The organism is Kitasatospora sp. NPDC089509 (assembly GCF_044749365.1).
In the GTDB taxonomy this organism is placed as follows: domain Bacteria; phylum Actinomycetota; class Actinomycetes; order Streptomycetales; family Streptomycetaceae; genus Kitasatospora.
Window position 1 is genome coordinate 322,145 of sequence record NZ_JBIVHS010000003.1, and the last position, 56,067, is coordinate 378,211.

The 56,067-nt window shown below is 70.3% G+C and carries 51 protein-coding genes (1 of these 51 running past the window's edge); 17 read left to right on the forward strand and 34 right to left on the reverse strand.

Translation table 11 applies throughout. The features are described from left to right. Positions 1 to 58: 58 nt before the first annotated feature. On the reverse strand, positions 59 to 802 hold the full coding sequence (locus tag ACIP4P_RS07775; RefSeq protein ID WP_400915798.1) for a hypothetical protein: 744 nt from the start codon (positions 800 to 802) through the stop codon (positions 59 to 61). Between the two features lie 218 nt (positions 803 to 1,020). Here ACIP4P_RS07775 and ACIP4P_RS07780 point away from each other — a divergent pair, with 218 nt between their 5' ends. Beyond that, positions 1,021 to 4,203, forward strand: coding sequence for an AfsR/SARP family transcriptional regulator (locus ACIP4P_RS07780; protein WP_400915800.1), 3,183 nt, complete (start codon positions 1,021 to 1,023; stop codon positions 4,201 to 4,203). A gap of 293 nt (positions 4,204 to 4,496) precedes the next feature. On the opposite strand, the gene ACIP4P_RS07785 is transcribed toward ACIP4P_RS07780, so the two are convergent. Next, positions 4,497 to 4,895, reverse strand: coding sequence for a winged helix-turn-helix transcriptional regulator (locus ACIP4P_RS07785; protein WP_400915802.1), 399 nt, complete (start codon positions 4,893 to 4,895; stop codon positions 4,497 to 4,499). Positions 4,896 to 5,081: 186 nt separating this feature from the next. Here ACIP4P_RS07785 and ACIP4P_RS07790 point away from each other — a divergent pair, with 186 nt between their 5' ends. After that, positions 5,082 to 5,807, forward strand: a complete 726-nt coding sequence (locus ACIP4P_RS07790; protein ID WP_400915804.1) for an alpha/beta fold hydrolase — start codon at positions 5,082 to 5,084, stop codon at positions 5,805 to 5,807. Positions 5,808 to 5,864: 57 nt separating this feature from the next. Next, positions 5,865 to 6,437 carry a PH domain-containing protein gene (locus ACIP4P_RS07795; protein ID WP_400915805.1) on the forward strand — a complete coding sequence of 191 codons (573 nt, stop codon included), beginning with the start codon at positions 5,865 to 5,867 and terminating at the stop codon, positions 6,435 to 6,437. 22 nt (positions 6,438 to 6,459) lie between these two features. Here ACIP4P_RS07795 and ACIP4P_RS07800 read toward each other — a convergent pair whose 3' ends face one another. Then, positions 6,460 to 7,671 (reverse strand): serine hydrolase domain-containing protein, encoded by a 1,212-nt coding sequence (locus tag ACIP4P_RS07800; RefSeq protein WP_400915807.1) that lies wholly within the window; start codon positions 7,669 to 7,671, stop codon positions 6,460 to 6,462. Between the two features lie 232 nt (positions 7,672 to 7,903). Here ACIP4P_RS07800 and ACIP4P_RS07805 point away from each other — a divergent pair, with 232 nt between their 5' ends. Continuing rightward, on the forward strand, positions 7,904 to 8,950 hold the full coding sequence (locus tag ACIP4P_RS07805; RefSeq protein ID WP_400915809.1) for an LD-carboxypeptidase: 1,047 nt from the start codon (positions 7,904 to 7,906) through the stop codon (positions 8,948 to 8,950). 18 nt (positions 8,951 to 8,968) lie between these two features. Here ACIP4P_RS07805 and ACIP4P_RS07810 read toward each other — a convergent pair whose 3' ends face one another. Further along, positions 8,969 to 9,775, reverse strand: a complete 807-nt coding sequence (locus tag ACIP4P_RS07810; RefSeq protein WP_400915810.1) for an SUKH-3 domain-containing protein — start codon at positions 9,773 to 9,775, stop codon at positions 8,969 to 8,971. Between the two features lie 273 nt (positions 9,776 to 10,048). Between ACIP4P_RS07810 and ACIP4P_RS07815 the strand changes: the two genes are divergently transcribed. Further along, positions 10,049 to 10,783, forward strand: coding sequence for a hypothetical protein (locus ACIP4P_RS07815; protein WP_400915811.1), 735 nt, complete (start codon positions 10,049 to 10,051; stop codon positions 10,781 to 10,783). Between the two features lie 169 nt (positions 10,784 to 10,952). On the opposite strand, the gene ACIP4P_RS07820 is transcribed toward ACIP4P_RS07815, so the two are convergent. Beyond that, positions 10,953 to 14,648, reverse strand: a complete 3,696-nt coding sequence (locus ACIP4P_RS07820) for a ricin-type beta-trefoil lectin domain protein (RefSeq protein WP_400915813.1) — start codon at positions 14,646 to 14,648, stop codon at positions 10,953 to 10,955. 270 nt (positions 14,649 to 14,918) lie between these two features. Between ACIP4P_RS07820 and ACIP4P_RS07825 the strand changes: the two genes are divergently transcribed. The 5 genes from ACIP4P_RS07825 (at position 14,919) to ACIP4P_RS07845 (ending at position 24,649) form a co-directional block, all read left to right on the forward strand. Then, positions 14,919 to 22,229, forward strand: a complete 7,311-nt coding sequence (locus tag ACIP4P_RS07825) for an RHS repeat-associated core domain-containing protein (RefSeq protein ID WP_400915815.1) — start codon at positions 14,919 to 14,921, stop codon at positions 22,227 to 22,229. A gap of 88 nt (positions 22,230 to 22,317) precedes the next feature. Then, complete coding sequence (locus ACIP4P_RS07830) at positions 22,318 to 22,656, forward strand: hypothetical protein (protein WP_400915816.1); 339 nt, start codon at positions 22,318 to 22,320, stop codon at positions 22,654 to 22,656. A gap of 129 nt (positions 22,657 to 22,785) precedes the next feature. Beyond that, the gene (locus ACIP4P_RS07835; protein WP_400915818.1) at positions 22,786 to 22,965 is read left to right on the forward strand and encodes a hypothetical protein; all 180 of its coding nucleotides are present in this window, start codon (positions 22,786 to 22,788) and stop codon (positions 22,963 to 22,965) included. 505 nt (positions 22,966 to 23,470) lie between these two features. Then, positions 23,471 to 23,917, forward strand: coding sequence for an RNA-guided endonuclease InsQ/TnpB family protein (locus ACIP4P_RS07840; protein ID WP_400915820.1), 447 nt, complete (start codon positions 23,471 to 23,473; stop codon positions 23,915 to 23,917). A 234-nt stretch (positions 23,918 to 24,151) separates the two neighbouring features. Beyond that, complete coding sequence (locus ACIP4P_RS07845) at positions 24,152 to 24,649, forward strand: hypothetical protein (RefSeq protein WP_400915821.1); 498 nt, start codon at positions 24,152 to 24,154, stop codon at positions 24,647 to 24,649. An 81-nt stretch (positions 24,650 to 24,730) separates the two neighbouring features. Here the strand turns inward: ACIP4P_RS07845 and ACIP4P_RS07850 are convergent, their stop codons facing one another. Further along, positions 24,731 to 25,111, reverse strand: coding sequence for a hypothetical protein (locus ACIP4P_RS07850; protein ID WP_400915823.1), 381 nt, complete (start codon positions 25,109 to 25,111; stop codon positions 24,731 to 24,733). A gap of 333 nt (positions 25,112 to 25,444) precedes the next feature. Here ACIP4P_RS07850 and ACIP4P_RS07855 point away from each other — a divergent pair, with 333 nt between their 5' ends. After that, entirely contained in the window at positions 25,445 to 26,065 is a 621-nt protein-coding gene (locus ACIP4P_RS07855) for a hypothetical protein (RefSeq protein ID WP_400915824.1), read from the forward strand. A 76-nt stretch (positions 26,066 to 26,141) separates the two neighbouring features. Here the strand turns inward: ACIP4P_RS07855 and ACIP4P_RS07860 are convergent, their stop codons facing one another. The 20 genes from ACIP4P_RS07860 to ACIP4P_RS07955 all read right to left on the reverse strand — a co-directional run bounded on the left by ACIP4P_RS07860 (position 26,142) and on the right by ACIP4P_RS07955 (position 42,596). Beyond that, on the reverse strand, positions 26,142 to 26,855 hold the full coding sequence (locus tag ACIP4P_RS07860) for a SpoIIE family protein phosphatase (RefSeq protein WP_400915826.1): 714 nt from the start codon (positions 26,853 to 26,855) through the stop codon (positions 26,142 to 26,144). A gap of 10 nt (positions 26,856 to 26,865) precedes the next feature. Beyond that, positions 26,866 to 27,480, reverse strand: a complete 615-nt coding sequence (locus ACIP4P_RS07865) for a phosphoribosylglycinamide formyltransferase (RefSeq protein ID WP_400915828.1) — start codon at positions 27,478 to 27,480, stop codon at positions 26,866 to 26,868. A 7-nt stretch (positions 27,481 to 27,487) separates the two neighbouring features. Continuing rightward, a complete protein-coding gene (locus tag ACIP4P_RS07870) occupies positions 27,488 to 27,835 on the reverse strand; it encodes a hypothetical protein (protein WP_400915830.1) in 348 nt (115 codons plus the stop codon). Positions 27,836 to 27,839: 4 nt separating this feature from the next. Next, positions 27,840 to 29,186 carry an MFS transporter gene (locus ACIP4P_RS07875; RefSeq protein WP_400915832.1) on the reverse strand — a complete coding sequence of 449 codons (1,347 nt, stop codon included), beginning with the start codon at positions 29,184 to 29,186 and terminating at the stop codon, positions 27,840 to 27,842. Continuing rightward, positions 29,183 to 29,836, reverse strand: coding sequence for a histidine phosphatase family protein (locus ACIP4P_RS07880; RefSeq protein WP_400915833.1), 654 nt, complete (start codon positions 29,834 to 29,836; stop codon positions 29,183 to 29,185). Before ACIP4P_RS07880 ends, ACIP4P_RS07875 begins: the two co-directional genes overlap by 4 nt. Beyond that, positions 29,833 to 31,035 (reverse strand): galactosyltransferase-related protein, encoded by a 1,203-nt coding sequence (locus ACIP4P_RS07885; protein WP_400915835.1) that lies wholly within the window; start codon positions 31,033 to 31,035, stop codon positions 29,833 to 29,835. Before ACIP4P_RS07885 ends, ACIP4P_RS07880 begins: the two co-directional genes overlap by 4 nt. Then, the gene (locus tag ACIP4P_RS07890) at positions 31,022 to 31,774 is read right to left on the reverse strand and encodes an HAD family hydrolase (RefSeq protein WP_400915837.1); all 753 of its coding nucleotides are present in this window, start codon (positions 31,772 to 31,774) and stop codon (positions 31,022 to 31,024) included. The genes ACIP4P_RS07885 and ACIP4P_RS07890 overlap by 14 nt, the downstream gene beginning before the upstream one ends. Further along, positions 31,767 to 32,744 (reverse strand): FkbM family methyltransferase, encoded by a 978-nt coding sequence (locus ACIP4P_RS07895; RefSeq protein WP_400915839.1) that lies wholly within the window; start codon positions 32,742 to 32,744, stop codon positions 31,767 to 31,769. Before ACIP4P_RS07895 ends, ACIP4P_RS07890 begins: the two co-directional genes overlap by 8 nt. A 69-nt stretch (positions 32,745 to 32,813) precedes the next feature. Then, positions 32,814 to 33,794, reverse strand: coding sequence for a branched-chain amino acid transaminase (locus tag ACIP4P_RS07900; RefSeq protein ID WP_400915841.1), 981 nt, complete (start codon positions 33,792 to 33,794; stop codon positions 32,814 to 32,816). 59 nt (positions 33,795 to 33,853) lie between these two features. Next, entirely contained in the window at positions 33,854 to 34,516 is a 663-nt protein-coding gene (locus tag ACIP4P_RS07905; protein WP_400915843.1) for a transaldolase family protein, read from the reverse strand. Further along, complete coding sequence (locus ACIP4P_RS07910) at positions 34,491 to 35,102, reverse strand: D-glycero-alpha-D-manno-heptose-1,7-bisphosphate 7-phosphatase (protein ID WP_400915844.1); 612 nt, start codon at positions 35,100 to 35,102, stop codon at positions 34,491 to 34,493. Before ACIP4P_RS07910 ends, ACIP4P_RS07905 begins: the two co-directional genes overlap by 26 nt. After that, positions 35,099 to 35,728 carry an SIS domain-containing protein gene (locus tag ACIP4P_RS07915; RefSeq protein WP_400915846.1) on the reverse strand — a complete coding sequence of 210 codons (630 nt, stop codon included), beginning with the start codon at positions 35,726 to 35,728 and terminating at the stop codon, positions 35,099 to 35,101. Before ACIP4P_RS07915 ends, ACIP4P_RS07910 begins: the two co-directional genes overlap by 4 nt. Then, positions 35,725 to 36,768, reverse strand: coding sequence for a hypothetical protein (locus ACIP4P_RS07920; RefSeq protein WP_400915848.1), 1,044 nt, complete (start codon positions 36,766 to 36,768; stop codon positions 35,725 to 35,727). The genes ACIP4P_RS07915 and ACIP4P_RS07920 overlap by 4 nt, the downstream gene beginning before the upstream one ends. Beyond that, a complete protein-coding gene (locus ACIP4P_RS07925) occupies positions 36,765 to 37,715 on the reverse strand; it encodes an NAD-dependent epimerase/dehydratase family protein (protein ID WP_400915850.1) in 951 nt (316 codons plus the stop codon). The genes ACIP4P_RS07920 and ACIP4P_RS07925 overlap by 4 nt, the downstream gene beginning before the upstream one ends. An 11-nt stretch (positions 37,716 to 37,726) precedes the next feature. Then, on the reverse strand, positions 37,727 to 38,242 hold the full coding sequence (locus tag ACIP4P_RS07930) for an NUDIX hydrolase (protein ID WP_400915852.1): 516 nt from the start codon (positions 38,240 to 38,242) through the stop codon (positions 37,727 to 37,729). Next, on the reverse strand, positions 38,229 to 39,065 hold the full coding sequence (locus ACIP4P_RS07935) for a sugar phosphate nucleotidyltransferase (RefSeq protein WP_400915854.1): 837 nt from the start codon (positions 39,063 to 39,065) through the stop codon (positions 38,229 to 38,231). The genes ACIP4P_RS07930 and ACIP4P_RS07935 overlap by 14 nt, the downstream gene beginning before the upstream one ends. Next, positions 39,062 to 40,264 (reverse strand): glycosyltransferase family 4 protein, encoded by a 1,203-nt coding sequence (locus ACIP4P_RS07940; protein ID WP_400915856.1) that lies wholly within the window; start codon positions 40,262 to 40,264, stop codon positions 39,062 to 39,064. The genes ACIP4P_RS07935 and ACIP4P_RS07940 overlap by 4 nt, the downstream gene beginning before the upstream one ends. Then, entirely contained in the window at positions 40,261 to 41,298 is a 1,038-nt protein-coding gene (locus ACIP4P_RS07945; RefSeq protein WP_400915858.1) for a sugar phosphate nucleotidyltransferase, read from the reverse strand. Before ACIP4P_RS07945 ends, ACIP4P_RS07940 begins: the two co-directional genes overlap by 4 nt. Further along, positions 41,295 to 42,347, reverse strand: coding sequence for a hypothetical protein (locus ACIP4P_RS07950; RefSeq protein ID WP_400915860.1), 1,053 nt, complete (start codon positions 42,345 to 42,347; stop codon positions 41,295 to 41,297). The genes ACIP4P_RS07945 and ACIP4P_RS07950 overlap by 4 nt, the downstream gene beginning before the upstream one ends. A gap of 45 nt (positions 42,348 to 42,392) precedes the next feature. Beyond that, the gene (locus ACIP4P_RS07955) at positions 42,393 to 42,596 is read right to left on the reverse strand and encodes a hypothetical protein (RefSeq protein WP_400915862.1); all 204 of its coding nucleotides are present in this window, start codon (positions 42,594 to 42,596) and stop codon (positions 42,393 to 42,395) included. Positions 42,597 to 42,895: 299 nt separating this feature from the next. Between ACIP4P_RS07955 and ACIP4P_RS07960 the strand changes: the two genes are divergently transcribed. The 3 genes from ACIP4P_RS07960 (at position 42,896) to ACIP4P_RS07970 (ending at position 46,110) form a co-directional block, all read left to right on the forward strand. Next, positions 42,896 to 43,942, forward strand: coding sequence for a LuxR C-terminal-related transcriptional regulator (locus ACIP4P_RS07960; RefSeq protein WP_400915864.1), 1,047 nt, complete (start codon positions 42,896 to 42,898; stop codon positions 43,940 to 43,942). Positions 43,943 to 44,106: 164 nt separating this feature from the next. Then, positions 44,107 to 44,751, forward strand: a complete 645-nt coding sequence (locus ACIP4P_RS07965) for a uridine kinase (protein WP_400915866.1) — start codon at positions 44,107 to 44,109, stop codon at positions 44,749 to 44,751. Between the two features lie 114 nt (positions 44,752 to 44,865). Further along, on the forward strand, positions 44,866 to 46,110 hold the full coding sequence (locus ACIP4P_RS07970) for an Nramp family divalent metal transporter (RefSeq protein ID WP_400915868.1): 1,245 nt from the start codon (positions 44,866 to 44,868) through the stop codon (positions 46,108 to 46,110). Between the two features lie 418 nt (positions 46,111 to 46,528). On the opposite strand, the gene ACIP4P_RS07975 is transcribed toward ACIP4P_RS07970, so the two are convergent. Continuing rightward, positions 46,529 to 46,930, reverse strand: coding sequence for a peptide deformylase (locus ACIP4P_RS07975; RefSeq protein WP_400915870.1), 402 nt, complete (start codon positions 46,928 to 46,930; stop codon positions 46,529 to 46,531). On the opposite strand from ACIP4P_RS07975, the gene ACIP4P_RS07980 reads away from it, so the two are divergent. Continuing rightward, on the forward strand, positions 46,923 to 47,147 hold the full coding sequence (locus ACIP4P_RS07980; protein ID WP_400915872.1) for a hypothetical protein: 225 nt from the start codon (positions 46,923 to 46,925) through the stop codon (positions 47,145 to 47,147). The genes ACIP4P_RS07975 and ACIP4P_RS07980 overlap by 8 nt on opposite strands. A 235-nt stretch (positions 47,148 to 47,382) precedes the next feature. On the opposite strand, the gene ACIP4P_RS07985 is transcribed toward ACIP4P_RS07980, so the two are convergent. Genes ACIP4P_RS07985 through ACIP4P_RS08000 form a run of 4 tightly spaced genes read right to left on the reverse strand, consistent with a single transcriptional unit; the run spans position 47,383 to position 51,214 of the window. Next, complete coding sequence (locus tag ACIP4P_RS07985) at positions 47,383 to 47,868, reverse strand: NUDIX domain-containing protein (RefSeq protein WP_400915873.1); 486 nt, start codon at positions 47,866 to 47,868, stop codon at positions 47,383 to 47,385. Between the two features lie 21 nt (positions 47,869 to 47,889). Then, a complete protein-coding gene (locus ACIP4P_RS07990; protein ID WP_400915874.1) occupies positions 47,890 to 48,780 on the reverse strand; it encodes an aminoglycoside phosphotransferase family protein in 891 nt (296 codons plus the stop codon). Beyond that, entirely contained in the window at positions 48,777 to 49,247 is a 471-nt protein-coding gene (locus ACIP4P_RS07995) for an NUDIX domain-containing protein (RefSeq protein WP_400915876.1), read from the reverse strand. The genes ACIP4P_RS07990 and ACIP4P_RS07995 overlap by 4 nt, the downstream gene beginning before the upstream one ends. After that, complete coding sequence (locus tag ACIP4P_RS08000; protein ID WP_400915878.1) at positions 49,244 to 51,214, reverse strand: ABC transporter ATP-binding protein; 1,971 nt, start codon at positions 51,212 to 51,214, stop codon at positions 49,244 to 49,246. The genes ACIP4P_RS07995 and ACIP4P_RS08000 overlap by 4 nt, the downstream gene beginning before the upstream one ends. Positions 51,215 to 51,632: 418 nt before the next feature. Here ACIP4P_RS08000 and ACIP4P_RS08005 point away from each other — a divergent pair, with 418 nt between their 5' ends. Next, the gene (locus ACIP4P_RS08005; protein ID WP_400915880.1) at positions 51,633 to 52,319 is read left to right on the forward strand and encodes a hypothetical protein; all 687 of its coding nucleotides are present in this window, start codon (positions 51,633 to 51,635) and stop codon (positions 52,317 to 52,319) included. On the opposite strand, the gene ACIP4P_RS08010 is transcribed toward ACIP4P_RS08005, so the two are convergent. Both ACIP4P_RS08010 and ACIP4P_RS08015 read right to left on the reverse strand, forming a co-directional pair. Then, on the reverse strand, positions 52,211 to 53,101 hold the full coding sequence (locus tag ACIP4P_RS08010) for a helix-turn-helix transcriptional regulator (RefSeq protein ID WP_400915882.1): 891 nt from the start codon (positions 53,099 to 53,101) through the stop codon (positions 52,211 to 52,213). The genes ACIP4P_RS08005 and ACIP4P_RS08010 overlap by 109 nt on opposite strands. A 36-nt stretch (positions 53,102 to 53,137) precedes the next feature. After that, positions 53,138 to 53,944, reverse strand: coding sequence for an SDR family oxidoreductase (locus ACIP4P_RS08015; RefSeq protein ID WP_400915884.1), 807 nt, complete (start codon positions 53,942 to 53,944; stop codon positions 53,138 to 53,140). Positions 53,945 to 54,232: 288 nt separating this feature from the next. Here ACIP4P_RS08015 and ACIP4P_RS08020 point away from each other — a divergent pair, with 288 nt between their 5' ends. Further along, complete coding sequence (locus ACIP4P_RS08020; protein ID WP_400915886.1) at positions 54,233 to 55,021, forward strand: NAD-dependent epimerase/dehydratase family protein; 789 nt, start codon at positions 54,233 to 54,235, stop codon at positions 55,019 to 55,021. 62 nt (positions 55,022 to 55,083) lie between these two features. Here the strand turns inward: ACIP4P_RS08020 and ACIP4P_RS08025 are convergent, their stop codons facing one another. After that, positions 55,084 to 56,067, reverse strand: partial view of an alcohol dehydrogenase catalytic domain-containing protein gene (locus ACIP4P_RS08025; RefSeq protein ID WP_400915888.1) — the 3' portion only. The gene runs 108 nt beyond the window's last position; only the last 984 of its 1,092 coding nucleotides appear in the window; its start codon lies beyond the right edge, outside the window — the gene reads right to left on this strand; its stop codon occupies positions 55,084 to 55,086.

The window sequence follows — 56,067 nt, forward strand, 5'->3', positions numbered from 1 at the left end:
CCCCGGCAGCCGTCCCCGGCGTTCCCCGTGCGGCCGGTACGTTCCGGATCGCCCCGCCTCAAGGCCACGGGTAGCCCAGCTCCTCCGGCCGGTAGCCGCCGCAGAGTTCGGCGGTGGCCCGGGGGTCGCCCGCGGTCAGCTGCGCCGCCAGGTGCTCGGCCTGGGTCGACGGGGCGTCGGCGGAGATCGGGAGGGTCAGCATGAACTGGGCCTGGGGCAGGTCCGTCTCCTGTCGGCCCGGGGGATGCCGCAGGAAGACGTCGATCCGGTCGGGTTCGTCACGGAAGGCGCAGACGGCTTCCAGCTCGCACTCCCACTGGGCCAGCCAGTCCTCCCGTCCCCTCAGCTCGGCTTCGAGCAGCATCGCCACCACCGCGGCCGGCCACTCCCAGCCGCGATCCCCCTCGGCGCGCCGGACCTCGGCCTCGTACTGGTCGGCGGCGAACCGGAACTCCGTTAGGGCGAAGCCCGGTTGGGCCGGGTTGCGCCAGTTCGACCAGACGATGTGCTCCCCGTCCCGGGCGACCGTCACGTACAGGGCGCCGCAGCACCGTTCGTCGCACATGGTCGCGGCGAGCCGGACCTCGTGGGGCGTCGCGGTGGCGTACAGCGGTCCGCCGCCCCGGCCGAGGAGGCGCCGGGACCCGGATCCCACCAACCGGGGACCTCCCGACGCCGAGCTGCGCAGGGCCAGGTCGGCCAGGAGGTCGCGGCCGCTGACGATCGGGCGGACCTCCAGCCAGCCGTCACCGGGTGGCGGGCAGAGGATGGTGAGGCTGAGCAGGTCCGGTTCCGTGTCCACCAGCCAAGCATGGCCGAACCGGGCGCGGTCGTCAGGTGGGTTTTACGTGGCTGCTGCTCGGGGCGTGGGCGGCGCGATCGGCCGTTGCCCGGAGCGCTCGGGCGTTCGGCGGCTGGACAAGGCGGTGTGCGGGCCGGGAGATTGAGTCAGTGCGCGCACGAGTGTGATGATCGTGGGCCTGGAGACCGATCGGGGGACTGATTGGGAGACGGAAGCGAATGAGGGTGACGTTCGGCCTGCTGGGCCCCCTGACGGTCGCCGCGGACGCCGTACCGCAGTCACTGCCGAGGGCGACCGTCCTGCGCGGCCTGCTGGGAGCGCTGCTGCTCGCGGAGGGGGAGCGGCTCCCCGTCGGGCGGCTGCTGGACCTGGTCTGGGCCGGGCAGGCGGACCGGATCGGCCGGGGCGCGGTGCACACCGGGATGTCCCGACTGCGCACCTGGCTCGGGCAGTTCGAGGACGAGGACCTGGTACTGGAGTCCGACGCGCAGGGCTATCGGCTGGCGACCGGGCCGGACGCCGTGGACCTCGGGCGCTTCCGTGCCCTCCTCGCGGCCGACGACTTGGCGGCCGACGACTTGGTCGCGGACGACCTGGTCGCCGCGCTCGCGTTGCGGCGGGGGCCGGTCCTGGCCGGGCTGGAGCGGGTGAACCGGGAGGATCCTCTGGTGACCGCCGTGGAGGCCGAGATCCGGACTGCGGCGCTCGCCCTGGCCGGGACCGCTCTGGCAGGGGCCGCCCTGGCCGGGACCGCGCGAGCCGCCGCCGTACCCCGGGACGCCCTTCCCGCCCTCACGGCGCTCGCCGAGGAACACCCCTTCGACGAACCCGTCCACGCTGCCCTGCTCGAACTGCTCGCCGCCGACGGCCGGGCGGCCGAGGCACTGCGCCGCTTCCAGCGCCTGCGCCGACGGCTCTCCGAGGAACTCGGCATCGAGCCCGGCGAACAGGTGCAACAGGTCTTCCTCGCCCTGCTCGCCCACGACCGCGAGGGCGCCCGCGCCACCACCGTCGCTGACACGGTCACCGCCGCCGCCGAACGACCCCGCGTACCCTCCCAACTCCCGCGCGAACTGCCGGACTTCACCGGCCGCGACGACCAAGTGCGGCTCGTCCTGGACACCTTGGCGCACGGCGGGCTCCCGGTGATCGCCGGCATGGGCGGCATCGGCAAGACCGCCCTGGCCGTCCACGCCGCCCACCGCGCCGCCGCCGACTACCCCGACGGCCGGCTCTACGCGGACCTGCGCGGCGCCGACGCCGCACCCGCCGACCCCGCCCACGTCCTCGCCGCCTTCCTGCGCGCCCTCGGCACCGACCCCAGGGAGATCCCGGAGTCCCTCGACGAACGTTCCGCGCTCTACCGCACCCTGCTCGCCGACCGCCGCGTCCTCGTCGTCCTCGACAACGCCGCCGGCGCACACCAGGTCGGGCCGCTGCTCCCGGGCACCCCGACCCGCCCCGACCAGCAGCACCCAGCCGTCCTCCTCACCAGCCGCGCCGCACTGACCTCCCTGCCCGGCGCCCGCCTCGTCGACCTCGGCGAACTCGACGCCGCCCACGCCCGGATCCTGCTGAGCCGCATCCTCGGCGACCACCGCGTCGCCGCCGAACCGGTCGCCGCCGCCCAGATCACCGAACTGTGCGGCGGCATCCCGCTGGCCGTCCGCATCGCCGGGGCCCGCCTGGCCGCACGGCCCCGCTGGTCCCTGGCCCGGCTCGTGGACCTGCTGCGCGACGAACGGCGGCGCCTCGACGAACTGGCCACCGGGGACCTCGCCGTACGGGCCGGCTTCGCCGTCGGCCACGCCCGGCTGCCCGCACCCGTCCGCCGCACCTTCCGGCTGCTCGGCCTGCTGGACGCCCCCGACTTCGCGTCCTGGGCCGCCGCGGCCCTGGCCGACGTCCCCGTCCCGGAGGCCGAACGGCACCTGGAGGAACTGGTCGACGCCCAACTCCTCCAGGAGACCGGAACGGGACCCCACCCGCGCTACCGCTTCCACGACCTCGTCCGCCTGTACGCCCGCGAACACGCCGAGGCGGCCGAGCGCGCCGATGCCGTCGAGCGCGCCGACGCCGCCGAACACGCCGACGCCGCCGAACCATCCGCTTCCGCCGTCGAACCATCCGCTTCCGCCGCCGCCCTGGAACGCGCCCTCGGCGCCTGGCTCGCCCTGGCCGAGCAGGCCGCCGACCAGATCCCCGGCCCGTGCTACGCACCCCTCCACGGCGCGGCACCCCGCCACCCACTGCCCCCCGCGCTCACCGCCGCGCTCCTGGACGACCCGATGGCCTGGTTCGACACCGAGCAGCCCGCCCTGAACGCCGTCGCCCGGCAGGCCGCCGCCCTGCGCATGCTGCCCGCCGCCTGGGACCTCGCCGCCTGCCAGGAGAAGTACTGCGACGTCCGCGGCCTCTACGACGACTGGCGCACCACCCACCTCACCGTCCTCCAGGCCTGCCGGACGGCCGGCGACGTCCGCGGCACGGCCGTCCTCACCCGCGGCCTCATCGAGGTCACCACCTGGACCACCCCGACCGACGGCGGCGGCCAGACGATGGTCGCCCTGGAGGACCGCGCCCAGCACCTGCTGCGCCTGTTCCAGCAGGTCGGGGAACCACGCGGCTGCGCCGACGCCCTCGTCCTGGTCGCCTGGAGCCTGGTCGCCCAGGGCCGTGACCGGGAGGCCCTGGAGACTGCCCACCAGGCCCTGGACCTCGCCACCTCCACCGACCACCCGGGCGGCCGGGCCCGCGCCCACCAGATCATCGCCGTCGCCCACGGCGAGAGCGACCTCGACCGCACCATCGAGCACCTCACCGAAGCCCTGCGGCTGGCCCGGATGATCGGCAACACCCGCTTCGAGGCCACCGCGATCCAGTTCCTCGGCGCCGCCCACGGCCGGGCCGGCCACCCGGAGCAGGCGTACGAACTGCTCGCCCGCTCCCTCGCCATGGCCCGCTCCCTCCGGGACTCCTACGTCGAGGCCTTCTCCCTGCTCTACCTCGCCACCCTCCACGCGGCCACCGGCGACCCCCGCGCCCGCCCGACCGCCGAAGCCGCCCTGGCCATCGCCCGCCGCTTCGACATGGGCCACCACCTCGCCCAGGCCCTCGGCATCCTCGGCGAGATCGACCTCGCCGCCGGGGACCACACCTCGGCCGTCGCCCACCTGGAGGAGTCGGTCCTGGTCTGGCGCGCCCGCGGCTGGCGCTCCTTCCTCGCCGCCGCCCTGCGCACCCTCGCCCGCGCTTACCGGGCCGCCGGACTGCCCGACTCGGCCGCCCGCGTCCTCGCCGAGGCCCGCGACCTGGGCCCGGACACCGGCGGCGGAGCCGGCGACGGCGTCGGCGGCCGCCCCACCAACGGCGGGGGCGACCCCCAGGCCCACGAGGACTGACCGCTGTACCCCCTTCCTGCTTACCGCCCAGCCGCCGATCGGTAAGCCATCGGTAAGCCACCCCTCCCTAGGGTCGGTTCGGACGGCGCGGACAGCCCCCGCGCCGTCCCTCCGGAACCCCACACCGCCTGACCACCACCCCCAAGGCCGCCCCCCACGGGGCACACCTCCGGCCGGGTCCGCGCAGGGGACGGACCCGGCCGGAGGCGCCTTCCCGCCGCCCCGCGACGCGGTTGCACCGCGGACGGGGCCGCACAGCGAGATCGGCGGGCGGCACTCGGCGTGTCGTCCCGCTACGGGGTCACCGGTGGATCCGTGCGGGTGTCGTAGGTGGCGCGGGCATCGTCGATCCGGGCGAGGTGCGCGACGCTCCATTCGAGCAGGGGCGCGGTGGCCGCGCGCAGGGTGATGCCCATCTCGGTGAGCTCATAGCTGACGTGCGGCGGCATCACCTCGTGGACGGTGCGGGTGAGGATTCCGTCGCGCTCCAGGCTGCGCAGCGTCACGGTGAGCATGCGTTGGCTGATTCCGTCGACGGCCCTCTTGAGCTCGGTGAAACGGCGCGGTCCGTCGCTGAGATTGCGCACGACCAGCAGTGACCACTTGTCCCCGACGATGTCGAGCACCACCCGGGTCCGGCACCCGTCGCTGGACCTCGCCGCCGCCTGCGGATCGCTCTGAGTCGCGTCCATGGTTACCTCCAGAGAACCGGGTCACCGAAAAGTGCCTTATTGCCTGCGGCGCGTCGTGTGCGCCAGCCTGGTTCTAGTACTCAAACAGTACCGAGTCACCAAAGGTAACCGCCAGGCCGCGAACCGGCGGTGTGCGCGTAGCCGTGCTCCTCTCCTCTGCTCCTCTGCCTCTGTGAAGGAAGATCGATGTCCACATTTCTACTGGTACACGGTGCCTGGCACGACGGACGGTGCTGGGAGCGGGTGGTACCGCTGCTGGAGGCCGCCGGGCACCGGGTGTTCGCGCCGTCCCTGACCGGCTTCGGCGACAAGGCACACCTGCTCGGTCCGGAGGTGGGTCTCGATACGCACGTCGACGACGTGGTCGGGCTGATCACCGGGGAAGACCTCAGCGACGTCGTACTCGTCGGCCACAGCTACGCCGGGCTGGTGATCTCCTCCGTGGCCCACCGGATTCCGGAACGCATCGCGCACCTGGTCTACCTCGACGCGATGGTCCCGGAGGACGGTGAGTCCGCAGTCGACGTCCAGCCCGTGACACGGCAACTCATCGAGCTCGCCGAGAAGTCCGGGAGCGGCTGGCGCGTGCCGCCGATGCCCGAACAGCCCGCGCCCTTCGGCCTGTTCGGCGTCACCGACCCGGCCGACGTCGCCTGGCTGCGCGGGACGCTCTCGGACCAGCCGGTGCGCTGCCTGCAGCAGCCGGTGCGACTGGGCAACCCGGCCGCTGACGCGATCCCGCGCACGCACATCCACAACGTCGGCGCCAGGCCGGCGGGCGTCACTCGTCGCCCCGTCCCTCCGACCCAGCCCAACGGCACCGCCGCCCGGGTCCGGGAGCTGCCGACCGGCCACGACTGCATGATCACCATGCCGGGCGAACTCAGCGAGCTGCTCCTCGAACTCTCCTAGCCAGGGCCGTCGTTCATGTGGCGTGCCCGCATGGGGAGCGAGGCGTAGGGTGCGGGTGTGAACGAACTGATCTTCCGGGGGAAAGACAGACTCAGCCCCGACGCCGGCGACATCGCAGTCCTGCTCATGCTCGTCACCGCCGAATTCCTCGTCGGCCGCCTCAAGTTCCACTGGGGCCCCGGCCCCATCGTCCTGCTCGTCGGGGGGACGGTGCTGCTGTTCGCGGCGGGCCGCCTCGTCGGCATGCGGTACTGGGTGCGGGTCGACGCCGAGGGGATCACCGTCAACTGGGGGCTGGGGCGGGGGCGTACCTACTCCTGGCAGCAGATCTCCTGGATCGACGTGGCGGAGATCTCGGGCCGCGGCCGGACCACGCGCGTGGCCCGGATCCACACCACCGACGGTCGGCGCCACTGGCTGTCGGCCCTGGTCGCCAGCGGCTTCGAGCCGTCGGACGACTTCGACGCCGAGGTCCGGCAGGTCATCGACCGGTGGAGGCACTGCACCGAGCCGAGCCGGCGCGTCCGGCCCGAGAAGCGGTTCCAGGACCGGATCACGCCCCTGTGGATCGGCATGGCCGGCACCGCCGTCCTCGCCGTGGTCCTCTTCGTCACGAACGTGACGCTGTAGGCGGGCCCCAGCGAGCGGGCCGCTACTTCAGGGCTTGGAGGACCAGCGACTTCATCTGCTGCCAGTAGCGCAGTTGCAGCCGCGAGGGCGTGTGCGTCAGGAACACCACGCCCAGGTCCTCCGCCGGGTCGGCCCACCAGAACGTGCCGGAGGAGCCCGGCCAGGTGACCTCGCCCGCGGACCCGGGGGTCGTCGCCCCGCCGCCCGCGGCGCGGCGGACGGCCACGCCCAGGCCGAAGCCGTGGCCGGGGTTCCAGCCCGGACGTTCGAGCAGCCGGGTGTCCGTTCCCGGCTCCAGTGCGTCGGCGAGCATCAGCTCGACGGTCTTGCGCCCCAGCACCCGGTCCGCGTCGCCGGTGGGGCCCGCGCCCTTGGCCAGCAGCATCCGGAGGAAGGCCAGGTAGTCGCCGGCGGTGCCGACCAGCCCGGCGCCGCCGGAGTCGAAGCGGGCGCGGGCGAGGTCGGGCAGCTGTTGTGACTCACCCGTCAGCGGATGGCCGGCCAGCGGATCTCGGGTCAGCGGCACGGCGAGCCGGCCCGGGTCCGCGCCGGAGCCGCCGACGAACCGGGTGTCGGTCATGCCGAGCGGGGCGAACAGCCGTCGGGCCAGGAAGGCCCCCAGGGTGTCCGAGGTGAGGGACTCCACGATCTGCCCGAGCAGGTCGAACCCGAAACCGTAGTGCCATAGGGTGCCGGGGTCGGCGAGCAGCGGGAATGCGGCGAGGCGCGCGACGAACTCCGGGCCGTCGAGCCCCGTCATGCCGTCCCCGACCGCCTCGGCGTACCGTGCGTGCAGTGCGGTCCGGCCGAGGAGGCCCTCGGGAATGCCGGCGGTGTGGCGCATGAGGTCCAGCACGGTGGGCTGGCGCGCCGCCGGGCGCTCCCGGAGCGACTCCGGGTCGGCGACCCGCCGGTCCCGGAACCCCGGCAGGTAGTCGCCGACAGCCTCCTCAAGTACCAACTCCCCGCTCTCCACCAGCAGAAGAGCCCCGGCGGCGGTGACGGGCTTGGTCATCGACGCCAGCCAGAACAGGGTGTCGGTCGTCATCGGCGCCCCGGCCTGCGGATCCCGCATCCCGAACGCGTCGAGCCGCACCAACGCACCCCCTCGGACGACGCCCAGCACCGCCCCGGGCAGCCGCCCGGCGGCGACCTCCGACTCGACGAAGGCGTCGACCCGGGCCAGCCGCCCGGCGTGGAACCCGGCCTCGCCGGGATCGACTCGTGGTGTCACGCGACCATTCAACTACGCTGACCGGCAACGACGGTGAGCGGGACGGTATGACGGGGGACCGTCCAGCTCCGGACGAGGCGTTCGAGCTGGTCAGGCGGATCCACCTGCTGCTGTGCGACACCTGCGAGACGCTCGTACCGGAGCACGGCCGCCTCTGGTCGGCGGGCGGCGGGCGGCGGGCGGCGGGCGAAAATCGGGTGCTCCACCGCCGGCGGCCAGCAACACTGACGTCATGACCGGTTCCCCGCCGCCCCAACCGCCTGAACCTCCCCAACTCCCGCGACTGCCAGGACTCTTGCGACCACGAGCCCTGCGCCCCGGAGACCTCGTCGTCATCGCCTCACTGTCCGGCCCACTCCCGCCCGCGTACGAGCCCAACATCGAGCAGACCGTCGTCGTCCTCCAACGCATGGGTTTCCGCGTACGCCGTGCTCCGCTGCTCCGGGCAGGACGCCACCACTGGTGGAGCGCGGCCACGCCGGCCGAGATCGCCGCGGAGCTCAACAGCCTCCTCCGCGACCCCGAGGTACGCGCCATCGTCGCCAGCGACGGCGGCCAGACGGCCCTCGGCTACCTCGGCCTGATTGACTTCGAGGCGATCACGGCCGACCCCAAGCCGATCCTCGGCTACAGCGGCATCTCCCTGCTGCACCTGGTCCTCCACGCCCGCACCGGCCTGGTCGGATTCCACGCCGACATGGCCGTCCCCGGCTTCGGCGGCCACTGGCAGTCCGCACCCCCGGCGCGCCGGGCGGAACTCGAACAGCTCTACGCCAGGCTGCTCACCGACACCGAGCCGCTCGGCGCCCTACCCACCAGCCCGACCTGGGAGTGCTGGCGCCCCGGCCGCGCCGAAGGCCGGCTGATCGGCGGCGTGATCAACCGCATCGTCCTGAACCAGGCGACCCCCTTCGCCCTGCCCCTCGAACACTTCGACGGCGCGATCCTGTTCTGGGAGGAGATGGGTGGCCTGGCCTCCTACGTGTGGAGCTACCTGCACGTCCTGCGCCACAGCGGCATCCTCGACCGCATCGCCGGCATGGTCGTCGGCGTCCCGCGCGACATCAGCGGCCTGGAGCCCGGCGCCTCCCCGACCCTGCCCGAGATCGTCCTCGACGTCCTCGGCGACCGGGACATCCCCGTCTTGGGCAACGTCGACTTCGGCCACGCCGGCCCCAACCTCCCGATACCGGTCGGCCTCCGCGCCCACCTCGACGCCCGGCAACGGACGCTGTCCCTGCTCGAACCGGCGGTGGGGCCCGGTCACGGCGCCGGCTGAGTGCTCCGGCCGACGACCTCAGACGAGGGAGATCCGCCGCGGAGCGATCCCCAGGACGAGCTTCTCCAGAGCGTCCCGGACCGGCCCGTACGTCGCCACCCAGGTCTCCACGAGCCAGATCTCGCCGTCTCCGTCGATGCCGAGGAAGAACCGGCCCCCGTCCAGCTCACCGATCGGGAAGAGGTCCCGCCCGAGGTCCGCGCTCCACTCCGCGAAGCGGTCCTCCTCGCCCACCGCCAGCTCGGGATCGAAGTGGAAGCGGGTCCGCGCGACATCGATGCCGGGCCCGCTGACCCGTACGTCCAGGCCGCCGAACTCCGAGAGGAACTCCTCGGCCGCCTCGTGCATGCGAATCAGCCCCGACCCCTTCAGCATCCCGCGCCACCGCTCGACCGGTACCCGCCGCCCCGGCCACCATCCGGCCGCACGCAGGGCCTCCTCGACCACCCCGGCCGCCCGCTGCGGCGCGGCCTCCGCCTCCACCCAGGCCTGATCCACCGGCACATCCTCCGGCCACCCCGGCCGCCACCGCTCCCGCCACTCGTCGAAGTCGTCCCGCAGGAACCGGCGTTCCACCGGTTTGAGCCGCACCTGCGGCCGCTGGTCCGCCCACCAGACCTCGAACTCCGCCACCGTCCCCACGGTCGGCCACCGGCTCCCGTCCGCCGGAAGCAACAGCACATCGACGAACCCGCCGACCGGAAGACCGAGATCCACGAACAGCCCGGTCGCACCGGGCGTCGGCACCGCGGCGACCGTCCCGGACAGCCGCTGCCCCAACCGCAGTTCCCGTCGAACCCGTATCCACTCCTCAACGCTGACCATGCGCCCCATCCTCGCAAGGGCCGCCGTCACACATTCAGTCGCCGCGGCCGGTACGGCCTGGCGGGCGCCGGGGGAGAGCAGGTTGGTGGTGGCGACCTTGATCCGGCGGATCTCGGCGCGGCCGTGGCCTGTGCCGCAGGTGCGGCCCTGGAGCAGGATGTCCTTCCAGGGGCGAGGACTTCAGCTGCTTGCGCAGCTTCTTCTGGATGCCCTTGACGATGATGCGTCGGCAGGCACGGGATGCCACTCGGGTCACGGGGCGCAGAGAACTCCATGATCTTGGAAGCCGTGCACGCCTTCTTTGCTCACGTCGCTTCGCGCCCGCGTACGATCACCAGCCGTCGCCGATGTAGTGAGGATGGATCGATGCCCGGTACCCGAACGCCGATACACCTGACCGCTGTCACCCTGGCCTTGACCACTCTGCTGGCTTGCGCAGCCTGTGCCGGACAGGCCAATGTCGCGCCGTCCGCTCCTGCGCCGACGAGTACCGCCGCGTCTGCCGTCTCCGTAAGCCCTTCGCCGAGCGCCGCCGTAAGTCCTTCGCCGAGCGTCACCGTAAGCCCTCCGCCGAGCTCGGGCCGACCGGACCAGCAGCAGCTGGACACGGCCGCGGACGCGGTCACACGCCTCAGCCGCTCCTACCAGGACGTCTTCGCGGGCTTGGTGGTGGATGTTCCGGACGGTTGCGTCATCGTCTACCGGAAGCCGGGTGGTGGCGGCTTCGACGCGGCCCTCGCTCGCCTGGGTCTGAGCGTGCGCATAGACCTGCGCGATGCCCCGCGCTCGATCGGCGAGCTGGCCGCCACCCGCGACCGGGTCACGGCATTGATAGGGCACACGAGCGACTACAGCATCGTCATGGTGGGCGACGGTTCGGAGGTGAGCTTCGCTCGCGGCGTGGTGGAGGTCGGCGTCAGCGGAAATCTGTCCAGCGCCCAGGCAGACCTGCGCGGCCGCTTCGGCGACCGGGTCACTGTCTCAGCCGCCCAACCGCTCTCGGGCTGACCGGACTCTCCGCCCCGCGTTCGGCGGTCCGAGCCGTACTCACCGGCCCTCTGGTGATCACAAACCGGACGCCATCCGACTACGCCGAAGCCCTGCCCACTACGCGGGAGGTGCCCCTGCCCGACGTTCGGGCAGGGGCACCTCTCTGGTCAGCTCAACGCTGGGGAGTTCAGCTGCGCACCAGGGCATTCCACTTCTGGGCCGGGCTGCTGTTGCAGTCGTAGAGTTGGAGTCGGGCGCTGTTGGTCACTGTGCCGCCGGGGAGGTCGATGCAGCGGCCGGAGGTGGGGTTGTAGAGGCTGCCGTCGGGCCGGGGGACGAAGGTCTGCTGCGGCGCGCCGTTTCCGCAGTCCCAGATCTGCAGCTGGGTGCCGTTGGCGGTACCGCGGCCGGTGGCGTCGAGGCAGTGGCCGAGGGCCCGGAGGCTGCCGTCCGGCTCGAAGGTCCACTTCTGGGCGTCGCTGCCGTTGCAGTCGTACAGCTGGACGGCGGTGCCGTTCGTGTTGCCGGCGTTGGCGATGTCCATGCACTTGCCCGCTTGGGCGGTGTAGGCGACGGGGCTGTTCTCGGCGTAGACGCTCAGGGCGTTGGTCCAGCCGTTGGTCCAGGTGTAGTAGGGGTCGGTGGTGGTGGCGTGGCCGGTGAAGGTCTGGATGACGCCATTGGGGGTCAGGGCCCAGAGGGTGGGCGAGCCGATGCCGGTGAGGTCGCCGTCGGAGCCGATGATGGGCCAGTTGGCGCTGGTGATGCCGTAGCCGATCTTGGTGTCGGTGGCGATGCCGGTGATGGTGGGGTAGCTGGTGGTGTTGCCGAAGTCGTCGGTGACGGTGGCGGTGATGGTGGTGAAGGTGTAGCCGCGCAGGTCCCCGTTGGCTCGATTGCGTGCCCACAGGCCGGGGTGGCCCTGGTTCGCCCAGTCGCCGGGGGAGATGAGGTCGCAGTCCTTCCAGCCGGTGGCCGCGAGTTTGATGGGCGACCCGAAGGTGGCGTCCTGGTAGGTGGGGTAGAACCAGAGGGCGCCGTTACTGTCCGGGCTGGTCTCGACGGTGAACAGGCCGGTGCGGTTCATGAACTGCTTGCCGGTGTCGAGCCTGCTGGTGCTGGGGTCGCCACTGGCAGCGATCTGCAGGGTAGTCGACCAGTTGGCGGCGTTGTAGCCGGTGCAGTCGGTCACTTTCGGGTCACAGGCGGGCTTGGCCAGCGGGCTCTTGCTGTCGAAGACACCAATGGCTGTGCTGCCCGGGTTCTTGTAGAAGTTGAGAGTGCTGTCGCCGTCCTTGTGGACGATGAGGTCGTCGACGTTGTTGCCGCCGCGCAGGCTTCCGCGGTGGGTGGTGCGGTAGTTGGCCCAGGAGTCGTGGCCGGGGGAGTTGACTTTCGGGGCGGCGAGCGGGGCCTTTCCGCCGGTGGCGGGAATGCTGTAGGCGCGCAGGTCGCCGTTGGGGTCGGCGGTGACGATGTCGGGCAGGGCGTCACCGGTGACGTCACCGAAGGTCGGGGCGGGGCTGTTGGGGTTCCACGGGGCGTAGAAGGAGTACTGCGCGACCGGGGAGAGGTTGCCGGCGTTGTCCTCGGCCTGGACGTAGAGGACGTTGGTGCCCCAGCGTCCGGCGGTCACCTGGATCTGGCCGCTGGGCATGGCGCTGCCGCACTGCCAGGTGGAGTCGACGAGTTGGGGGTCGAAGCTCCAGCGCAGGCAGGCCACGCCGGAGGTGTAGCCGCCGCTGGGGTTGGGGTCGGTGGCGGTGAAGGGGATGCCGCCGCTCTGGCCGGCGTAGAGCTGGGGGGTCTGGCCGTTGCCGCTGGGCGGGAACTGCTTGCTGGTGTCGGTGACGGTGGTGGGGAAGGTGACGGTGGGCGGGGTGAGGTCGACCTTGAAGTAGCAGTTCGGTGTGGAGGCGGACCAGGGGGTGTCGTCCAGGCCGTCTTTTGCCTGCATGTTGTAGCCGTAGGCGTGGCCGTCCTGGATCAGGCCGGCGGGGAGCTGGAAGCTGGTGGTGCCACCGCTGTTGACGTAGGGCGTGTCTCCGCTGGCGCCGTTGGAGGAGTTGTAGTCCCAGATGTGGTCCCAGGTCTTGACCTGGGCCTGGGTGGGGCTGGTGACGGTGGCGTTGAGCCAGACGGCGTTGTTCTGGGCGGAGCCGGCGCCGAGCCAGGCCCAGTCATTGGCGTTGCCGTCACCGCAGGACTGGTTGGTCGCCGCGGGGCTGACCGTGGTGGGGGCGGGCCACACCGACGGGTTGGTCGGGACGTTGGGGACGCGGTCGTACATCACGGACAGCGCGGGCTGGTAGGTGAACCGCTTGAAGGCGTTCTGGTTGCTCTCGTCGCCGTAGAGGCCGAAGGTCAGCTGCCCGTAGTTGACGTACTGCTTCATCGCGCCGGTGATGTCGAAGCTGAACGGCACGCTGCCGGGGCAGTCCGGCTGTCCGGTGCCGCCGACCAGGGCCGTGTCGCCGAGCTGACCGCCCTGCTGCCCAGGCTGGTTGGACCAGGTGGTGCCGTAGGCGATCGGCCCGTTGGTGACGTAGAGGTTGAGCGGGTACTTGTTGGTGCAGGAGTGGTCGGCGGAGTAGTACTCCTGCATGGTCATCGTCGCGGAGTGGATGACCGCACCGCCGAGCGCGCTGATGTCGAACTGGTAGAAGCTGCGCTCGATGTCGGCGGGTGAGCAGCTGCCGCCTTGGGGGTAGTAGCCGCACTTGCCGACGCCCGGGTGGTCGGCGTTCCCGGGGCCCTGGTGCATCCAGTTGTTGGATCCGTCGTGGGCGGACTGGACCCAGGTCCAGGAGTTGCCGGTCAGGGTCCAGGGCAGGTAGTCGGGGTCGATGTAGTACGGGGCAGTGCCGTGGGCCAGGAGGTCCTGGTCGGGAGTGAGGTCGATGCCGTTGTTGTCGGCCTTGACCGGCATGCTGGAGACCTTGGAGGTCGTCCCGGGACCTGTGGCGGAACCGTTGACGGGGGCCTGGCCCGCATCGGTCGGCGCGGGAGCGGGCGCGTCTGCCGCGGCCGCCCTGAAGGTCAGGGCGGTCTTCGTCACGGGCGCGGAGGTGCTCGGGGCAGGTGCGGCGGGCGCGGTGCTGCTGTCCCACATCTGCGGGGTGCGCGAGACCCAGCGGGGCTTGCCGTCGGTGCCGACGACGGTGACGTTGCCGTGCTCGTCACTCTTGACGGTGACGCCGTCGAGGGTGGTGCCGAAGTGCAGGTTCTTCAGGGCCGGGTTGGCCGCCGCGGCCTGGGTCTTGACGACCAGGACGGTGGTCAGGCCGCCGAGCTTGGTGGCAGTGACCTTGAGATCGATGTCGGGTGCGACGGACGGGTAGACCGCGCTGTCCCCGCTGACGGTGGGCGTGGGCAGCGCGAACGGGGCGGACAGTGCGAGCCTCTTCCCGTCCGAACTGGTCATGGTCGCCAGCGGGCCGTCCCCGCCCTTGGACAGGGCCACCTGCCCGGCCGCGGACTTCGGCGAGAAGGTGCCGTCCGGGTTGGCCACGAGGGTGGCGTCCAGCCCCTGCCAGGCGCTGCCTCGGCGCACCCGTTGCTGCTCCAGGTGGCTGGTGAGCGCGAGGTGGCCATCGGGGGTGGCGACGGTCTCGCTGTACTCGGTGGTGAGCGAGTCGACCGGAACGTTCTTTTGTGTGGCCTTGGCCTGGGCGATGGCCTGCTCGACTGCGTTCGCGGGCGGACGTTCCTGCGACTTCTGCGCGGTGGTGGCGTCGATCGTGGCCTGTGAAGGTACTGACGGTGCGTCGGCGGCGTGAGCGGTGAGGCCAGAGAGGTTAGAGAGGCCAGTGGTGAGTGCGAGAACGGCCGCCGCAGTCAATGCCCTGAGCGGCACGCCGTTGTAGCGGCGCTTTCTGTTCAAAACGGGAAACTCCCCCCAAAGAACACGGATGACCTGCATGGACACAGGCCAGAGGCACGGTAGGGGGACGCACTGACACCGGCCAACTGAAATTCGATGGTGAAGTCCCGGCTTGGGTCGAAATGGTCGCTTCGTTGACCTCCGTGAGAAGCCTCACGAGGGGATAAGTCTTGACTATCCAATGTCAAGTTTCGCTAGCATTCGGCGGTTCGAATGCAGGAGACGCCTCCCGTGTTCGCGGGGGGTTTAGTGCTTGGGGGATGTGAAAGCGTGTCATTTATACAACGATCAAGCTCCGAGAGGGCGAAGGGCAGGAGGGGGAGACTGCGCGGACGGCTCGCGGCTGTAACAACGGCCGCCGTCATCGGTTCGCTGCTGGCACCCCTGCCGCTCGCCGCGGCAGCCGATGGGCCGGACTACTCACGTAAGTGGTCTCCGCCGAACACCGCGCTGCCGAAGACGCCTTCGGTCGCCGGACAGAACGCCGCGCCGGTTCCGGTCCCGAAGCCGGAGCACCCGGTGCCGCCGACGTGGACCCCACCGAAGGACTCGAAAGCGGTTCCGGCCGGTCACACGACGGTGACGCTCGGATCCGCACCAGAGGCACACCCGCTGGGCGAGGGTGAGAAGCCGCAGGCCGGTTCCGAGGCCAAGGCCTCGGGTCTCCCGGTCACGATCGCACCGCTGGCCGGTTCCTCGGCCGCGGGGCAGACGATCCAGGTCGATGTGGCCGACAGCAAGGCTTCGGCGGCTGCCGGGATTCCCGGCGTGGCGGTGACCCTCACCCGCCCCGGCTCAGGTGATGACGCACCGGTGCGCCTGGGCGTCGACGCATCCAACTTGGACGCCGCGTTCGGCGCGAACTGGGCAGCCCGGGCCCACCTGGTGGTCCTGCCGGAGTGTGCGACGACGACGCCGCAGTCCGCCGACTGCCGGAAGCAGACGCCGTTGGAGTCGCACTACGACGCGTCGACGAAGAAGCTCGTCGCCGACATCCCGCTGACCGGGACGGGCGTCGCCAAGTCCTCGACCATCCCGGCTACCAAGACCGCCACCGACGGCTCCGGCGCGGCCCGTGCGGTATACGCGGACTCCACCACCACCTCGACCACTGTCGGCGTGGTTTCGGGGGCGTCGAGCGGGGCAGGCACATACACGGCGACCCCGCTCGGGGCCTCCCAGTCCTGGACAGCAGGCGGTTCGTCGGGCGCGTTCACGTATGGGTACCCGGTGCAGGTACCGCCGGCGCTCGTCGGTTCGGCCCCGAAGGTGTCACTGTCCTACGACTCGGCGTCGGTGGACGGCCGGACCTCCTCGACGAATGCGCAGGCGTCCTGGATCGGAGACGGCTGGGACCTAGCTTCCAACTTCGTTGAACGGTCGTTCAAGTCCTGCTCGCTGGACGGGATTACTGGTTCCGGTGACCAGTGCTGGGGCGGCGCGAACATGGCCATGTCACTGGCCGGGCACTCTGGCCAGCTGGTGCCGGACGACTCCTCCTGCCAGTCCGGCGCGCCGACGGCGATGGAGCAGTCGGCCTGCACCTGGCGGCTCAAGGGCGACGACGGCACCAAGATCCAGTTCCTGACCGGAGCGACCAACGGCACCTGGAACGGCTCCTACATTAAGGTCACCGACACCACCGGCACCGTCTACTACTTCGGCCTGAACCACCTGCCGGACGCGAACGGTAACCCGACCACACTCGGCACGGACAGCGGCTCGGCGTGGACCGTCCCGGTCTACTCCCCCAACAGCGGTGACCCGTGCTACGACCCGGCCAAGGGCCAGGGCTCGTGGTGCCAGAGCGCGTGGCGCTGGAACCTCGACTTCGTTGTGGACCCGCACGGGAACCTGACCACCTACACCTACACCCCTGAGACGAACTACTACTCCCGCGGCGGCGCCCAGAACAACGGCAACGGCACCAGCACCGCCTACACCCGCGCCGGCGTGCCCGCCACGATCGGCTACGGCCAGCTCCTCTCGGACCAGTTGAACAACAACGGCGCCTACAACCCCGCCGCGAAGATCGTCTTCAACACGTCCGAGCGGTGCGTCACCTCCACTGCGGCCTGCGACCCGTCCCAGCGCGCCGCGGCCAACGCTGGGAACTGGCCGGACGTCCCGCTGGACCAGCAGTGCGACGCCACCAGCCCGTGCACGGTGTATGGTCCGACGTTCTGGTCCACCAAGTGGCTGGCGTCCATCGTCACCCAGGTGAAGGTCAACGGCAGCTACCAGACTGTGGACTCCTACACGCTCAATCACACGTTCATCAACGTGCAGAACGCTACCGAGAACACCCAGGTCCCCTGGCTCGCCTCCATCCAGCGCACCGGGCAGGACACTCAGGCGACCGGCGGCTCCATCACCCTGCCACCAGTGTCCTTCACCCCCCAGTTGCTGGCCAACCGCGTGGACGGCACCAGCCTGGTCCCCGCACCGCCGGACTACAACCGGCCCCGCATCCAGGTGATCACCACCGAAACCGGCAGCACCATCGGCGTCAACTACGCCGCCGCCGACTGCTCACGGCAGAACAACAACATGCCGGCCAGCGCCGACAACGACACCCGCTCCTGCTATAACGTCAAATGGAATCCGCCCGGCTCGATCATCGGCTCGGCGCCGGTGGACGACTGGTTCCTGAAGTACCCGGTCGCCAGCATCACCACGAACCCGGCAACCCCCGGTTCGATCCCCATGGTGACCAACTACAGCTACGGCAAGGCCGCCTGGCACCGCAACGATTCAGCTGCGACCCCGGACAAGAACCGCACCTGGGACCAGTTCCGTGGCTATGCCTCCGTCACCGCCGTCTCCGGAAGCGGCAACGACGGGCCGCAGTCGCAGAAGTCGACAACGTACTACCAGGGCATGGACGGCGACGTACTCGCCAACGGGAGCGCTCGCACTGTCCCTCCGGTCGCCGGCCCGATGGGCGGAGGAAACACCGACTCCGACTGGCTCTCCGGACAAGTCCGGGAATCCGACACCTACGCCCAGGCGGGCGGAAGCATCGTTGCCTACTCGGTCAACGCGCCGAGCGGACCGGTCACCACTGCCACGCACGGCCAAGGCAGCGGCCTGCCGGACCTCACCGCCCGGTACACGTCCACCACCACGAGCACAACCTCACGGTCGCTGAAGGCTGATAACACCTGGCGCACAGTAGCGAAGACCACCACTACCGACCCAAACCACGGCAACAGATTCTCTACCTGGATCGAGACCGCCGACGGCCTGCCAGACGTCTGCACCCGTACCAACTACGCGGGTACCGATTCGAACCCGCAGGCCATGGCCCTGCCGTCCGAAGTGATCACGGTCTCCGGCTCCAACGCCTGCACCGCCACGCCGACCGCGGCCAACACCGTCTCGTGGACGAGAACCCTTTACGACGGTCAGGCACTCGGACGGATCGGAGCGGTGCACGACGCAACCAGCGCACTGACCCTCGACCACTTCGACACCATCGGAGCCGCGCAGTTCGTCGCGACCAACTCGGTGTACGACGGCTACGGGCGCACCACGAGCGCGACCGACCCCAATGCCATCGACAGCGCGCATCCGTCCGGTGCGACTGTCACTACCACCTACACGGCGGCCGCGCCGGGTGAGCTGCCCACCAGTGTCACCACCACGAGCCCGGCGCCCGCCGGTGCTAGCGACGCAGCGGCCGGCCGTGTCGCCACCACCACGTACGACACGGCGCGCACACTGCCGCTGACGGTAACTGACGTTAACGGTCGCACGACCACCGGGACCTACGACGCACTCGGCCGCGCGGTCGGCGTGTGGCTGCCGGGCCGGGATACCAAGGCCGGCGCCAACAGGACCTTCGCCTACACGCTTCCGGGAGTGGTCAACGGCGCCGCCGTACCTCCGACTGTGACCACCTCCGAGCTGCAGGCGAACCCCAACCAGCAGGTGCAGGACAGCTACACCGTAAAGATCGACATCATGGACGGCGAGGGACGGACCGTCCAGTCCCAGTCGACACCGGCGCTCTCCGCCTACAACGGCCGGCTGATCACCGACACCGTTTACGACTCCCAAGGACGTGTCACCAGGGCCAACAGCCCCTGGTACAACGACGAGGCGGCGCCCAGCACCACCCCGTTCAAGACACTAACGGAGAAGGTCCCGGCGCAAACCTACAACGTCTACGACGGCCTCGGCCGCCCCGTGACGCAGCAGTTCGTCGCCTACGGGGTCACCCAGACCACCACGACCACGGCCTACCCCGGCGCCGACCGGATCGACGTCACACCGCCTACAGGCGCCACGCCGACCTCGGCCGTCACCGACGCACGCGGCCACACAGCCCAGCTTTGGCAGTACAAGACGGCCACCGCCACCGGAAACCCGGCCGACGCAGACATCACCTCCTACACCTACACGGCTGACGGCCACCTGGCCACGCAGAAGGACACCGCCGGAAACACCTGGACCCACGGCTACGACTTGCGAGGGCGAGAGGTCACCGCCACCGACCCGGACACCGGGTTGGGCACCAAGACGTACGACGCCGACGGCCGTCTGTCCACCACCACGGACGCGCGCGGACAGACCCTCGCCTACACGTACGACCTGCTCGGCCGGACAACCGGCACCTACGCCGGATCGGTCAGCCCGGACCACCAGCTGACCGGATTCACCTACGACACGGTCGCCAAGGGCAAGCCCGCCACTTCGACCCGCTACGTCAACGGAGCCTCCGGCATCACCTACACCAGCTCCGTGCTGGCCTACGACACCGCCTACCACCCCACCAAGACCACCATCACCATCCCCGGCACCGAGATCGGCCAGGGCGCCACCCCGTTCACCTACACCTACCAGGCGAAGTACGACCCCACGACCGGCGCCGTGACCAAAGACAGCCGCTCCACCGTGGGTGACATCGCCGGCGAGACAGTCAACTACACCTACGACTCCAACGGACCGCTGAGTACCTTCGGCGGTAGCGTCACCTACGACCTGTCCTCGGACTGGGACGCCTACGGACGCAACATCCGCTCCACAGTGAACCCCTGGGGCACCCAGATAGTCGTCACTAACACCTACGACGAATCCACCGGCCGCCCCCTACAGCAGTTCGTCGACAAGCAGACCGCAGCCACCGGCGCCGTCCAGCAGCTCACCTACACCTACAACCCGGCCGGCCAGGTCACGGGGATCCGGAACATCCCGGACAACACGCCTTCCTCCACCGACCTCCAGTGCTTCGGCTACGACTACCTCAGCCGACTCACCAACGCCTGGACCGACTCCGGCTTCCTCACCCAAGCCGCCCAGCCCACGGTCGGTGGAATCGGCGCCTGCGCCAACTCCACACCCACCAGCGGCGCCCAGGCACCACTTCGGACGACGGTCGCCGGACCCGCCGCGTACTGGCAGAGCTACGGCTACGACCTCACCGGCAACCGCACCCAGCTCATCCAGCACGACCCCTCCGGTGACACCACCAAGGACACCACCACCAACCAGACCTTCCCGACCCCCGGGACGGTCAACACCCCGACCACCGCTGCCAACACCGGCGGCGGCACGGGCGGTGCGCACGCCCTCACCGGATCCACCACCACCGCTCCGACCGGCACCACCGGCACCAGCGCCCAGTACGACGCGGTCGGCAACACCACCACCGTCACCGACACCTCCGGCACCGCCACCCTGCTCTGGAACAGCGAGAACAAGCTTGCCTCCTACACCAAGACCGGCACGGCTGGACTGACCACCTACCTCTACGACGCAGGCGGCAACCAGCTCATCCGCCGCGACCCCGGCAAGACCACCATCAACCTCGGCGGCGACGAACTCGTCTACGACACAACGGTCACCCCCGCTACTGTCACCGGTATCCGCTCCTACCAAATCCCCGGCGGCATCACCCTCGTCCGGCAGGGCGGCAACTCCACCTACCAGATCGCAGACAGCCACGGCACCGGCACCTTCGCCCTCGACGGCACCACACTCACCGAGACCCGACGCCCGTCCGATCCCTTCGGCAACCCCCGCGGCACCCAACCCACCACCTGGGCCGGCGACCATGGTTTCGTCGGCGGCACCAAGGACGACGCCACCGGCCTCACCAACCTCGGCGCCCGCGAATACCAGCCCACCACCGGCCGCTTCCTCAGCCCCGACCCCCTCATCGACCTCACGTCCCCACAGCAGTGGAACGCCTACGCCTACAGCAACAACAACCCCGCCAATCTCGCCGACCCCAGCGGGCTTCGCCCCGATGGCACCTGCGGCGGGACAGCGGCATGCAGGACACCAGACGGTCACAACGTTGACGAGGCCTGGGGCCTCCAAGACGGCGGCTGGACTGTCGAGATCAGCAAGTCTGTTCTGGCCTTTCTGCCCGGCGGCATCGGATTCCCCGAGATTCCCGACTACCAGAAGGTTCTGAAGCAGACCGTCAAGAACCTCGACAATCTCTTTCGGGACCACACTCGCTTCGGCCATAACGCAGAGGAAGATGCGACGCAGTACCGGGCAGCGGCACTCAACGCCTGCCAGGTTGTGGCCGCCTGCGATGACACCGACGTCTACAACACTCTCACGGAACAGCGGATGTCCTGGGAGGTTGTGAACTTCGCAGCGTGGGGTCCTGGCGAGAAGTCGAGCTCCAGCTCTGGAACGCGCCCTCAGAAGGTTGGCGGGCGTAGCGGCTCTGCGCCCTCAGGGAACCGCCTCTTCCCCTGCGACAGTTTCCCGGTCCAGACCTTGGTGCTGATGGCCGATGGCACCACCAAGCCCATCGGCGATCTCCAGCCCGGTGACATCGTCACCGCGACCGACCCACAGACCGGTGAGACCGCCGGTAAGGCGATCACCCACAAGACCGTTACTCCGGACGACTCCCGGTTCACCGACCTCGCCTTGGCCAAGGCCAACGAGAACGGCACTCTGGGCACGGAGAGCAAGCTCACCTCCACCGCCCACCACCCCTACTGGAACGACACCACCCACCGCTGGATGACGGCGGAAAGCCTCCGGCCCGGTGATCAGCTCACCACCCCGGACCACAGACACGTCACCGTACTCGCTAGTCGGACCTACGATACCCAGCCGCAGACGGCCGACAACCTGACCGTCGCCGACATTCACACTTACTATGTCGTCACGGACGATACCCCGATACTGGTCCACAACACCGATGGCAAAGATTGCCGGATCGATCTCGAGGATGGCACATTCTTGCATCCAGATGGATCCATTCGAGATGAAAAGGGTCACTACGCTGGCACCACTGGCGCCCAGCCGGGCGCCAATAATGAGGTGACGGTCTGGGATCACCTGGAAACCGAAGGCGCCACCGTGATTCGCCGGGAGACGGGCGTTCGAGTGAAGGGATTCCCGCTGCGGAAATATGACGGCCTGGTAAATATCGACGGCCTTTGGTATGGAATTGAAACAAAGGGTGCATCCGCAGGTCGAACTCCCGAGCAGAGGGAATTTGACGACTGGCTGAACACCCCCGGAAATACCGCCAATACTACGAGTGGGATTGAACTGCACGGCGTGTTTGACGCCTGGCTGCCACAGGATCGCCCGCCGGCATGACAGGCGGCACGGGCAGGCTGGAGTCCCAGCCTGCCCGTGCCCTATGCTTACCCAGCCCAAGGTACCCGGTATTTGATGGAGTCGAGCGATGAGCTTTGATCTTGCATTCTGGTATTCAAAGGACCCTGTCGATGCGGCGAGCGCACTTAGAACTTACCGGGAAATTCTCGACGAAGCCCCTGATGCTGCTATTCCGAACGTGGCCGTTGGAAATTTTTTGGCTGACGTCACAAGGGTCTTTCCAGATCTCACCGAGGAGAACATGGACGATTCTCCCTGGATGAGTCCACTATATTTCAGCAATTCTTACGTTGTGGCGAGTATTTCATGGTCCAGGCAGCAGGTGATGACGCGGGCTCTTGCCGCCTTGGCACGTAAGCACGACCTCGTTTGCTATGACCCACAGGCGGAGGCCGTAATTTCCTGATTCAGCGACTCTCGAGACAAAGAGGCCCCACCTGGAATAAGGGAATTCCGCGTGGGGCCTCTTCTGTGTCTGACGACAGTAATTGGTACAACATGAGTTGGCGGACGCCGCGCCGAGGGGCGGAGCATCATGGCCGTCGAGCAGCAGCCAGTCGGTGGGCTGGTCGCCGGTAACGTCGTTAAGGAGCAGGCCAGAGTCGGCCAGTCAGTTACAGAACAAGCCGGGCTCGACGAGCGTCAGCCTTGTGGTCGCGGTGGCATGATGGTGGACCTGCTCAGCGTATCCGAGGTGGCAGCGCCGGGTGGCTAACGGGATTGCCGCAGCCTTGCGGGGCCAAGTCTTAGGTACAGGCGGCATGTTGGTAATTACGGCGGCCGGTGGGCCCGAAGCTGGTGTCCGCGGCGGCTCGGCGGCGACGGTCGCCGCGTGGTGGTGGTAGCGCCCACGGTGCTGGTGTTGTCATTACGACCTCCGGTCGAGCAGGGCGTGGTCCCTGCGACGGGTTGGGGTGGCGTGGCTCTGGGGCCCTGCCACTCCCAGCGCCTCCAACTGCCCACCCGTTGGGCACATCAAGTTTCTTACCGAGTTGGACTGTTGGATCGTCGCGCCGTATCTGCGCCGTTGGGCGCGGGATTCACGTGGGCCACTGGCCGATGCGAGACGACACGTCCGCCAGCCAGGAGAAGAAGTTCCGATAGGTCACCGGCAAGCGCAGGGGACCGAAGATCGCTCCGCCCGGTTCAAATCGAAGCGGGACAATCGGCAGTCAATCCGGCTCACCGTCAACGGCTTCTCCCTGTGGGACAACGGCCGCGTGTACGTGGCCAAGGTCGGAGACCTGGAAATCCGCTGGTCGCGCCCGCTCCCGGCCGCACCCACCAGCGTCACGGCCACAAAAGACGCCGTCGACCGCTATTGGGCTTCCTTCGTCGTGGACACCGATCCGCAGATCATCGAAGACCTGGACTTTGGCGACGCGCTGGACACCGAGACCGGGATCGACGTCAGCCTCGCCTACTTCGCCGTCCTGTCCAACGGGAAGAAGATCGACGCCCCGAGGTTTCTCCGTCAGGCTGAGCGCAAGCTCAAGCGGATGCAGAAGGCCCTGAGTTGCTGCACGAAGGGAAGCAACAACCGGCCGAAGGCCCGCAAGAAGGTTGCTCGGCAGCACGCCCGCGTGGCAGACCGCCGCTTCATAGCCAGACCCAGCCCAGCACGGGCCTTTCCCTTCAAGGGAACTGCACCCTTTGGAGTTCCTTGAAGTGGTGGATGAGGGGGCGGGTTCGATGGGGTGGCCGTCGGAATTGCTGAGGACATGGCCGCTGTCCACCCAGTCCATACCTGCTCGGCGATGCTGTGTTTCGGCAGGGTGGGAAGGTTTGCCTCTACGCGCGTGGATCGGTACGGAATCGATGCCTGCGGCGTGTCCCATGTCTGCGGCATGTCTAGTGGAGTTATTTGTGTTCAGGGCTGCTGGGCTGCAAGGGTGTCGGCCATGAAGATCACGATCACCGTGGAGAATCCAACCCCCGAGGTGCTTGAGAAGTTGCTAGCCCTCGCTGCCATGCCGGCTGCCGTCGTGACTGCGGTGCCCGATGACCGTTGGACGGTGGAGCGGGTCTGCTCGTACTACGACCGGCTTCCGCCCCGTGCTCAGCAGATTCTGCTGCAGGTCGTCGAGGGCGAAGGTGAGTGCGGCGCGGAGGAGTTGAAGGCGAACGGCCGCAATCTGCGGGGCTCCACCGGGGCCTTTCGGCGGGTGCTCACCGAGGGCAAGCGCACCGGGCTCTGGCCGGATGGTCTGCCGGTGCCGCTGGTGTCCCACATTGTCGGGGGGCAGCTGAAGAAGCTTGAGATGCCGGGACGTGGCACGGAGTGCGACGTACTCCCGGTCTTCCGGGAAGGGTTGGGCAAGTCGGGGCACCTCGGCACCGGAGTGGTGGAGCCTCGGGACGTCTCCGGTGCCGCGTCATCCTCCGCCGTGGGAGCGTGACTTCGGTGTCAGATGCGGCAGTCGGGCGGGGTGTGGGTGGCGTCCCAGGGATGCCGGTGAGTGTGCCGGGCTGCTCGGTCACTAGCAGAAACTGCTGTCGTCGTTGGAGAAGGAGACGAACTGTCCGTTGCGGGACCAGTCGTTGACCCAGCCGACGTGCAGGTCCCACCGCTTCTGCTTCCAGTTGGCGTTGTAGCCGATGACGTGGATGCACCCGTGCCAGTACCAGCCGGAGAAGTCGGTCACCCTCGTCGGGGTGTTCCAGCAGTGCCCGACGTACTGTTCCCGCTGGTTGTAGCCGCCGACGCAGACGTGTGAGGTGTTGTGGAGGGCATCGATGAAGCGGAGTTGGTAGTTCGCCTCCTTCCACTGTGCGGGCGCTGCCACCGCTGAAGGCGCCATCGCCGTCACGGCCAGGATGCTCCCGGTCAGTGCGAGCGCTGCCGTCGTCCGTGTACCCATCCGGTCCCCCTTGTCCGACCCGCTCCCGGACCGTACGGCCGGCAGCTGGTCGACACGATGGCACCGGGGGGTCCTTGAGCACATCCGCGCATTGTCGGATTCGGGGGCGCACTCCGCGACGTCGCGCATACGGCAAGCGGCGTAGGCGACGACGCCGTCACCGGTGACGGGCATGGCATCCGGCGTACATCCCGGTATCGAACAGCCGAAGTTCCCCGGGGTGCGGCGGAGCGCGCATGGTTCGTCGTCGAACGGGGGCTAGGTTCCGAGGTCCACACCCCAGGGCGGGCCCGTCGAGGGTGGGCCCGCGATGCGCAGGAAGGACCTACGGCGATGAACCGAAGCCGCCGCACCCCCACCACGGCGCTCCTTGCCGCACTGCTGTTGACCAGCCTCGCCACGGGCGCCGGTCCGGCCCGGGCCGACGCGCCGGCGGCCGCGGCCCCCACCGCGGGTCCGGAGAGCGCCCCGCCCGCCGCGGACCCGGCCGTCCACGGGGCGCTGGTCGAGGCGCTGCGGCAGGCGCAGGTCGACAGCCCCAACGCGCCGGTCCGGCACATCTGTTACGCGACGCACGTGGCGAACATCGGCTGGCAGGAGCCGGTCTGCGACGGGAAGCCCAACGGTACCGAGGGGCAGAGCCTGGCCATCCAGGCGATCGACATCATCGCCACCAATACCGGTGGCATTTGCGCCGACGCCAATGTGCAGAACATCGGTTGGCAGGGCTGGCGGTGCGGCGAGGACGGCACGGACATCCTGGTCGGGACGACCGGGCAGTCGCTGCAGATGGAGGCCCTCGCCGTCAGCATCGCGACCAACGGGATCTGCGCCGATGCGTACGTCCAGAACCACGGCTGGCTGGGCTTCCAGTGCGCGGCTGCCAAGCAGGTCGCCGTCGCGGGGACGACCAGCCAGGGTCTGCGCATGGAGGCGGTCGAGATCGTCGTCTGACACGCACAGTCGGTTTCGGGGAGGAGCGGGCCGCCGGTTGCCCCGCCGGGGCCCGCTCTCGTGACGCCGCCTCCGGCTACCCGCGTGGCAGTGGCAGCTCGAAGAAGACGACCTTGCCCACGGCCTTGCGGGCGGTGCCCCAGCGCTCGGCGAGCGCGGAGACCAGCATGAGGCCGCGGCCGCTCTCGTCCAGTTCGTCGGCCGGCCGCATCGACGGCAGATTGTGGTCGTCGTCGCTGACCTCGACCAGCAGCTTGTCCGACCGGACCAGTTGGAGCTGCACCCGGTCCCGTGCCACCCGGATGGCGTTGGTCACCAGTTCGGACACCAGCAGTTCGGTGGTCTGCATCAGCGACTCCAGGCCCCAGGCCGCCATCTGGGCGAGGACCAGCCGCCGTATCCGCGGCACCTCTGCCGCCTCGGGATCGAACCCCCAGGTGGCCACGTCCGCCGACGGGATCCCGACGAGGCGGGCCACCAGGAGGGCGATGTCATCCTCCCGGTCGTCCGGCCGGAGACGGTCGAGAAGGAGGTCGCAGGCCTGCGCCGGGCTGTGCCGCGGGCCGATCAGACTGCCGCAGAGCGCGGCCAGGCTCACCTCCTCCTCCGGGCTGCGGACCTCGACGAGACCGTCCGTGCAGAGCACCAGCATCGCCCCGTCCGGGACGTCGACGCGGGTGGAGACGAACGGGACGCCGCCGACGCCGATCGGCGCGCCCGAGGGGACCGTCTGGGGACCGGCCGCGGTGTGCCTCCACCGCTGTCCGCTGGTGGCGGCGCACGTGCTCACTGATGGGGTGTCAGATCGGTCGGACGTGGACCAGGCGGCCCTGTCGGGTGACCCGGCCCTCGGCGAAGGCCTGCATGATCCGCGGCAGGTGTTCGCGCTCGACGGCGGCGATCTTCGGGGTCACGCTCTCCACGGTGTCGCCGATGTCCACCGGGATCGGAACCTGCGCGATGATCGGGCCGTCGCTGAGGGACACCGGGTCCCGGAAGTGGATGGTGAGGCCCAGGGTCTTTACGCCGTAGTCCAGGGCGGGGCCGATGGCCTCGTCGAGGTCACCGAAGGCAGGCAGGATGGTCGGGTAGACGCTGATCGCCCGGTCGGGGAAGTGTCGCAGGAACTCGTCCTCGAGCCCTTCGGAGTACCCGCCGACGAGGACGAAGTCGGCTCCGGCCCGTCGGAGGTCAGCGGCCATCCGGGCGTCGCGCTCCCGGCGGGAGCTGAACTCGTCCAGGGGATAGGCGGCGACGTGACCGATGCCGACCTTGCGCGCCACGTCGAGCGCGGGGCAGACCCGGTTCGTCGCCACGGCGACCACCTCGCCGTTCAGCACGCCGTCGAAACAGGCGCTGAAGGCGTACCGGAGCAGGGTGCCGCGACCCGATGTCACGACTGCGATCTTCAGCATGAATCACTCACTCTCGTTCGGGGGAGCCAGGGGAACCATCGGTGGCCAGTCGAGCGGCGTGGGTCGGCAGCCAGCCCGTCGTCAGCGGGAAGTCGGCCTGACAGGCGGTCACCTGCCAGCCCTGAGTGGCCAGCGACCGAACCGCACGCGCACAGGCGCGCTCGGCGTGGGCCAGGGTGGGTGCCGCCATGAAGGCGATCGCCCGTATGGCGCCGGGGCGGGTCTGGACCCGGAGGTGTTGCAGAGTGGCCGGCGCGGTCGGGCTCATGCGTTCCAGTTGGGACTGGAGCTCCGCAGCAGCGGCCTCCTGGTCGGCGGCCTCGGCGCCGACCAGCTCTATCCGCACGGTCAGCATGGCATCAGGTCGTCGCGGTGGCGGGGGCGGAGGCCAGCAGCGAGTGGCGTGGCAGGAGACGTTCAGCCAGCAGGAATCCGAGCGATCCGGCCAGGGTAAGCGCGCCGAGGAGCAGCCACAGGCACTGCGGATTGGTGTCCAGCAGACCACCGATCAACGCGGGCCCCACACCGGCGGAGAAGGCCCAGGCCATCTGGAAGAGCGAGACCGTCCGGCCCTCGAACTCCGCCTCTGCCGCACTGGAGATCAGGGCGTTCGAGGACGGGAGGTAGAACATGCTGGCCGTGGTCACGAGCAGCGAGGCCGCCACGACCAGGACCGAGGGCAGCAGTGCTGTGCCGTCCCCCGATGCCTTCGGCACCGCCGCGAGGACGACGATGGCGACGATGGCCAGGAGGCCGCTGACCATGACCGCCCTGGTTCGCCGGACTGGGCGCAGTCGCGCCGTCACCAGCGGCTGGAGGAAGAACACCCCGACGCAGTTGAGGGCGAACAGGGTGGACGGCAGCCACGCGCCCAGGTGCAGGACGTTGACGGCGTACACCGGTAGGATCGAGACGGGCAGCAGCCAGGCGAAGGTGAGCGCCGACTGGGCCAGGACCAGGGGCAGCATCCATCGCTGGCGCAGGACATGGACCCACGGCCGTACGGGCCGCTCAGTGGCGGATGCCATTGCCGTCGTCGTGGCTCCGGACGGAGCGGCGGGGGTGTTCGTCCTCGGAGCGTCCACCTTGATCAGTGCGAACAGCCAGGCGGCTACCAGTGAGCTGATCGCGTTCAGCACGATCAGGACCGTGGCGCCGGCCTTGCCGTCGATGGCCAGGGCCGCAGCGCCGAGCAGCGCGCCGATTCCGAAGCAGCCGTTCTTGACCGCCTCGGTCAGCGCGAACCACGCGTCCATGTCGGCCGCGCCGGTCGCCCGCTTCACGAAGGCGGGCCAGGCCGCCCAGTACATCCGGTCGGCGACCATGACCACGAACATGGAGCTGAACACCCCGAACCAGTCGGTCGCGAAGACGTACAACAGATAGCCCACCGCGGCGACCACGTTGTTGATGATCAGCAATGGCTTGGAGCCATAGCGGTCCACCAGGGTGCCTGCGACAAAGCCGGTGGGCAGTGACAGCAGGATCGCGGCGCTGAGAGCGGCCCCGACACCGGCGAGCGACAGATTGGTCGACAGCGTGAAGTACAGGAAGGAGAGCGGTACCACCATGCCCACACCGAGGGTATCGACGAACACCGCGACGACGAGCCAGCGGTGCCCGCGCGCGCTGATCTCCGGGATGCCCAGCACTCCTCGCCAACGGCTCGCCCCTACGGTGCGCCCGCTTACGGATCCCCCGCTCATGCCACCTCCCCCGACGTGACAGCCGAGACCGGCTGACCGGACCATTCCAGGCAGCGGATACCGTCGGCGGAAGCCGCGACCACGACCGTTCCGGCGTTGGGTATCCAGCGGCGGTGGCCGAAGGAGGGGCGCAGATTGTCGGACAGCCAGGTCAGCGCGAGCTGGAGCACGGTGCCGTGGCCCACCACGGCGACGGTCCCGTCCGGGTGGGCCGTGATGATGTCGCGTACGACGGCGCGAACCCGGTCCAGGGCCTGTCGGCCGCTCTCCCCGCCGGGGCCGAGGGCATAGTCCAGGTCGGGGTGCTCGTCGTGGTACCAGTGGTCCCATGTGCTGTCGAAGCGGGCGAAGGCCTCGGGGCCGGACCGGCCCTCCAGCTCGCCCACCGAGCATTCGCGTAGTTCTTCGCGCTCGATCGGGGCGAGACCCCACGGCGCTGCCACGATCGTCGCGCTCTGCCGTGCTCGGCGCAGTGGGCTGCTGTAGACCGCCTCGACCGGCTGCGCCGCGGTCGCCCGCAGCTCATTCGCCAACTCGGCCACCTGCCGCTCGCCCTCCGGGGTCAGCGGACCTCCGGGCGCGCCCGAGGTGATGACCAGGTCGACGTTGTGCGCGGTCTGGCCGTGGCGGATGAAGATGATCGTGGTCATGCCGAACCTCCTTCGGTGGGAGTCGTGCGGGGTACGGGTGCGATGTCAGGGCTCGGTTTCCGCATGACCGGCCGTTCGTGGTCGAGGTGCAGGAGTTCGCCGGGCAGCCGTCGTACCCCGGCCGCCCGGTCGAGGCGGTGGTAGAACTCGTTGTCCTCGTCCCCCCACCCCTCGAAGCCCTCGTCGTAGCCGCCGAGGCGGTCGAACAGCGCCTGCTCGACGATCACGCATCCGCCGGTGGTGGGCGTGAGGTGGTAGCCGTGCAGGGTCGCCCGGGCCGCGCGGGCCGCGCCGGCCGCCCGCTGGGCGATTGCCCGTGCGCTGGAGAGGGCGTCCAGGTAGACGACCCGGTCGTAGGGCAGCGCGGCGGCGGTGCCCGCCGTCTCGACGGCGGCCAGGGCTTGGCGCAGGAAGCCCCGGTCAAGGAGCATGTCGGCGTCGAGGAAACAGAGGCGGTTTCCTTTGCCGGGAGCCGCCGCGGCGCCGGCGTTGTGCGCCCGGCTGCGGTTGTAGGGGCCCTCGGCGAACTGGTGGAGGTAGGCGTCGGCCCAAGGAAGAACGCGCTCGCGGTGCCGGGGAACGGTGTCCTGCTCGACCACGACGACCCGGTACCGCTCGGCGTCCAGTGACTGGTCGGCGAGCGAACGCAGCGTGGCGAGGACGTTGTCCAGCCGGCCGGTGTGCCCGGGGGCGGCCCGGAAGTCGACGACGACAGTCAGGTCCCAGTGTCCGTCTACCGTTCCGCGCCGGGCCGGTGGGGCAGCGGATGCCATCGGGCGTTCCGACTGCGGGCCGACGTGCTCATACCGCTGACCGGTGACCGGGAAGACCGCGCCGTCGCGCCGGTACGCGGCAACGGTCCGTGCCACCTCAAGGGCCTCTGAGTCCGGCCCGGTCCAGCAGTCCACGGCCTCGGCGAAATGGAGCCGCGCCGTGAGTGAGGTGGGTGTGCGGCGCAATTCCGTGAGACAGGCTCTGAGGGCCTCGCCACCAGGCCGTTCGCTGAGGCCCGCAACCGCGTCCCGGACGGCTCGTACCAGGGGCTCGGTGTGGTCCCACAGCGGTCGGCTGACCTGCGAACCCGGGTCCCAGAGCACCACCAGCGCGTCGGCCGCACCCGCTCCGGAGCCCGCGGCGGCGTCGGCCCGCGCGGAGGCGTTCTCCGGGGTGAGGACGGAATGGGCGTCAACGGGGTCCATCGCCCACCTCCCTCGCCGCGCGGTCCACCAGCGCGACCAGCGCGTCGAGGCAGGTGATCCGCAGGATGCCCGGCAGGTGGCCGTAGCAGTCGAAACGGTCGAGCAGCACACCCGCACCGAAACCGGCCCCCAGCGCCCCGAGGACATCGTTCACCAGTCCGTCCCCGACGTACCAGCAGTCCTCACCGGGGATGCCCAGTTCGGAGAGGGCGGCGTGGAAGATACCCGGCTGCGGTTTCTCGATGCCGACCACGGTGGAATCGACGACCGTCCGGAAGAACGGGAGCAGACCGAAGACATCGAGGTCGTCGCGGACGGTGCCCTCCGAATTGGACACCACACCGAGGACCACGTCCTTGGCCTGGAGCGCGGACAGGGTGCCTCGGGCACCGGGGTCCAGGACCCGGTACAGGTCCGGGCGGGCGGCCGCGCGGTGGAAGGCCCGTACGGTGCGCTCCCGGTCTGTGCCCAGCAGGGTCGCCCAGAGCGTGCCGACCTTCTCGTCGCCCGCCAGTCCGGCCGGCAGCGGGAGGTGACGGGCTTCGGCAGCCAATTGGAGTGCGGTGACAGCCCGTCGTGCGGCGACCGGGGTGGCTGGTTGGGCTTCGCAGCGTGTCAGTTCCTCGACGAGGATGTCCCCGTCGGGGTGGATGAGGGTGAGTCCGGCGTCGAACAGGACGGCGCGCGGGGGGCGGGACGGCACCGGCCCGGCGGCGGGGGGCGCCACGGACTCAGGCATTGACGCCTCCCGGCCGGACGGACCGCTCCGCCCGGTCACGGGCTGTGGGGGAGAGGAAGACCGCCGAGTGGGGTCCGCTCTCCGCCGCGGCGGTGAAACCGTGCTCCGCCAGCACCTCGAGGATCCGCTGCCGGTCGACGTACTTGCCGTGGATGTCGAGAACGAGGATTCCGACCTGGCTCAGCCAACCGGTCTCCCCCGACGTCAGAACCTCGTGCTCGGCCCCCTCGATGTCCATCTTGACGATGTCGGCGTGAGCCCAGCCCGCCTCGTCGAGCACACCGCGGACGGTCACCGCCGGGACATCGCGAGTCTCGGCGGGCAGGACGCTCTCGGGGCGGTTGACAGACGCCCTGCGCCGCTCGGACACCTCCCAGGTGGTGGAGCTGGAAGCCCACCACCCGCTCGTGTACAGGGTGACCTGGCCGGGCTGGGCTGCGACGGCCTTGTGTTCGATCCGCCAGCCGAATCCGTTGCGGTCGCGGTTCGCCTGCACCAGCCGGGTGTTGCCGGGGACCGGCTCGACGCAGACGATCTCCGCGCTGGGGAACAGGTGCGCGAAGTAGAGAGGTGACAGGCCGATGTTGCTCCCGAGGTCGAGGATCCTGGTCACCTGGCCCAGGTGCTCGGCGTAGGGGAACCGGTAGATCTGCTGCACGAACGTCTCACGCAGTACGAACAGGTCGCTCAGATCGGTGCGGAAGTGACACCGCACCGCTGTCCCGCCGCGGCCAGAGGCCTGGCCGTCCGGCCCGCCGAGCCGGATCGAGCGGACCCGGCCGGTACCGTTGCGGCCCGTCGCGAGGGCCGCGTGGTAGCGCATCATCGTCCAGGCCAGCGGGATGCCGCCGCGCCTTCCCCAGGCACGCAGGGCACTGGTGACGTCGGTTCGGGCCTCGGCCGCGGCTCTGAGCAGCAGTCGGGCGGCGGACAGGTTCGGGGAGTCCTCGTCCCGTCGCAGATATCGCATGATCGTGGATGACCTCCGCTGGTTCCGGGGTGGGGGATCAGGGGACTGGGCGGGCCGCAGGGGCGCAGCTCAGCCGAGGGTGGGGCCAGCCGTCAGCCAGCCGCGGCTCTCGTTTGCTCCGGCCCTGCACGCGTCGTAGTAGGCCTGCTGCAGGCGGCGCGTCACGGGGCCGGTCGTTCCGTCCCCGATGCCGAACTGGTCGACGGCGACGACAGGGGTGATCTCGCACAGGGTGCCGGTGAGGAACACCTCGTCGGCGAGGTAGAGCTCGGTGCGGTCGACCTCGCGGACCTCCACGTCCATGCCCAGGTCGTTCGCCAGCAGGTCGATGGCGCTCTGCCGGGTGATGCTCTCCAGGATGGAATCGCTGAGCCGGGGCGTGATGACGGTGTTGCGGCGGACCAGGAACACCGAAGCCCCTCCGGTCTCGGCAACCTTGCCGGCGCCGTTGAGCAGCACCGACTCGTCGAAGCCGTTCGCCTCGGCCTCCAAGCGGGCCAGGCGGAGGTTGTAGTAGTTGGCGGCGGCCTTGACGCGGGGCGGGGCCGACTGGTCGCCGGAGCGGCGCCAGGAGGAGATCTGGCACCGCACTCCGGTGTCGATGGACGGCTCACGCGGAGACTGGAAGACCGGCATGAAGAAGCCGGTGTCCACGGCGGAGGCCTTGCTGGTGTAGCGGCCCTTTTCCAGGTAGAGCGTCGGGCGGACGTAGACGTCCTCCCGGTAGCCGAGCGCGGTGATCAGCTCGCCGAGCGCCTTGTGGAGTTCGTCCGTGGTGACCTCCCCGGGGATGCGGACGACCCTGGCGGACTCGCGCAGCCGACGCACGTGCTCATCGAGGTGGACGAAGTAGTGCCGGGACTCTTCGGGTACCCAGTAGCCGCGAAGTCCCTCGAAGACGCTGGCGGCGCGCAGCACGACCTCGGTCCAGACATGGACGTTGGCGTCCTGCCAGGGACGGACAGCCCCGTTCATCCAGATGTACTCGGGAGTGGACAGGGCGGCCGGTGAACCGGACGGTACGGTGTCGGCGGCGGTTGCTCGGGACATGCTGATTCCTCTCGCAGGCTTGGCGTAGACGGGTGCGTGACGGTCAGGAGCGATGCGGCTCAGCCCGCGACGGCGCGGGCGTCGTCGAGGAATTGCTGCACGGTGTGCCTCGAGTACTTGTGGTCGGCGAGCTTGGCGAGCACGGCCGGCGGCACGGTGACGCAGTGGGCGCCGGCCGTCATGCTGCGCCGCACGTCGGCGGTCCCGCGCACGCTGGCGGCGATGATCTTCGCGTCGACCTGCCAGTCGTCCAGCCAGCGGCGCAGGTCGCGGATGACGGCCGCGCCGTCCCCGCCTTCGTCGTCGATGCGTCCGACGAGGATGCTGAGGTAGCTGGCGCCGGCCTTGGCGGCCAGCGCGGCCTGCCCGAAGGAGAGGCAGGCCGTGCTGTTGACCGCCACGCCGGCGCTGGACAGTTCGTGGATCTCGGCGAGGCACGGCGCGCCGTCCGGGGTCTGGACGGGCACCTTGACCGCGATGTTGTCGGCAAGCTGGGAGAGCTCGATGCCCTGATGGACGAGTTCGGCGCCGCGGGGGACGGTTACCTCGGCATGCAGGACGCCCGGCGCGGTGAGACGGGCGAGGCTTTCCAGGGCGGGGAGAGGGTCGACGACCCCATCGCGGAACAGGACGGACGGGTTGGTGGTCACCCCGTCTAGTACGCCCTGGCCGAGCCAGTACTTGACCTGCTTCTCGTCAGCGGAGTCGAGGAAGAGCTGCATCAGTGGTCCCTTCGAGGATGTGGGTCACCGCGGTGTCGAGGTCCGCGGCGACCAGGTCGGGCGCGTGGGCCGTGCGGGTCGGGCAGGTATCGCAGCGGGTCGTGCCGATCCAGGCGGTGCGGAAGCCGGCGGCCCGGCCGGCCGCGACGTCGCTGGGGTTGTCGCCCACGAACCAACACCGGCCGGGCGGGACGTCCAGGGCGTGTGCGATGCGCAGCAGCATGCCGGGGCCCGGCTTGCGGTCGGGGCAATCGCGGCGCAGCGCCGGGTGTACGGCGTCGGGGTGGTGCAGGCAGTAGGCGATGCCGTCGAGGCGGGCGTTGCGGGCACCGAGCTCGCCGAGCAGTCGGCGGGTGACCGCGCCCAACAGGCGGGGAGTCATCTTGCGCTTGGCGATGCCGGGCTGGTTGGACGCGACGTAGCAGGGCACGCCGGCCTCGTTGATCCGGCGTACCGCCCCGGCGGCACCGGGCCTGAGCCGGACCTGTGCGGGGTTGAGCGGAGAGTCGACCAGGCCGAGGTCCGGGTCGCGCCAGAGTTCATTGAGGACGCCGTCCCGGTCCAGGACGATCGCGGCCGGTGTCACGGGCGAAGGCTTTCCCAGGTGGGAGTGGTACTCCGCAGAGCAGGGTGCACCACCAGCATGTGCCAGACCACGGCCTGGTAGATCTCGGTGTGTGTGGTGCGCAGCGAGCGGTCCTCGACCGGGACCTTGACACAGTCGTCGGCGAGGCGGGCGGTCTCGCCGCCGTCGGGGCCGACCACGCCGCAGGTGTACGCCCCGGTCGCGCGCGCGAGCCGGAGCGCGGCGACGAGGTTCTCGCTCACCGGGGGTTCGACGCTGCCACCGCCGACCGAGAAGATCACGACCGCGTCGCGGGTGCCGAGGCGGCTGCGCTCCAGCCATTCGGCGATGGCGTCGGTCCAGCCGCGGTCGTTGATCGCAGCTGTGAGGGTGGCCGTGTTGTCGGTCGGTGAGTACGCCTCGAGCCCGGCCAGGTTGCGCAGGTCGCAGACCGCGTGGGTGGCGTTCCCGGCGCCGCCGCCGACCCCGAGGAGGAAGACCCGGCCGTGTTCGGTACGGACCCTGGCGAGGCGGTGGGCGATCCGTTCGACTGCGGCGGTGTCGAGGCGTGCGGCGATGGCGGCGATTTCGTCGAGGAACCGGGTGGCGAAGCCGATGGCGGGGCTTGGGGCGGCGGTGATGGTCACAGCAGAGCCTCCGTGGTGTTGGGGGTGATCCGGGTCAAGGTGGTGCCGTACGGCACGAAGGAGAACGGGACCTCGGTGGCGCCGCGCGCCGCGAGGGCGGAGGCCAGGGCGCGGTGTCGGTCGGGTGAGGCGTACAGCAGCAGGAAACCGCCGCCGCCGGCACCTACGAGCTTCCCGGCCTCGGCGCCGTGTCGCAGGGCGAGCTCGTACAGGCCGTCCCAGGGCGCCGGGACGCCCGGCTTCGCCGGACCGCCGCGCTTGACGGCCCAGTGGCGGCGCATCAGTTCCGGTACGCGGTCTAGGCGTCCGGCCTCCAGGGAGGCCAGGGTCTCGGCGCCGATCTCGCGGATGCGGTGGAGCCGCTCGATGCGCTCGGCGCGGCCGTCGGCGTCCTGTGCGGCCGGCACGGCCAGGCCGGGAGTGGCGGCGTCCCGGGTGATGCCGGTGAAGAAGAGCCGCAGGTGCCGGTCGAGGGCGGCCAGGGTCTCGGGGGCCACGGTCGTGGGCAGCGCCTTGACTGTGCCATCAGCGCCGATCGCCAGCCGTTGCAGCCCGCCGAGGCCGCAGATGTACTGGTCGTGCCGGCCGATCGGGCGTCCCAGGTCCTGCATCTCCAGCGCACATGCCTGCTCGATCAACTCGGTCCGGCTGGGCATCGGCCCTCCGGCCAACGCGTGGAATGTGCCGAGCAGGCTGACCGCGAAGGCCCCGGAGCTGCCGAGGCCGGTGCCGGCCGGGACAGGTCCGAGCGAGGCGACCTCGAATGGGTGCGGGGTAGGGACACGGCGGGCCGCCGCGCGCACGTAGTCGTTGGCCAGGTCGTCGGGCCGGGCCGCGGTCTGCTGGTCCTCGTGGGTGAAGCGGTAGCGCCCGTCGATGCGGCCCTGGCGCGCCGTCACGGTCACGTGCAGCGAGATGGTGACGGACAGGATGTCCCCGCCGAACCGGTCCGCGTAGAAGGGCAGATCCGTGCCGCCGCCGCCGAGCGACAACCGCAGCGGGGTTCGCGCGACCACCAGGGTGTCCTGCGGGGCGGTCATCGGGCCACGGCCAGGGTGCCGGCGCCAGTGTGGATCCGTTCGGCCGCGATCCGGACCGACTCCGCGGCGGTCCAGCGCGGGCTCCAGCCGGAGGCCAGCGCCTTCGCGATCCCCAGTTCCACCACGGGCTGGTCGCCCTGCCAGGACAACGAGACCCCGTCGGTGACCAGTTCGGGCATCGGCAGGCCCAGAGCCTCGGCCACGGCACGGGCCACCCCGTTCACGTCCAGGCTGTCGCCGGCGGCCAGGTTGTACACCTCACAGGGCGCCTCGCCCGCTGCGGCGAGGTGGCGCATGCCGTCGATGACGTCGTCGACCAGGACGTAGCTCTTGCGCTGGCAGCCGTCTCCGAGCACGGTCAGCCGGCCCGGGGCCTCCGACAGCTTGCGCACGAAGTCCCGGACGATGCCGCGGCCCATGGCACCGCCGACCACGTTGCCGAGCCGCAGGATGCGGGCCCGGAGCCCGAAGGTCTGGCAGTACGCCGACACCAGGGCCTCGCCTGCGACCTTGCCCGCCGCATAGAGCGAATTGGGCAGCAGCGGCCCGTCTGCCTCGGTCACGACAGGCCGGGCGGTGCTGCCGTAGACGCCGCTGGTGGACGGGTACACCAGCAACGGCACGCTGTGCTCCCTCATCGCCTCCAGCACCAGCCGGGTGAGCAGGACCGACTCGCGGATGTCCACCGAGGTGTCACGTACCCCGAGCGGAATGTCGGCGTTGGCCGCGAAGTGCCACACCTCGTCGGCGCCGCGCATCACCTCGGGCAGCACGCTGCCCAACTCGCCCGCGACGTAGCGCACACCCGTGGCGATCGGGGCGGCGAGCCGGGCAGCCTCCGCCGCCGGGACTAGATCGGTCGCCACGACGTCGGCCCCGGCCGCGACCAGGTGGTGCACGGCGTGCGCGCCGACGAATCCGGCAGCGCCGGTGACCAGGATCCTCATCTGCTGCTCCTTCACGTGTACTGGTTCGCCGCGACGCGGGCCGCGGAAGGCGGGAGGAGGTCGACCACTAGGAGCGCAGCGAGGGTGGCGGCGTCCACGATGTGCCCGCCGGCCACAAGTGCCGGCAGCTCCTCCCGGGACACCCACCGCACCCGCATGCCCTCCTCACCGGGCTCGCGCTGCGGCGCGTCGAGGCGCAACGGTCGGACGGAGACGACGTGGAAAGCCTGGGTAGCCCAGTCGGCGGCCTCGTGGAGCGGGCCGGCGACGACGCGAGGGGTGTCGGCCTCCCAGCCGGTCTCCTCACGAAGTTCACGCAGAGCCGCGTCGGCGGTGCTCTCACCGGGTCCGACACCGCCCTGGGGCAGTTCCAGGCTCCAGCGCCGGGCCGCGTAGCGGTACTGCTCGGTCATCAGCAGCCGCGGGCCGTCGGCGCACACCACGACGACGGAGTCGTCCCGGGTGACCACGGCGAAGGTGTCCTCGCTGCCGTCGGCACGTCGGAAGAGGTCCTCACGGAGTGACATCCAGGGACTGTGGAAGACCGGCCGGGACCCGGTGGTCTCCTTCGTGGCGGGTCGGCCGCCAGTGTCGGACATGGGAGTACTCCTCGAACTCTGGAGAGGGGAAGGCGGGCGCCGGGCCGGAGAGCAGGCCTTCCAGCTCGGCGAGGCCCCACGGGGAGCCGATCTCGTAGAAGCGCCGGTCCACCTCGACGGCGGCGAGCTGGCCGTCCGCGATCAGTGAGCGCAGCAGCGGTCCGAGGTCGGCCATGCCGTCGGCCGCGTCGGCCTGCCGGACCAGGTGGCTGCGCCGTAGGACCGCCATCCCGTAATCGACGTGGCGCATGCCCTGTCGAGCCTCCTTGGAGTAACCGGTGACCCAGACCCCCTCGACCCGGACGTTGCTCGGCACCAGCCAGTCGTCGTTGCGCAGCACGGCCAGGCTGGCCCCCAGGCCCAGCCGGCGGTGGCCGTCGAGCAGGGCGGCGGGGTCAACCGGCATCAGGGAGTCACCCATCAGCACGACGAACTCCTCGTCGAGGTACGGCACCGCGTGGACCAGCGCACCGGCGGTGCCCAGTTGGCGGGGCTCCACGCTGGCTGTCCATTCCAGGCCCGGCGGTGCGGACAGTTCCAGGTGCCGCAGAACCTGGTCCGCCAGGTGCCCGAGGCAGAAGTGGACCCGCCGGACGCCGTGGGCTTGGAGCTGGAGCAGTAACAGACTGAGGAAGGGCCGACCGGCGACCGGGATCAGGACCTTGGGAATGCCAGTCGTGAGCGCGCCCAGTCGGCTGCCCGTCCCGCCGGCCAGGACCACCGCCTGCTGCGGCCGAAGCGGACCGCTCATCGCGGGGCCCCGGCGACGACTTCCTCAATGGCCGCCCGGCTGCGCCGGATCATGCTGTCCGTGCTGAAGTGCTCCAGCACGTGGCGACGTGCGGCCTCGCCGACACGCGCCGCGTGCGGCGGATCGCTCAGCAGCCTTGCGAGTGCCCCAGCCAGGCGAACCGGGTCGCGGGCGGGGACGCATTCGGCGATGCCGTCGGCAGTGAGAATCTCGCGGATTCCGGGGACATCGGTGGTGACCACCGGCCTGGCCGTGCTCATGGCCTCCAGCACGGCCAGGCCGAGGCCCTCGGACTCGCTGGGCTGGGCGACGATGTCCGCCGCGGCGTAGACGGCCGGCATCTGGTCGTAGCCGACCGAGCGGTCGATGATGATCCGGCCGCGCAGCCCCAGCCGGTCCACGTCAGCCTCCAGCCGCTGTGCGTATTGCGGAGAGGCGGAGCTCACCCCGCCCACGATCAGCAGCCTGCTCCGTTCGTCCGCCAGCCGGGCGAACGCGTGGATCAGTTCGCGTTGCCCCTTGCGGGCTTTGAGCCGTCCGGCACTGACGATCAGGCGCTCGCCGGCCGTCACGCCGTACCGGGCACGGACGGCGGAGCCATCGACGGAAGGGTGGAAGTGCTCGGTCTCCACCCCGTGGTGGATGAGCCTGACCCGGTGCTCGGGAAGGTGGCGGCGGGCCCTTTGGGCGTAGTACTCCGAGCCTGCCAAGACCAGGTCCGGGGCGAGCACCCGGTAGCCGAGAGCCTCCTTGCCGGGGCCGAGCGGCTCCTCCTCGGGCGCGTGCTCGTGGTAGGCGGCGACGATGCCGATCCCGTACTGCTCGGCGACGATCCGGCCGAGCACCGTCGTCTCCAAGTTGTTGACGACCACGACCTCGGGCCGGAAAGCCTCGACGATCTCATGGAGTTCCGGCAGCAGACCGAAGTAGAGCTGCTCCCAGGCGAGTTTGCTGGGGTCGGTGAGGAGCGCCCGGTAGCCGTCGAGCCGATGGATGCGTACGTCGGTGTCGCCCGGCACGGGGGCGGTACCGGGGGGCCGGTCGGTGACGACAGCCACCGGGCACCCGCTACGGGCCAGGCCTTCGGAGAGGGTCTGCGCGTAGGTTTCGGCTCCCCCGATGGTCGGGGCGTATCCCGAGGTGAGCAGGAGGACACGGGGGGCGTGCCTGGCCTGCAGTTCGGATCGCGTTGTGGTCACAGCACTGTCTCCGCTTCGATGTGTCGTCCGTCCGGCACCCGGGCCCCGGGCAGGAGGACCGAGTCCACGACGGTGGCTCCGGCGCCGATGCGCGCCCCCGGTCCCACGACGCAGCGCCGGAGCGTGACGCCGGGCCCGATCGAGGCGGCGTCACCCACCAGGGCTTCCGCCGCCCGGAGGCCGTCGGCCAGGCGTGGTGTTCCCTGGATCCACAGGCCGTCCCGTTGCCGCTGGGTGGCCACTCGGTCGGGCACTGCGCGCAGCGCCCAGAGGTTGGCTTCGCGCAGTGCCTCCGTGGTTCCGACGTCGTTCCAGAAGCCGGTCAGCCGGTGCACACGCACGCGCAGGCCGGCGGCGAGGAGTTCGGGGACGAGGTCCTTGAAGTCGTACGGGTGGCCTGGGCGGGGGTTGAGCAGCCGGAACGCGCGGGGGCCGACCGCGTAGATGCCGCAGCTGACCATGGCGTCGGGAGGGGGCGATGCAGGCTTCTCCTGGAGTCCGAGGACGGTGTCCCCGGACAGGCTGAGCACACCGAAGCGGTGCGGGTCGGGGACGCTGGTGGCGAGGATGGTGAGGTCTGCGCCGGAGGCGAGGTGGGCCTCGGCGAGCTCGGCTGGGGGCAGGTCGGTCAGGGCATCACCGCTGAAGACCACGCAGCAGCGGTCGTCGGGCAACGCGGTACGGCAGGCGGCCAGTCCTCCGGCGGGGCCGGTGAGGGTGGCCTCCCGGACGAGTACGGGTGCCTGGTCCCCGCGCCGCCGAAGGGTACGCGCGGCTTCCTCGACCTGTTCCGCTTTGGCCCACGTATTGACGACGATCGGCCCGAACCCGCCGCTGTCCAGCGCCGCGAGGTTCCAGTAGAGCAGCGGCACGTTGAGTACGGGGGCGAGGGGTTTGGCCAGCTGTTCGGTGACCGGCCGGAGCCGACGTCCTTCACCGGCAGCGAGTACTACGGCCGCGGCGGTGGATGGCGACCTGCGAACGGGAGTGTGCGGCAACGGCGCCGCGAGCAAGCGGTCGGCCCAGGCGGTCATCGGCTGCGGCGCCCGATGGGCTCGTAGATCGCCCGCCGTGGGTTAGTCGAGAACAGCTGGGTGATCTCGGACTCGTCTAGGCCGATCGACTCCATGTGCCGGCGCTGCTGGGGGTAACCGGTCGACCCGGCCGCGACCAGGCCGTCCTCCCGCAGCCACAGGCCGTTGGCGTCCTTACGCAGCCGCTCATTGGCCATTCGGTCCACCTCGATGTGGTCGGTCAACGCGATCAGCCGCTCGGCACCCAGGTAGTCGACCGTGCGCCGGCACACGGTGAGGTCGACGTGCATGCCGTCGAAGTTCAAGCACGGGGTCACCAGGCCCTCGCGGGTCGCGGTCAGCAACTCGGCTGGCACCGGACCGAGTTGTTCGGCGAGCGTGGCCTCCTGCCAGGGGTCCCCGAGAAAGGTGGCGAGTTCAGCCTCCCGGTGTTCCCGTTCCCGGGGAGTGCGCCAGGCGTGGACGAAGGCTCGGGGCATGTCGTTGAAGAGATGGTCCGTCAGGACCAGCCAAGGGCTGGACTCGTAGTGCTGGTGGAGGAACGTCAGCACATCCCGGGTGCGGCGGGCGCTGCGCACCGGGTCGTCGTGGTGGTAGTGGCCGAGCGCGACCTTCACTCCGGCGTCGTAGAAGCGGACGAGCAGGTCGCTGAAGGGCACGCCGGCAGCGACCTCGTCCTCCAAGTCGAGTGCATCGGGCGTCATCACGATGTACCGCAGCCCGTAATGCCCGAGCTCGGCGAGGGCCTCCCATTCCCGCAGGGTGGGAATCCACTTGCCCTCGCGGGGCACACCACCGAGGGGCCCGAGCATGGGGCCCTCCACTGCGAAGCCGGCAAGGTTCGGAAGTCGTCCGTCGGTGTGCAGTTGATCGTATGCCTTCAAGACATCCACCAGGCCCGGTAGTCCGATCCGCCCGAGGAAAATCGTCGGGACGATCTCGGTCCGAGATTTTGCCGCGAGATCCTGAATCGGGATCAGGTCGTCGCTGGTGATGCGGGAGAAATCGAAGGGGCCGATTCCATGGACATGGTAGAGAAAGGGGTTCAAAAATCCTCCAGGGTCGGCGTGGGTGCGGATCGCAGGGCCCGGTATTTAGTCCCAGCCCCACGTGGGGTCCGGCGTCCGGCCGGGGGTCGGCGTCCCACTGCCGTCGCCGGCGGCGGCTTTTCCGGCCGAAACGGTGGGCGGCGGCGTAGCGTTCTCGGCGGTTCCGGTGGTGACAATTTCGGCCGCGAGAACTCCGGTGGCGAGGAGCGAAAGAATGCCGGAAATGGTGCGGCGCACTGCGATGGACATGGGTTCTCCAGAATCATCGTGGGGGGATCGGAAGAAAGGGTGCAAAGTCGATACCGACTCGATCGGCGCTCTGCTGTTTCTCAACAGTCGCTCACGTCTGCCGAGATGTCACTACATTCCACTGACCCCTTTAGGACATGACACCGTGCTGCCGATCGTGGCCGTCCGCAGCCGGGGTCGGCCGATCCGGTGCCCGGCGGGACCTTCCCGGCGGTGTCCGGATCGCCCGATTTGGTCTAGACCACTAGGTCAACTCCAGCTAAAATCCTTGTACGGACGGAGCAACGGGGGGATGTTCGATGCTGGAGCCGCTAGGGCTGGACCGCCGGATGGAACGGATCTATCTGGCCGTCCTCGCCGACCCGAACCAGGGCCTCGCCGAGCTGGCTACGAGCCTCGGACTCGGAACCGATGACATCAGAGACGCCCTCAACCGGCTCGCCGACCTCTCCCTGCTGATCCCTGCCTCGGACGGCGGGCGGGCCGTGCACGTGGTGAGCCCGCACCATGGCCTGCACTCGCTGCTCGATCAGCGCCAGGCCGAGGTCGACCAGCGGCTGGCCGAGCTGCAGCGCAGCCGACAGGCCGTCGCCAGCATGCTCGCCGACCTGCAGTCGAGGTCCACGGCCGCCGAGCGCGATGTACTCGAACTCATCGAGGGCAGTGCCAACATCCGCCTGCGGTTGCAGGAGCTAGCGGGTACTGCCGAGACCGAAGTACTGGCCTTCGCCCCCGGCGGTCCGCAGAGCGAGGAGACCCTCGACGCCAGCCGTCCCCTCGACGAACAGACGCTCGGCAAGGGCGTCGCCATGCGGACGGTGTTCCTGGGCAGTATCCGCAACAGCCGCGCGACCCGCCGCTACGCGATGTGGCTGGCGAGCATGGGCGCCCAGGTGCGCACCGCCCCGGTGCTGCCAATGCGCATGATCATCGTCGACCGGGCCCAGGCCGTTGTTCCGGTCGATCCGCAGCGTCCCAGCGCGGGAGCCCACCTGCTCGGCGCGCCGGGGACGGTCACCGCTCTCGTTCACCTCTTCGAACACATCTGGGCCGCGGCTGAGCCTCTCGACGGTATGCAACAGCAGCCCGCGATGGCCGAGCTGACGGCACAGGAGCGTGCCCTGCTCCATCTCCTCAACGACGGAGCCACGGACGAGATCGCCTCTCGCAGGCTAGGTGTGTCCGTCCGCACGATCCGACGGCTAATGGCGGATGTCATGGTCCGGCTCGGCGCCCGCAGCCGCTTCCAGGCCGGCACCCGGGCGCAGTCGCTCGGCTGGCTCGACGGAGATACGGAGCAGGGTGACGAGTACCGGGACTCGCCGTCGAACTCCGCCTTGCAGTAGTGGAGTTCGGGTATCGTACTGGCCCTCTCTGGATGGGCATCTTGCTGCCAAGGACTCAGGTGGCCAGACGGTTTCCGCCATTTTGCCCCTTCCTGGCGCTCGCCGACGGCTAGGTTCGGCTGTGACCGACCAACCAAGCCCGTCTGGGAGAGGAAAGAACCAGGATGACCGACGAGATCTGCGACATCGACGAGCTGGCCAAGACCATTGGTACCCGAGCCGCCGAACTGCCCGGCCGGGTCGCGCTGGTAGGCATCGACGGGCCTGGGGCCTCCGGAAAGAGCACGCTTGCGACGCTCCTCGCCGAACGGCTCGACGACGCGGCGGTCGTCCACATCGACGACTTCTACCGTCCCTCCGCCGAGCGTCCGGCGGACGCTGGCCAGATCGCCGGCAACTTCGACCTCTCCCGGCTGCTCGACCAGGTGCTGCGGCCTGCTGCCGCCGGCACCACCATCCGGTACCAGCGCTATGACTGGGACCATGACCGCCTCGCGGAGTGGGCCGAACTGGCCCCTGGTACACCGCTGATCGTGGAAGGCGTGCACGCCCTCCACCCGGACTTGAGTGAGGCCTACACCTACCGGATCTTCTGCGACGCTCCCCGCGATGTTCGGCTGCGCCGGGGCCTGGACCGCGACGGCGAGGAGGCCCGTCCGCTCTGGGAGGACGAGTGGATGCCGGCTGAGGACCGCTACCTCGCCGCGCACGCCCCGCAACTGCGAGCGGATGTCGTGCTGGAGAGCTCTGCCTCCGGGGCGGCAGAGGAGCCGGCGTACGCCGTGGTCGATTACAACAGCCTTGCATAGTTGGGTAGTTCGGCCAGGCTGTGGGCCGTTCAGCCCCGACTTCGGCTACGGAACGGACCACAGCCGACTGGCCGCCGCCCTGGGGTCCGGCTCACCATTTCGGAAAGGTGACCCATGAGTACCGCTGTACGCCGCACTGGCTCTAAGCAGCAGCACCTGGCGCGCGCACGCCCCCACCAGCGGGCCGCGCTGTTCGGCCCGGCCTTCGTCGCCGCCATCGCCTACGTCGACCCGGGTAACTTCGCCACCAACTTCGCGGCCGGCTCCTCGTTCGGAAACCGGCTGCTCTGGGTTGTCGTCGGCGCCTCTGCGATGGCCGTTCTCATCCAGTTCCTCTCCGCGAAACTCGGCCTTGCCACCGGACTCGACCTCGCTTCGCTCTGTCGGCAGCGCTATCCCCGGACGGTTGTCGTCGGCTTATGGGTGACGGCCGAACTGGCCGTTCTGGCAACAGATCTGGCCGAGGTCATCGGCGGTGTCATCGCTCTCGGACTGCTTTTCGGAACCCCGCCGCTCCTAGCCGCCCTGATCACTTGCGGAGTGTCCTTCGCTCTGCTGGCTCTGCACTCCCGCGGCATCCGAACCTTCACCCGAGCCATCACCGGATTACTCGCGGTGATCACTCTCGGATTCCTGTTCAGCCTCGTCTGTGCCGGCGTCGAGCCTGGCCCAGTCGTAGCCGGTTTGGTTCCGGGCGACCCCGGTCCGGACGGTATGCTGCTCGCCTCAGGCATCATCGGCGCTACTGTCATGCCGCACGCGATATTCCTGCACAGCGGTCTTGCCGCGGCCACCCGCACGGCCGACCCGCGAACAGCTCTTGCCCGTACCCGCCATGAGATCATCATCGCGCTCGGACTCGCGGGACTGGTCAACGCCGCCATGGTGGTGCTCGCCGCCCGTGTCTTCCACGACGGCACGTTCGGAGACACCCAAGGGGTGGCCACCCTTGAGCAGATCCACGCGGGCCTCGGCCCGCGCATCGGCGAGGCCGCCTCCCTTGCGTTCGCCCTTGCCCTGCTGGCCTCAGGCTTCGCCTCCTCGGCCGTCGGCACGCTGGCCGGCCAGATCGTGATGGAGGGATTCCTGCGGCGCAGCATCCCGCTCCTGATCCGTCGCGCGGCGACCCTCGCCCCGGCCTTGGCCGTCGTCGCCCTGGGCGTCAGCACCACATCCGCCCTGATTTGGTCGCAAGCGCTCCTTACGCTCGGACTGCCCTTCGTCCTGGTACCGCTCATCGCGCTCACCCGCGACCGCTCCCTCATGGGCCCACTCGCCAACCGGGCTGCCACAACGGTCTGCGCAGGGATAGCCACGACCATGGTGGTCGTTCTGAACCTGCTGCTCCTGGACTTGTGACGGCGCCGCCCCGACTGCCGGTTGCTACGACGGTTCGCCGGGGGACGGCACCGCCCAGAGAGGCAAGGCTTCGGCGGACATGAAGGTCTGAACGATGGACCCGGGGCTACTGGTGCTGCCCGTCCTGCCCGGCGGGGGAGACCAGGTTGGCCATCGCCAGCTCGCTGTACATCGGTCACCTGGACTATCCAGCCTGCGAGAACCCCCTGATGGCCGGCGGTTTCTAGGGGTTCTTCTTCGCCGCCGAAGAACCGTCCCGGCGCGGGTCAGTCCGGATCAACTGGACAGAACACGATTGCTTCGCCTGGTCCAGGCCTGACCGTGTCCGGTCGGTACAGCCTGGCCTCCGCGCTTTTGTTACCCGGCGGTTGGCGTTGACATCGGAACCTCAGCACACAGCTGTCGACAACGACTCCTCTCAATATGCCCAGGAGGAGCCTGTGCCCCGGTATTCCTCAACGGGGATCGGGTGGACGTCGGGGCGCATGCGGTCGGTGTAGAGGAGGCCGTCGAGTTGGTCGATCTCGTGGGCGATGAGGCGGGCGAGGCCGAGCTCGTAGGCGACCGTGGTGATGGTGCCGTCGAGGGTGGTGGCAGTGACGTCCATACGGAGGGGGCGGGGGACCATGCCCCGGACGTCGAAGAAGCTGAGGCATCCCTCGTACTGTTCGTCGGTCTCGTCGGAGACGGCGGTGATCTCGGGGTTGAGCAGGATGATCGGGTCGGCGCCGGCGGTCGGGGGCAGGACGAGGGCGGCGGCGCGGGGGATGCCGATCTGTGGGGCGGCGAGGCCCATGCCCTGTGGCGAAGGAGTGGACACGGCCGATCCGGTCGACGGCGGTGAACAGTTCATCGATGACGGTCTGGGCGGTGGCGCGTTCGGCGGGGAGGTCGAAGGGCTCGGCGGGGCGATTGAGGATGGGGGTGCCCTCTTGGACGACGCCGAGGGACTGCATCTGCTGGCTGGGCCGCACCTCGATCACCTGGTCTCCTTGGTCTGTTGCTCATTGTTGGCGGCAGCGCGGAAGCGCCATTGACCCCCGCGCGTGCGGGGAGGAGTACGGCGAGCGTGTCCGTGAGTGTGTAAAGGTCAGCTGACTCCCGCGCGTGCGGGGAGGAGCTTTCTGGCCTGCGGCGCAGTGCGGCCTTTGCTATTTCTTGATTGGGCTGGGCGGTCGGCGATACGGCGCATTTGGCGAGCTGTTGTGGTGTCAAGGAGCGCCCCATCGTGCCATGCCGCCCGGCCCCGTGGGTGACGTCGGATCAGTGTCCTTACGCGCGTACCAAGGTGTGGGGGTCGAAGGGTTCGTCGTTCCAGCCGTGGGTGGAGAAGCCCCGTCCGTCGGAGAGGTAGTGGGTGAGGGCGGCGTGGGTGGGTGGGAACATCGGTAGGGGCAGTGTGTCGGCTGGGGACCAGATGACGTCCAGGTGCTTGTTCGGTTCGGGGTTCGTCAGTTCGCCGTGCCAGGCGGTGGCGAGGAACACGGACAGGAGGAACGGGCCCGTGCCGTCCCAGCTGGCGCGGACCTGGACCGTGTGGACGAGCCGCAGGTGCTCCGGGGCGGCGATCAGTCCGGTCTCCTCTCGGAGTTCGCGGGCGGCGGCCTCGTCCAGGAGCTCTCCGACCTCGACCTTGCCGCCGGGGATCGTCCACACCGGTGTCGTGCTCCACCTGGTCGCGGCGTAGTGGACGGTCGCGACCACACCCCGGTCTCGCTCGTGGGCGATCACGGCCACGGCCTGGCGAAGGCTTTCCACGTGCTACCTCCAGGAAGGTGTTCAGGCGGTCGGTGTGGGATCGCGCAGCTGCGCCAGTACGGTGCGGGCGTAGCCGAGGATCTCCTCGTCGTGGTGGTGGCCGAGGGCCCACCGCAGGGCGGCGGGGCAGTCGATCGCGGCCCAGGCCCGGCAGGCTGCCCACTCCTCGGCGGTGAGGTCGCGCCCGTAGCCGGTGAGGAATGCCGTGCGGAGGTCGGGCCGGTGCGGGGTGAGCTGGAGCATGACCCGCATCAGGTCGTGGCGCACCGGTTCCTCGACCTGGGTGCGTTCGAAGTCGATGACGCCGACGGTGAGGCGGCCGGCCTCGTCGCGGTGGAGGAGCCAGTTCCTGGGGCCGAAGTCGCCGTGGCAGAGGGTGGGAGTGGTGTGCGGGGGTTCTGCGCGGGTGGCATCGGCGAGGACTTTGATGTCCTCTTCTGGGAGTCGGGCCTTGTGGGCGCGGGCGAGCGCCCGCTCGCGCTCCTGGTTCCAGGGCAGTTGTTCGTCGGCCACCCCGTTGGTGGTTGGTTGGGCGTGGATGTGGGCCGCGAGCACGCCGGCCTGGCGGTACACCTCGCGTTCGGCGGCCGCGCTGAGGGTGGTCCGGACGGCCGGGGTGCCGGGCAGGGCAGTGGTGACGATGAGCAGTGATCGGGGGTCGTCGGCGAGCAGGACCGGGGTCCGGTCGGGGCCGAGGGCGGGTGCGAGGTGTCGGTAGGCGGTGGTCTCGCGCAGGTGCATGAGTGGGTTCTTGTGCTGCTTGGCGAAGAGTCGGCTCCCGTCGTCCGTGTGGACCTCCCACACCGCCGGGCGCCCTGTACGGTCCCGCGAGTGCACGCCCAGTAGTTCGTACGGTCTCGCCGTTTCGCGCAGCAGCCGGTCGGTGTCGTCGGGGAGAGCGGGCGCGGTCATGCCGGCCAGCCGAGGGTGGAGATCCGGCTGCCGCGGGTGACTTCGGCGAGGGCGTGGGCGGTGTAGGGCACGATGTCGGCCGGCAGCCGGTCGAGCGGCCAGCGGCGCAGTTCCTCGCACTTGTGCGGCTCGGCGTTGCGCGGCCGGCCTTCGTAGCGGGTGGTGCGGAAGAAGAGCTGGAGGCGGTCGCGGCCGTTGTCGGCGTCGAGCAGGTGCAGGGCGTGGACGAGTTCGAGGTCGTGCTCGGCGACGGTGATGCCGAGTTCCTCCTCGGCCTCGCGCGTCATGGCGCGGGTGACCGGCTCGCCGTGCTCCATGTGCCCGGCGGGGAGGTGCCACAGCCCGGCGGCGTAGCGGGTGTTGCGGCGCCGTCCGAGGAGGACGGTGCCTTCGTCGGCCAGGACGAGGTGGACGCCGACGACCAGGGCCGGTGGCTCTGTCCCGGGTTCGCGGGTGTGGGCGGTCACCGGGAGGCCTCCTGGTCGTCGTGGGTGGATCGGGTGCGTTGGGTGGGGATGCCGGTGCGTTCGTTCTGGAGGTCCCACAGTTCCCGGAAGCGGCCGGTCCCGTCGGCGACCAGTTCGGCGAAGGTGCCCTCCTGGAGGACCTTGCCGTCCTCCAGGACCACGATGCGGTCGGCGACGGCCACGTTGGTGAGGCGGTGGGTGACCAGGACGACGGCCCGTTCGCGGGCGACGGCCCGGAGGTTCTGGAAGATCCGGTGTTCGGCGCGGGGGTCGAGGGCGGCGGTCGGTTCGTCCAGGACGAGGAGGCCGGCCTCGCGGTGGAAGGCGCGGGCGATGGCGAGGCGTTGCCACTGGCCGCCGGAGAGTTCCTCGCCGCCCATCCACTCGACGGCGAGGAGGGTGGAGAGGCCGCGGCGGAGTTTGGCGACGACGTCGGCGGCCCCGGAGGCGTCGGCGGCGCGCAGCACCGCGTCGTCGCCTTCGGGGGTGGGTTGGCCCAGGGTGATGTTCTCGCGGCAGGTGAGCGGCCAGCGCGCGTAGTCCTGGGGGACGACGGCGACTTGACGCCACAGGGCGTGCGGGTCCAGCGTGCGGGTGTCGTGGGCGTCCCAGCGGACCGAGCCGGTGTCGGGCAGGTAGAGGCCGGCGAGGAGTTTGGAGAGGGTGGTCTTGCCGGACCCGTTCTCGCCGACCAGGGCCAGGATCTCGCCGCGTTCGACGTGCAGGGTCACCCCGTCCAGGGCCTTGCGTTCGGAGGCGGGGTAGGCGTAGCCGAGGTTCTCCACGGTGATCCGCGCGGGCGCCGGGGGCGTTTCGGTGCCGCGTTCGGGGCGGTGGCCGCCGGCGGTGTCGAGGAAGGTGGACCAGTCGTCGAGGTACATGCCGGTGCGGAAGAGGTCCGCGCCGTAGCCGACGAGGCCGTGCAGGCTGGTGCTGACCGCGGTGAGGGCGAACACGGCCGCGCCGCCGCGCGGCAGGCTCATCCGGCCGGTGCTGACCAGCCACAGCATCGCCGCCCAGACCAGCGCCGTGCCGAGGCCGGAGGCGGCGGCGCCGATCACCGACACCCGGGCGCTCTGCCGCGCCGCCCGCCGTGAACTGGCGTCCAGCCGGCGGCCGACCTGGTCGTACTTGGTGAGCAGGAACTCGCCCATGGTGTCGGAGCGGACCTGGTCGGCGTTGCGCTTGACGTGGATGTACCAGCGCAGGTTGGCCATGATCCGGCGGTCGCCGACGGCCGCCCGGTTCGCCAGGAACTGCACCCGGGCGGCGTGCACCGACGCGACGCCCTGCGGCAGCGCCGCCAGCACCAGCAGGGGCAGCAGGGCGGGGTGGAGCACGGTCAGCACACCGGCCGCGCCGAGGAGGGAGGCGAGGGCGGCGATCAGGTTCTGGGCCTGGCCGATGATGTCCACGCAGGCGTCGGCGCCGCGGTCGGCGGCCTCCAGTTCGTCGTTGTAGCCGGCGTGGTCGTAGGCGGTCAGTTCGGCCGCGACGGTGGCGCGCAGCACGGCGGCCTCGGCTGCGCGGGAGATCCGCGGGGAGAGGTGGATGGTGATGGAGCGGATGGTGATGCCGAGCAGGGAGCGGGCGCCGGCCGCGGCCGCGATCACGAGGATCGACGGCGCCGCGTGGGCGAGCTTGTCGCCGACCCGGCCGGGGCCGAACAGCGCGGAGACCGTGCCGGTGGTGGCGAACAGGCCGGCCGCGCCGAGGACGGCGGACACGGCCTGGCAGGTCAGCAGCAGCGCGATGGAGCCGCGGTCGATGCCCCAGCCGAGGCGGAAGGCGCGGACGACGAGTGCGGGCAGGCGGCGGGCCATCGCGTTGACGCTGATCGCCTCGATGGCGGCGATGCGGCGCTTGTCGGCGAGCCAGTGGAGTTCCTCGTCGGCGGCCTCGGTGTCGGTCTCGCTCTCGGACGGGGACTGGGGCTGGGTCTCGGTCGACGTGGATGTCGGTGCCATGGATCCTCCAGGGGCGGAGAAGGCGTTGCGGGCATGGGGAAGTGCCGCTTCGGGGCTGGTGAGGTGGCTCAAAAAGGCCTGAAGCAGGCGGAGTTGATGGATCCGACGGGGGTGGATGGCGTCCGATGATGGTGCTGTTCGAGTGCGGGCTTCAAGTGGATTGCCTCCGGGCGAGCCCGGGTCGAACGGGGACTTTTCGAGCAGCTCCGGCGCGCGGTTCACGGCGCCCGCCACGGTCCTCGGGACGGGCCCGGGGCGGGCGCGGAGACTGCGGTGGGCGCGGAGGTCACGTCGGGCGATGCGGTCGCCCATTTCACCCGTTCGGCTGGACCAGCGCCCGATCACGTTTCAGTTGCTGCCAGGCGAAACCCGCTGCAGGCTGACGCAGCAGTAGGGGTCGAGCCGGAGGGGGCAGGGCGTGGAACGCATCAGGGTGGGCCGGTGCAAGGCACTGTTCCGGCAGGCGGACCACCTCTATCGGCGGGCGGACCTGCGCCTGGAGGGCGTCCGCGGCCTGCTGGCCCAGCCGGAGCGCAGGCGGGCCCGGCTGCTCCCGCTCGCCCGGGAGCAGTGGCTGCTCGCGGTGGCGGACGATCCGGACGTCGCACTGGTCGCGCTCGCCGACGCGGTGACGGACGGCCTGGACCTCGCCACCGACGAGTTCGTCGACCGGGCCGTGGCCCGCTGGCTCGACCAGGGCTGGCCCTACCGCCTGCGGGAGGAGACCTCCGAACGGCTCCAGGAGACATGGGCGTCCTGGCGGGAGCGCGACGAACCGGACGCGGGTTTCCTGCCCGTCCTCCAGCGCTGGGACCCGGGTTGGCTGTACCGGTCGGCCCCGGCGCCGGAGGAGGCGTTGGAGGGAACGCAAGACGAAGCGCCCGAGGACCGTCCGTCCGTCCGGTCCGCCGACCGCTTGACGACGGGTCTGCCCTTCCCTGTCGACGATGCTCGTCGCGACTGCGCGTCGCGACTCGCAGTGGCGAAGGGGTTGGACTACCCGTTGTGCGGTGCGAGTTCGGTCGCCAGCGTCTGCTGGGTGGCCGCCCACGATGCGAGGAGCGCCAGGTTGTCGGCGGTCGGTGTGCCCGTGGGTGCGGTGTAGACGTTGAGGCGCAGGCCGGGTTCGGCGGGCATGTCCAGGGACTCGACGTCCAGGTCGAGCAGGCCCACGATCGGATGGCGCACGCGCTTGCGGCCGGACCGGTGCAGCCGCACGTCCTGGGATGCCCACCGCTGCCGGAACAGCTCGCTGCGCGTCGACAGTTCGCCGACCAGGGCGATCAGTTCCTCGTCGTGCGGATTGCGGCCGGCTTCCATGCGGAGCTTCGCGGCCACGTCACGGGCGATCCGGTCGTAGTCGACGAAGAAGTCCCCGGCCGCCTCGGGGCTCAGATAGACGAACCGCGCCGTGTTCGCGGGCCGCCGCGGGTCGGCCAGCATCGGTGAGTACAGTGCGCGGGCGAGCTGGTTCATGGCGAGCACGTCGTAACGGCCGCTGCTGATCCAAGCGGGCGCACCGGAGATCGCGTCGAGCACCTGCTGCAGCGTCGAGCGCACCGTCGAGGCGGGCCTGCGTCGGCGTGGGCCGCCGGGTGCGGGTGCCCTGGACAGGCGCGCGAGGTGGAACAGGTGGTCGCGCTCGGCCTCGTCGAGTTGCAGGGCGGAGGCCAACGCGTCGAGCACGCCGTCGGAGGCACCGGCGAGGCCGCCGCGCTCCATCCGCACGTAGTAGTCGACCGACACCCCCGCCAGCAGCGCCACCTCCTCGCGGCGCAGGCCCTTGACCCGACGGTTGCCGCCGTAAGCGGGCAGGCCCGCCTGCTCGGGTGCGATGCGGGCGCGGCGCGAGCTGAGGAACTCCCGGATCTCGGTGCGTGGATCCATCGTGGCCATCCCCTCACCCTATGCCCGTCCTGCGGCCTACGGGGTACCCGTCGCGGTCGTCGCGATGCCGCCGTCCACCGGGATGACGGCGCCCGTGAGGTAGGACCCGGCCCGGCCGGCCAGGAAGACGGCGATGCCCGCCATGTCGTCGTCACGGCCGAGCCGGCGCAGCGGGGCCGCCGCCGCGATCGTGTCACCGAGGGCATCGAATGTGGCCGCCATCATCTGGGACGGGAACACTCCCGGTGCCACCGCGTTCACCGTGACGTGCTGCGGGCCCAGCTCCCTGGCGAGCACCCTGGTGAGCTGGTGGAGCGCCGCCTTGCTGCTGGCGTACGAGTAGTTGGGCGCCTGGGCGACGTGGATGGCGGCGATGCTGCCGATGTTGATGATCCGCGCGGGATCGTCGGCCGTGCCCGCCCTGCGGAGCGCGGGGAGCAGCGCCTGCACCAGCCAGAACGGCGACTTGAGGTTGAGGTCGATCACCGTGTCCCAGGCCTCGTCCGGGAACGTCGCCAGCGGTTCGCGCCACATCGCTCCCGCGTTGTTGACGAGGATGTCCAGGGATCCCGAGTCGGCCTCGACCAGATCGGCGAGGCGCCGGCACTCGTCGTGCCTGGACAGGTCGGCGGGGATCGCCCGAACGTCGCCGAATTCGGACAGCAGACGTTGTGCCTCCGTGCACGCGTCGGCCTTCCGTGAGCTGATGACGACGCGGGCGCCCGCCTGGAGAAGGCCGCGCGCGATCATCATCCCGATGCCCCTGGTGCCGCCGGTGACGAGGGCGTGCTTCCCGCTCAGGTCGAAAAGTCCTGCGTGGGTGGTGAATTGGCGGTCGGCCATTGGTCTCCGTCCCTTCTGTCGTGGAGGAATGCGCTGACACGGTCGCGTATCCGGGGCAGCCGCACCCAGGCTGGCAGGCGCTTCGGAGGTCCGGGAGACCCTGGTGATCCAGGTACTGCGAGAGCCCCCCTTGCGCGGCCGTGGCCGCAGCCGTGGCTGTGGCCACGGCCGCATCCCGTCGCACACGCGGTACGGCTGGTGCTGGCGCGGCGTCAGGTATGGTCACACGTCGTCGAATTCGATAGCAGGTTCGAACGTGGCCTGCGGGGGAGACCAGGAGACACAGTGATGACGAACCAGCCCCGATCGGTCCTGCTCACCGGTGCCGCCGGCCGGATCGGCACCAGCCTGCGGGAGTTGCTGCCCGCGTACGGGTACCGGCTGCGCTGCTTCGACCGCCTGCCGGTACCCGGCGAGCCCGAGGCGGTGACCGCCGACCTCCAGGACGCCGGGGCGCTGGCGGCGGCGATGGAGGGCGTCGACGCGGTGGTCCACCTGGCCGGGATCCCGGGCGAGGCGCCGTTCGCCGACATCCTGGCGGCCAACATCGACGGCACCCACCGGCTCTACGAGGCCGCCCGGGCGGCGGGGGTGCGGAGGATCGTCAACGCCGGCAGCAACCACGCGGTCGGCTTCACCGAGCGGCCCGCCGACGGCGGGATCGTGCCGGTGGACACCCCGCAGCGGCCCGACACCTTCTATGGGCTGTCCAAGTGCTTCGGCGAGAACCTGGCCTCGCTGTACGCCGACCGGCACGGCATCGAGAGCGTCTCGCTGCGCATCGGCTCCTTCGCCCCGGCACCGCGCGGCATCCGGGCGTTGGGCACCTGGCTCAGCCCCGGCGACTGCGCCCGGCTCGTGCACGCCGCGCTCACCGGTCCGGTGGGCGGGCACGCGGTGGCGTACGGCATCTCCGCCAACACCCGGGCCTGGTGGGACCTTTCGACGGCCCGGGCGCTCGGCTACGAGCCGCAGGACGACGCCGAGGAGTACGCCGCCGAGCTGATCGCCGAGCTGGGCGAACTGGCCGCCGACGACCCGGAACACCGCTACCTCGGCGGGCGCTTCACCCGGTGAATCCGGTGGTCCGAGGCTCGGCGCCGTGCGCGCTCAGCCGAGGACCCGGCGCAGGTAGGGGCTCAGTCGGTGGCCTGCGGGGTCAGGACGGTGCGGTCGAAGGGCCCGCCGTGCGCGGCGGCGTACGCGACGGCCTCGTTGACGGCGTCGAGGCCGAACGACCGGACCCGTTCGGGGGCGAGGTCCAGGGTGCCGGAGGCGAGGAGCCGGATGATGCCGACGTTCGCCGTCCGCGGGTACATCCACTGACCGCGCACGGTGATCGAGTTGCGCATGATCCACGGGTACGGGAGCGCGAGGTCGTCGCCGCCGAGCATGCCGACGCCGCCCATGAGGACGATGCGGCCGTACTCGCGCACGGTCATGGCCGCCGTGCGCGCCACCTGGCTGGGTGCGCCCGGCGGCAGCAGGTCGAGCACCAGGTCGATCGGGCCGTCTCCCGCCGCGGACATCGCCGCGTGGTCGCCGGCCTCGTCCCCGGTCAGCGGGACCGGGCGCACCCGCGGGCCGAACCGGTCGGCGAGGAGGTCGAGCGCGGCCCAGTTGCGGCCGGGGGCGATCACCCGGCCCGCGCCCATGGCGAGCGCGACCGCGACCGCGCAGCTGCCGAGGTTGCCGGTGGCCCCGCTGACGAGCAGCGTCTCACCGGCCGCCAGCCCGCCGGACAGCAGCCCGCCGTACGGGATGACGTGCACGCCGAGCGCGGCCCAGCGGGCCGGGTCGGCCCCGGCGGCGGCCGGCAGCGGGTAGACGTTCTCGGTCGGGACCCGCATCAGTTCGGCGAAGGACCCGTCGTGCAGGTGGCGGGCGAGCCGGGCGCCGCCCTCGCCGCGCGAACTCCAGCCCTGGAGCGTGATGTCGGGCGTCAGGGCGTCGTCCCGCGAGCGCACCGTGCAGTCGCACCACACCAGGTCGCCGGGGCGCAGCCGGGTGGCGTCCGGGCCGACGTGCACGACCCGTCCCACGCCGCCGATCCCGGGGACGACGGGCGGGACCAGCGGGTACCTGCGTCCGCCGCTGAAGACCTCGGCCGCGTACGGGGCCAC

What these genes read in the sequence shown, in the direction of transcription:
- ACIP4P_RS07925 (WP_400915850.1), bottom strand. Translation starts at nt 37,715, where the DNA reads ATGAGGATCCTGGTCACCGGCGCTGCCGGATTCGTCGGCGCGCACGCC.
- ACIP4P_RS08000 (WP_400915878.1), bottom strand. Translation starts at nt 51,214, where the DNA reads ATGGCACCGACATCCACGTCGACCGAGACCCAGCCCCAGTCCCCGTCC.
- ACIP4P_RS07790 (WP_400915804.1), top strand. Translation starts at nt 5,082, where the DNA reads ATGTCCACATTTCTACTGGTACACGGTGCCTGGCACGACGGACGGTGC.
- ACIP4P_RS07865 (WP_400915828.1), bottom strand. Translation starts at nt 27,480, where the DNA reads ATGCTGAAGATCGCAGTCGTGACATCGGGTCGCGGCACCCTGCTCCGG.
- ACIP4P_RS07835 (WP_400915818.1), top strand. Translation starts at nt 22,786, where the DNA reads ATGGCCGTCGAGCAGCAGCCAGTCGGTGGGCTGGTCGCCGGTAACGTC.
- ACIP4P_RS07850 (WP_400915823.1), bottom strand. Translation starts at nt 25,111, where the DNA reads ATGGGTACACGGACGACGGCAGCGCTCGCACTGACCGGGAGCATCCTG.
- ACIP4P_RS07780 (WP_400915800.1), top strand. Translation starts at nt 1,021, where the DNA reads ATGAGGGTGACGTTCGGCCTGCTGGGCCCCCTGACGGTCGCCGCGGAC.
- ACIP4P_RS07880 (WP_400915833.1), bottom strand. Translation starts at nt 29,836, where the DNA reads ATGACCACGATCATCTTCATCCGCCACGGCCAGACCGCGCACAACGTC.
- ACIP4P_RS07895 (WP_400915839.1), bottom strand. Translation starts at nt 32,744, where the DNA reads ATGCGATATCTGCGACGGGACGAGGACTCCCCGAACCTGTCCGCCGCC.
- ACIP4P_RS08015 (WP_400915884.1), bottom strand. Translation starts at nt 53,944, where the DNA reads ATGGCCGACCGCCAATTCACCACCCACGCAGGACTTTTCGACCTGAGC.
- ACIP4P_RS07785 (WP_400915802.1), bottom strand. Translation starts at nt 4,895, where the DNA reads ATGGACGCGACTCAGAGCGATCCGCAGGCGGCGGCGAGGTCCAGCGAC.
- ACIP4P_RS07875 (WP_400915832.1), bottom strand. Translation starts at nt 29,186, where the DNA reads ATGAGCGGGGGATCCGTAAGCGGGCGCACCGTAGGGGCGAGCCGTTGG.
- ACIP4P_RS07870 (WP_400915830.1), bottom strand. Translation starts at nt 27,835, where the DNA reads ATGCTGACCGTGCGGATAGAGCTGGTCGGCGCCGAGGCCGCCGACCAG.
- ACIP4P_RS07845 (WP_400915821.1), top strand. Translation starts at nt 24,152, where the DNA reads ATGAAGATCACGATCACCGTGGAGAATCCAACCCCCGAGGTGCTTGAG.
- ACIP4P_RS07855 (WP_400915824.1), top strand. Translation starts at nt 25,445, where the DNA reads ATGAACCGAAGCCGCCGCACCCCCACCACGGCGCTCCTTGCCGCACTG.
- ACIP4P_RS08010 (WP_400915882.1), bottom strand. Translation starts at nt 53,101, where the DNA reads ATGGATCCACGCACCGAGATCCGGGAGTTCCTCAGCTCGCGCCGCGCC.
- ACIP4P_RS07905 (WP_400915843.1), bottom strand. Translation starts at nt 34,516, where the DNA reads ATGCAGCTCTTCCTCGACTCCGCTGACGAGAAGCAGGTCAAGTACTGG.
- ACIP4P_RS07810 (WP_400915810.1), bottom strand. Translation starts at nt 9,775, where the DNA reads ATGGTCAGCGTTGAGGAGTGGATACGGGTTCGACGGGAACTGCGGTTG.
- ACIP4P_RS08020 (WP_400915886.1), top strand. Translation starts at nt 54,233, where the DNA reads ATGACGAACCAGCCCCGATCGGTCCTGCTCACCGGTGCCGCCGGCCGG.
- ACIP4P_RS07955 (WP_400915862.1), bottom strand. Translation starts at nt 42,596, where the DNA reads ATGTCCATCGCAGTGCGCCGCACCATTTCCGGCATTCTTTCGCTCCTC.
- ACIP4P_RS07885 (WP_400915835.1), bottom strand. Translation starts at nt 31,035, where the DNA reads ATGGACCCCGTTGACGCCCATTCCGTCCTCACCCCGGAGAACGCCTCC.
- ACIP4P_RS07805 (WP_400915809.1), top strand. Translation starts at nt 7,904, where the DNA reads ATGACCGGTTCCCCGCCGCCCCAACCGCCTGAACCTCCCCAACTCCCG.
- ACIP4P_RS07945 (WP_400915858.1), bottom strand. Translation starts at nt 41,298, where the DNA reads ATGACCGCCTGGGCCGACCGCTTGCTCGCGGCGCCGTTGCCGCACACT.
- ACIP4P_RS07890 (WP_400915837.1), bottom strand. Translation starts at nt 31,774, where the DNA reads ATGCCTGAGTCCGTGGCGCCCCCCGCCGCCGGGCCGGTGCCGTCCCGC.
- ACIP4P_RS07930 (WP_400915852.1), bottom strand. Translation starts at nt 38,242, where the DNA reads ATGTCACTCCGTGAGGACCTCTTCCGACGTGCCGACGGCAGCGAGGAC.
- ACIP4P_RS07920 (WP_400915848.1), bottom strand. Translation starts at nt 36,768, where the DNA reads ATGACCGCCCCGCAGGACACCCTGGTGGTCGCGCGAACCCCGCTGCGG.
- ACIP4P_RS07965 (WP_400915866.1), top strand. Translation starts at nt 44,107, where the DNA reads ATGACCGACGAGATCTGCGACATCGACGAGCTGGCCAAGACCATTGGT.
- ACIP4P_RS07970 (WP_400915868.1), top strand. Translation starts at nt 44,866, where the DNA reads ATGAGTACCGCTGTACGCCGCACTGGCTCTAAGCAGCAGCACCTGGCG.
- ACIP4P_RS07960 (WP_400915864.1), top strand. Translation starts at nt 42,896, where the DNA reads ATGCTGGAGCCGCTAGGGCTGGACCGCCGGATGGAACGGATCTATCTG.
- ACIP4P_RS07935 (WP_400915854.1), bottom strand. Translation starts at nt 39,065, where the DNA reads ATGAGCGGTCCGCTTCGGCCGCAGCAGGCGGTGGTCCTGGCCGGCGGG.
- ACIP4P_RS07830 (WP_400915816.1), top strand. Translation starts at nt 22,318, where the DNA reads ATGAGCTTTGATCTTGCATTCTGGTATTCAAAGGACCCTGTCGATGCG.
- ACIP4P_RS07990 (WP_400915874.1), bottom strand. Translation starts at nt 48,780, where the DNA reads ATGACCGCGCCCGCTCTCCCCGACGACACCGACCGGCTGCTGCGCGAA.
- ACIP4P_RS07900 (WP_400915841.1), bottom strand. Translation starts at nt 33,794, where the DNA reads ATGTCCCGAGCAACCGCCGCCGACACCGTACCGTCCGGTTCACCGGCC.
- ACIP4P_RS07815 (WP_400915811.1), top strand. Translation starts at nt 10,049, where the DNA reads ATGATCTTGGAAGCCGTGCACGCCTTCTTTGCTCACGTCGCTTCGCGC.